Source organism: Actinophytocola sp., from assembly GCF_036555685.1.
In the GTDB taxonomy this organism is placed as follows: domain Bacteria; phylum Actinomycetota; class Actinomycetes; order Mycobacteriales; family Pseudonocardiaceae; genus Actinophytocola.
In genome coordinates this window covers 56517-114187 of sequence record NZ_DATBKY010000264.1, presented here as the reverse complement: position 1 = coordinate 114187, position 57671 = coordinate 56517, and the positions used below count along the sequence as shown (strand labels likewise).

The 57671-nt window shown below is 72.9% G+C and carries 50 protein-coding genes (2 of these 50 cut by a window edge); 19 read left to right on the top strand and 31 right to left on the bottom strand.

Annotated elements, in window-relative coordinates; genetic code table 11:
* Together VH969_RS26920 and VH969_RS26915 are read left to right on the top strand one after the other, a co-directional pair.
* Positions 1-2425: the 3' portion of a hypothetical protein gene (locus VH969_RS26920; RefSeq protein ID WP_331979124.1), read on the top strand. The gene continues 572 nt to the left of window position 1, outside the view; 2425 of the gene's 2997 nt are visible here — the last part of the coding sequence; its start codon lies beyond the left edge, outside the window; its stop codon occupies positions 2423-2425.
* A 78-nt stretch (positions 2426-2503) separates the two neighbouring features.
* On the top strand, positions 2504-3673 hold the full coding sequence (locus VH969_RS26915; protein WP_331979207.1) for an acyl-CoA dehydrogenase family protein: 1170 nt from the start codon (positions 2504-2506) through the stop codon (positions 3671-3673).
* A gap of 137 nt (positions 3674-3810) precedes the next feature.
* Here the strand turns inward: VH969_RS26915 and VH969_RS26910 are convergent, their stop codons facing one another.
* On the bottom strand, positions 3811-7671 hold the full coding sequence (locus VH969_RS26910) for a hypothetical protein (RefSeq protein WP_331979122.1): 3861 nt from the start codon (positions 7669-7671) through the stop codon (positions 3811-3813).
* Between the two features lie 405 nt (positions 7672-8076).
* Here VH969_RS26910 and VH969_RS26905 point away from each other — a divergent pair, with 405 nt between their 5' ends.
* From VH969_RS26905 to VH969_RS26880, 6 genes are all read left to right on the top strand, one after another.
* Complete coding sequence (locus VH969_RS26905; RefSeq protein WP_331979120.1) at positions 8077-8436, top strand: hypothetical protein; 360 nt, start codon at positions 8077-8079, stop codon at positions 8434-8436.
* A complete protein-coding gene (locus tag VH969_RS26900) occupies positions 8423-9382 on the top strand; it encodes a GNAT family N-acetyltransferase (RefSeq protein ID WP_331979118.1) in 960 nt (319 codons plus the stop codon). The genes VH969_RS26905 and VH969_RS26900 overlap by 14 nt, the downstream gene beginning before the upstream one ends.
* A 70-nt stretch (positions 9383-9452) precedes the next feature.
* Complete coding sequence (locus VH969_RS26895; RefSeq protein WP_331979116.1) at positions 9453-10316, top strand: hypothetical protein; 864 nt, start codon at positions 9453-9455, stop codon at positions 10314-10316.
* A gap of 73 nt (positions 10317-10389) precedes the next feature.
* Positions 10390-11298 carry a nucleoside hydrolase gene (locus VH969_RS26890; RefSeq protein WP_331979114.1) on the top strand — a complete coding sequence of 303 codons (909 nt, stop codon included), beginning with the start codon at positions 10390-10392 and terminating at the stop codon, positions 11296-11298.
* A gap of 37 nt (positions 11299-11335) precedes the next feature.
* Positions 11336-13216, top strand: a complete 1881-nt coding sequence (locus VH969_RS26885) for a Na+/H+ antiporter (RefSeq protein WP_331979112.1) — start codon at positions 11336-11338, stop codon at positions 13214-13216.
* Positions 13217-13234: 18 nt separating this feature from the next.
* Complete coding sequence (locus tag VH969_RS26880; RefSeq protein ID WP_331979110.1) at positions 13235-13576, top strand: MmcQ/YjbR family DNA-binding protein; 342 nt, start codon at positions 13235-13237, stop codon at positions 13574-13576.
* Here VH969_RS26880 and VH969_RS26875 read toward each other — a convergent pair.
* The gene (locus VH969_RS26875; RefSeq protein WP_331979108.1) at positions 13573-14112 is read right to left on the bottom strand and encodes a YbaB/EbfC family nucleoid-associated protein; all 540 of its coding nucleotides are present in this window, start codon (positions 14110-14112) and stop codon (positions 13573-13575) included. The genes VH969_RS26880 and VH969_RS26875 overlap by 4 nt on opposite strands.
* A 156-nt stretch (positions 14113-14268) precedes the next feature.
* Between VH969_RS26875 and VH969_RS26870 the strand changes: the two genes are divergently transcribed.
* On the top strand, positions 14269-14727 hold the full coding sequence (locus VH969_RS26870; RefSeq protein WP_331979105.1) for a universal stress protein: 459 nt from the start codon (positions 14269-14271) through the stop codon (positions 14725-14727).
* Positions 14728-14750: 23 nt separating this feature from the next.
* Here the strand turns inward: VH969_RS26870 and VH969_RS26865 are convergent, their stop codons facing one another.
* The gene (locus VH969_RS26865) at positions 14751-15212 is read right to left on the bottom strand and encodes an SRPBCC family protein (RefSeq protein ID WP_331979103.1); all 462 of its coding nucleotides are present in this window, start codon (positions 15210-15212) and stop codon (positions 14751-14753) included.
* A gap of 175 nt (positions 15213-15387) precedes the next feature.
* Here VH969_RS26865 and VH969_RS26860 point away from each other — a divergent pair, with 175 nt between their 5' ends.
* A complete protein-coding gene (locus VH969_RS26860) occupies positions 15388-15735 on the top strand; it encodes a YciI family protein (RefSeq protein WP_331979205.1) in 348 nt (115 codons plus the stop codon).
* Positions 15732-16949, top strand: a complete 1218-nt coding sequence (locus tag VH969_RS26855) for an RNA polymerase sigma factor (protein ID WP_331979203.1) — start codon at positions 15732-15734, stop codon at positions 16947-16949. Before VH969_RS26860 ends, VH969_RS26855 begins: the two co-directional genes overlap by 4 nt.
* Before the next feature lie 152 nt (positions 16950-17101).
* On the opposite strand, the gene VH969_RS26850 is transcribed toward VH969_RS26855, so the two are convergent.
* From VH969_RS26850 to VH969_RS26805, 10 genes are all read right to left on the bottom strand, one after another.
* Positions 17102-17752 (bottom strand): hypothetical protein, encoded by a 651-nt coding sequence (locus VH969_RS26850; protein WP_331979101.1) that lies wholly within the window; start codon positions 17750-17752, stop codon positions 17102-17104.
* 97 nt (positions 17753-17849) lie between these two features.
* Positions 17850-19763 (bottom strand): hypothetical protein, encoded by a 1914-nt coding sequence (locus VH969_RS26845; RefSeq protein WP_331979099.1) that lies wholly within the window; start codon positions 19761-19763, stop codon positions 17850-17852.
* A 130-nt stretch (positions 19764-19893) separates the two neighbouring features.
* Positions 19894-20490, bottom strand: coding sequence for an Rv1733c family protein (locus tag VH969_RS26840; protein WP_331979097.1), 597 nt, complete (start codon positions 20488-20490; stop codon positions 19894-19896).
* A gap of 60 nt (positions 20491-20550) precedes the next feature.
* On the bottom strand, positions 20551-21639 hold the full coding sequence (locus VH969_RS26835) for a branched-chain amino acid ABC transporter permease (RefSeq protein WP_331979095.1): 1089 nt from the start codon (positions 21637-21639) through the stop codon (positions 20551-20553).
* Positions 21636-22508: a branched-chain amino acid ABC transporter permease gene (locus tag VH969_RS26830; protein WP_331979093.1), complete on the bottom strand. Its 873-nt coding sequence runs from the start codon at positions 22506-22508 to the stop codon at positions 21636-21638. The genes VH969_RS26835 and VH969_RS26830 overlap by 4 nt, the downstream gene beginning before the upstream one ends.
* Before the next feature lie 84 nt (positions 22509-22592).
* Positions 22593-23840, bottom strand: a complete 1248-nt coding sequence (locus VH969_RS26825; protein WP_331979091.1) for an ABC transporter substrate-binding protein — start codon at positions 23838-23840, stop codon at positions 22593-22595.
* Positions 23841-23853: 13 nt separating this feature from the next.
* Positions 23854-24570 carry an ABC transporter ATP-binding protein gene (locus VH969_RS26820; protein ID WP_331979089.1) on the bottom strand — a complete coding sequence of 239 codons (717 nt, stop codon included), beginning with the start codon at positions 24568-24570 and terminating at the stop codon, positions 23854-23856.
* Positions 24571-24573: 3 nt separating this feature from the next.
* Positions 24574-25443 (bottom strand): ABC transporter ATP-binding protein, encoded by an 870-nt coding sequence (locus VH969_RS26815; protein ID WP_331979087.1) that lies wholly within the window; start codon positions 25441-25443, stop codon positions 24574-24576.
* A 116-nt stretch (positions 25444-25559) separates the two neighbouring features.
* The gene (locus tag VH969_RS26810) at positions 25560-26438 is read right to left on the bottom strand and encodes a sigma-70 family RNA polymerase sigma factor (RefSeq protein WP_331979201.1); all 879 of its coding nucleotides are present in this window, start codon (positions 26436-26438) and stop codon (positions 25560-25562) included.
* A gap of 16 nt (positions 26439-26454) precedes the next feature.
* Positions 26455-27414, bottom strand: a complete 960-nt coding sequence (locus tag VH969_RS26805) for a LysR family transcriptional regulator (RefSeq protein WP_331979085.1) — start codon at positions 27412-27414, stop codon at positions 26455-26457.
* Positions 27415-27486: 72 nt separating this feature from the next.
* Here VH969_RS26805 and VH969_RS26800 point away from each other — a divergent pair, with 72 nt between their 5' ends.
* Both VH969_RS26800 and VH969_RS26795 read left to right on the top strand, forming a co-directional pair.
* Positions 27487-28638, top strand: a complete 1152-nt coding sequence (locus tag VH969_RS26800) for a M24 family metallopeptidase (RefSeq protein WP_331979083.1) — start codon at positions 27487-27489, stop codon at positions 28636-28638.
* 10 nt (positions 28639-28648) lie between these two features.
* Positions 28649-29833 carry a mandelate racemase/muconate lactonizing enzyme family protein gene (locus VH969_RS26795; RefSeq protein ID WP_331979081.1) on the top strand — a complete coding sequence of 395 codons (1185 nt, stop codon included), beginning with the start codon at positions 28649-28651 and terminating at the stop codon, positions 29831-29833.
* On the opposite strand, the gene VH969_RS26790 is transcribed toward VH969_RS26795, so the two are convergent.
* On the bottom strand, positions 29830-32046 hold the full coding sequence (locus VH969_RS26790; protein ID WP_331979079.1) for a dehydrogenase E1 component subunit alpha/beta: 2217 nt from the start codon (positions 32044-32046) through the stop codon (positions 29830-29832). The two genes, VH969_RS26795 and VH969_RS26790, sit on opposite strands and share 4 nt — an antisense overlap.
* Positions 32047-32104: 58 nt before the next feature.
* Between VH969_RS26790 and VH969_RS26785 the strand changes: the two genes are divergently transcribed.
* On the top strand, positions 32105-32515 hold the full coding sequence (locus VH969_RS26785) for a hypothetical protein (protein WP_331979077.1): 411 nt from the start codon (positions 32105-32107) through the stop codon (positions 32513-32515).
* On the opposite strand, the gene VH969_RS26780 is transcribed toward VH969_RS26785, so the two are convergent.
* The 12 genes from VH969_RS26780 to VH969_RS26725 form a co-directional block, all read right to left on the bottom strand.
* On the bottom strand, positions 32512-32991 hold the full coding sequence (locus VH969_RS26780; RefSeq protein ID WP_331979075.1) for a DUF1707 SHOCT-like domain-containing protein: 480 nt from the start codon (positions 32989-32991) through the stop codon (positions 32512-32514). The two genes, VH969_RS26785 and VH969_RS26780, sit on opposite strands and share 4 nt — an antisense overlap.
* Before the next feature lie 90 nt (positions 32992-33081).
* A complete protein-coding gene (locus tag VH969_RS26775) occupies positions 33082-33720 on the bottom strand; it encodes a potassium-transporting ATPase subunit C (RefSeq protein ID WP_331979073.1) in 639 nt (212 codons plus the stop codon).
* A gap of 4 nt (positions 33721-33724) precedes the next feature.
* Entirely contained in the window at positions 33725-35764 is a 2040-nt protein-coding gene (gene kdpB / locus VH969_RS26770; protein ID WP_331979071.1) for a potassium-transporting ATPase subunit KdpB, read from the bottom strand.
* Positions 35761-37422, bottom strand: a complete 1662-nt coding sequence (gene kdpA, locus VH969_RS26765; protein WP_331979069.1) for a potassium-transporting ATPase subunit KdpA — start codon at positions 37420-37422, stop codon at positions 35761-35763. Before kdpA ends, kdpB begins: the two co-directional genes overlap by 4 nt.
* Positions 37422-37523 carry a K(+)-transporting ATPase subunit F gene (gene kdpF, locus VH969_RS26760; RefSeq protein WP_331979067.1) on the bottom strand — a complete coding sequence of 34 codons (102 nt, stop codon included), beginning with the start codon at positions 37521-37523 and terminating at the stop codon, positions 37422-37424. The genes kdpA and kdpF overlap by 1 nt, the downstream gene beginning before the upstream one ends.
* A gap of 264 nt (positions 37524-37787) precedes the next feature.
* Positions 37788-39353, bottom strand: coding sequence for a Na+/H+ antiporter (locus tag VH969_RS26755; RefSeq protein WP_331979065.1), 1566 nt, complete (start codon positions 39351-39353; stop codon positions 37788-37790).
* Between the two features lie 251 nt (positions 39354-39604).
* Positions 39605-41125: an amidase gene (locus VH969_RS26750; RefSeq protein WP_331979199.1), complete on the bottom strand. Its 1521-nt coding sequence runs from the start codon at positions 41123-41125 to the stop codon at positions 39605-39607.
* 61 nt (positions 41126-41186) lie between these two features.
* Complete coding sequence (gene ligD / locus VH969_RS26745) at positions 41187-43172, bottom strand: DNA ligase D (RefSeq protein WP_331979062.1); 1986 nt, start codon at positions 43170-43172, stop codon at positions 41187-41189.
* 38 nt (positions 43173-43210) lie between these two features.
* Complete coding sequence (locus VH969_RS26740) at positions 43211-43864, bottom strand: nucleotidyl cyclase domain-containing protein (protein ID WP_331979060.1); 654 nt, start codon at positions 43862-43864, stop codon at positions 43211-43213.
* Positions 43865-43882: 18 nt separating this feature from the next.
* Entirely contained in the window at positions 43883-44827 is a 945-nt protein-coding gene (locus tag VH969_RS26735) for a TAXI family TRAP transporter solute-binding subunit (protein WP_331979058.1), read from the bottom strand.
* Positions 44824-46224, bottom strand: coding sequence for a sensor histidine kinase (locus VH969_RS26730; protein WP_331979056.1), 1401 nt, complete (start codon positions 46222-46224; stop codon positions 44824-44826). The genes VH969_RS26735 and VH969_RS26730 overlap by 4 nt, the downstream gene beginning before the upstream one ends.
* Position 46225: 1 nt before the next feature.
* A complete protein-coding gene (locus tag VH969_RS26725) occupies positions 46226-46939 on the bottom strand; it encodes a response regulator transcription factor (protein WP_331979054.1) in 714 nt (237 codons plus the stop codon).
* A gap of 109 nt (positions 46940-47048) precedes the next feature.
* On the opposite strand from VH969_RS26725, the gene VH969_RS26720 reads away from it, so the two are divergent.
* Positions 47049-47882, top strand: a complete 834-nt coding sequence (locus tag VH969_RS26720) for an inositol monophosphatase family protein (protein ID WP_331979052.1) — start codon at positions 47049-47051, stop codon at positions 47880-47882.
* A gap of 30 nt (positions 47883-47912) precedes the next feature.
* Here VH969_RS26720 and VH969_RS26715 read toward each other — a convergent pair whose 3' ends face one another.
* On the bottom strand, positions 47913-48329 hold the full coding sequence (locus VH969_RS26715) for an SRPBCC family protein (protein WP_331979050.1): 417 nt from the start codon (positions 48327-48329) through the stop codon (positions 47913-47915).
* 40 nt (positions 48330-48369) lie between these two features.
* Here VH969_RS26715 and VH969_RS26710 point away from each other — a divergent pair, with 40 nt between their 5' ends.
* From VH969_RS26710 to VH969_RS26695, 4 genes are all read left to right on the top strand, one after another.
* Positions 48370-51165 carry an ATP-binding protein gene (locus tag VH969_RS26710; RefSeq protein WP_331979048.1) on the top strand — a complete coding sequence of 932 codons (2796 nt, stop codon included), beginning with the start codon at positions 48370-48372 and terminating at the stop codon, positions 51163-51165.
* Between the two features lie 109 nt (positions 51166-51274).
* Complete coding sequence (locus VH969_RS26705) at positions 51275-51781, top strand: hypothetical protein (protein WP_331979046.1); 507 nt, start codon at positions 51275-51277, stop codon at positions 51779-51781.
* On the top strand, positions 51778-52284 hold the full coding sequence (locus VH969_RS26700; protein WP_331979044.1) for a YceI family protein: 507 nt from the start codon (positions 51778-51780) through the stop codon (positions 52282-52284). Before VH969_RS26705 ends, VH969_RS26700 begins: the two co-directional genes overlap by 4 nt.
* Positions 52285-52375: 91 nt before the next feature.
* Entirely contained in the window at positions 52376-53989 is a 1614-nt protein-coding gene (locus VH969_RS26695) for an acyl-CoA synthetase (protein ID WP_331979042.1), read from the top strand.
* A 5-nt stretch (positions 53990-53994) separates the two neighbouring features.
* On the opposite strand, the gene VH969_RS26690 is transcribed toward VH969_RS26695, so the two are convergent.
* The 4 genes from VH969_RS26690 to VH969_RS26675 form a co-directional block, all read right to left on the bottom strand.
* Entirely contained in the window at positions 53995-54531 is a 537-nt protein-coding gene (locus VH969_RS26690) for an AAA family ATPase (RefSeq protein ID WP_331979040.1), read from the bottom strand.
* Positions 54528-55514 carry a cell envelope lipid trafficking protein PgfA gene (gene pgfA / locus VH969_RS26685; protein WP_331979038.1) on the bottom strand — a complete coding sequence of 329 codons (987 nt, stop codon included), beginning with the start codon at positions 55512-55514 and terminating at the stop codon, positions 54528-54530. The genes VH969_RS26690 and pgfA overlap by 4 nt, the downstream gene beginning before the upstream one ends.
* Before the next feature lie 298 nt (positions 55515-55812).
* A complete protein-coding gene (gene glpK, locus VH969_RS26680) occupies positions 55813-57339 on the bottom strand; it encodes a glycerol kinase GlpK (RefSeq protein WP_331979036.1) in 1527 nt (508 codons plus the stop codon).
* 12 nt (positions 57340-57351) lie between these two features.
* Positions 57352-57671: the 3' end of an IclR family transcriptional regulator gene (locus VH969_RS26675; RefSeq protein WP_331979033.1), read on the bottom strand. The gene runs 439 nt beyond the window's last position; only the last 320 of its 759 coding nucleotides appear in the window; its start codon lies off the right edge, out of view — the gene reads right to left on this strand; the stop codon is at positions 57352-57354.

The window sequence follows — 57671 nt, the reverse complement described above, 5'->3', positions numbered from 1 at the left end:
GAACTCCGACGTGGTCGGCGACGCGCTGCTCCCCCGCGCGCCGTACGTGGACGGGACAGCGGTCCGCCGGATCGCCACGCAGTTCCGGCGGCTCGTCGAGCACTCGCTCGCGCAGGGCTACAACGGTGTGGTCATCCCGGGCTTCCTCGAGTACGTGGCGTTCCGCGACCTCGACGTGTACCCGGACGGCGATCCGCACCGGGCCCGCGCGGCGGCGATGGTCGCGGCGTTCGGGCCGGTCTGGCGTTACGCGCACGACCTCGGCATGAAGGTCTACTTCCAGACCGACATGCTCGCACTGTCCCCGCCGCTGCGGGCGTACCTGGAGCGCACCGTGGGCGGGCTGCGCACCGAGGACGACCGGCTGTGGCGCGTCTACCGGGCGGGGCTCGCGGAGCTGTTCGACGTGCTGCCGTACGCGGACGGGCTGATGATCCGGATCGGCGAGGGCGGCGCGGCCTACCGGCTGCCTGGCTGGGACTACTCGGCGGAGATCGCGGTGACGACGCCCGCGGCCGTGCGCGCGATGCTGCGCTCGTTCCTGCGCGTCGCCGGGGACGCCGGCAAGGACGTCATCTTCCGCACCTGGAGCGTCGGCATCGGCGCGGTCGGCGACCTGCACACGAACCCCGCGGCCTACCGGGAGGTGCTCGGCGGGCTGACCGACGAGCACCTCATCGTGTCCACGAAGTACTCGCTGGGCGACTTCTACAGCCACCTGCCGCTCAACGACACCCTCTTCGAGGGCAACCAGCGGCGGATCGTCGAGTTCCAGTCCCGCCGCGAGTTCGAGGGCCTCGGCGCGCTGCCGAACGACATGGGCGTGCTGCACCAGCTGGCGCTGCGCCGGTTCCTCGCCGCGAACCCGCACGTCGAGGGCGTGTGGACGTGGGCGCAGGGCGGCGGTCCGCTGCTCGCCGGGCCGCGCACGCTGGACCTGCGGACCGGGTTCTGGCAGCTGTACGACCTCAACACGTACGTCACCGCGAAGCTCGCCTGGAACCCCGACGTCGACACCGCGGCCGCGACGGCCGACTGGGCGCGCCGCACGTTCTCGTCCGACCCGGCCACGGTGTCGGCGATCTGCCAGGCGATGGCGCTGTCCCGCGAGGCGGTCACCACGGGCCTCTACATCGGACCGTACGCGGACAGCTCGGTGAAGGCGCTCGGGCTCGAGCCGCCGCCGATGATGTGGATCTTCGAGTGGGACATCGTGACGGGCGACAGCGCCACGCTCGACACGATCTACGCCGTGAGCCGCGACCACGTCGACGAGGCCGTCGCCGAGGGTGCGACGGCCGTCCGCGACGCGCGGCGCATGCGTGCCCTCGTGGCCGCGACCGACCCGGCCACGTGGCGCGACCCCGAGCTGCGCCGGCGGTTCACCGCCACGCTCGACTACCAGGTGGACCTGTTCGAGACAGTCGGCGCGTACCGGACGACGTTCCTGCGGCACGTGCAGTGGCTCGACACCGGGTCGGCCGCGGCGCGGGACGCGTGGCTCGCCGCGGCGGACCGCTACGAGTCGGCCCGGGCCGGGCACGTCCGCCGCTACGGTGCCGACCGCGACCTGCCGGCGTTCAACTTCACCGCCGCGGACATCGGGCTCACCCTCGCGCAGCGCGACGAGACGATGGCCTGGCTCGCCCGCGGGCTGCTGGTGGCGGTGGTCCTCCTCCTGCTGTGGGGCGCGCTGCCCGGGGCACCGGTCGCGCCGCGGACACTGTGGACGGCGGCGACGCGGCCGTGGCGGCTGGCCCGGCTCGACGCTTCTCCGTCCCGTGTGGACCGCGTGCTGGTGTGGGCGGTGCCGGCGGCCGCGGTCGTGCTGAGCCGGGCGATCCTCACGTCGTTCGCCGCACCCGCGCACCTGGTGCCGACGCTCGGCGCGTGGCTGCTGTTCGCGCTGACGCTGCGCCTGCTCGTCCGCGACCCGTACCTGTTGTTCGCCGCGATCGGCGGGCTCGCGTTGCTCCGGACCGTCCTGCTGGCGCTGGGGCTGGTGGCGCGCGGGCCCGGCGGGTACTGGTTCGCGATCTGGACGTCGCCGCCGACGAGGACGGTGTATGTCACGGTGGCGTTCGCGGCCTTCCTGGCCCTGTTCGCGGTCGCCTACTCCGTGCTCCGGCGCGGCTACGCCATGTCCCGGCGGCAGGCGGCGGGGCGGGTGCTGCTCGCGGCAGGCATCCCACTGGCCGCGCTCGGCGCGCTCATGGCCCTGCTCGGCCTCGAGCAGGCGCTCACGTCGTGGAACGACCAGCTGGCGCTGCTGCCCTGGGGCCTGCACCGGATCCTGGGCATCACGGTGTACCTGGAGATCCCGGCGGATCTTCCGGTCCTCGTCGCCGCCGCGGGTGGTGTCCTGGCCGTGGCCGGCGCCGCGCTCACGCTGTTCCGGCGGACCGCGGCGGTACGGTCGGACTGACGCCGTAACCAGGAGGTTCTCGTGGCGGACTACGACCTTCCCGCGCCTTCTGCCCGCGCCCGCGAGCTGTACGACCGCATGCTCGTGTTCATGCGTGAGCGGGTCCTGCCCGCGGAGGCGGAGTACCTCGACCACCGCCGGACGGCCGGGCCGGAGGACCACACCGTGCCGCCGGTGGTCGAGGCGCTGAAGAAGCAGGCGCGAGCCGAGGGGCTGTGGAACCTCTTCCTGCCCGCGGAGTCCGGGCTGACCCAGCTCGAGTACGCGCCGATCGCGGAGCTGTCCGGCTGGAGCCTGGACCTCGCGCCGGAGGCGATCAACTGCGCGGCGCCGGACACCGGCAACATGGAGCTGCTGCACCTGCTGGGCACCGACGGGCAACAGCGGGAGTGGCTGCGGCCGCTGCTCGACGGCGAGATCCGCTCGGCGTTCGCGATGACCGAGCCGGAGGTCGCCTCGAGCGACGCGACCAACATCGCCACCCGGATCGAGCGCGACGGCGACGAGTACGTGATCAACGGCCGCAAGTGGTGGACCAGCGGGGCGCTGGACCCGCGGTGTGCGGTGCTGATCGTGATGGGCAAGACCGACCCGTCCGCGCCGCCGCACCGCCAGCAGACGATGGTGCTGGTACCGCGCGACACGCCGGGCGTCACCGTCGTGCGGGACCTGCCGGTGTTCGGTCACCACGACCAGCACGGCCACGCGGAGGTCCACTTCGCCGACGTCCGCGTGCCGGTCGCGAACGTCATCGGCGAGGAGGGCGGCGGGTTCGCGGCCGCGCAGGCGCGGCTCGGACCGGGCCGGATCCATCACTGCATGCGTGCGCTGGGGGCGGCGGAGCGTGCGCTGGCGATGCTGGTCGCACGGGCTTCGTCGCGGGTCGCCTTCGGTGGGCCGCTGTCCGACCAGGGTGTCGTGCGGCAGCAGATCGCGGAGTCGCGCCTGGAGATCGAGCAGGCGCGGCTGCTGTGCCACCACGCGTGCCAGGTGATCGACACGGCCGGGAACAGGGCGGCGCGGGACCTGGTGGCGATGGCGAAGGTCGCGGTGCCGCGCGCGGCCGGGCGCGTGATCGACCGGGCGATACAGGTGCACGGCGGCGCGGGCATCACGGATGTGACCCCGCTGGCCGCGATGTACGGCTGGCACCGCGCGATGCGCCTGTTCGACGGCCCGGACGAGGTCCACCTGCGATCGATCGCGAAGGCCGAGCTGCGCCGCACGCCGGTGCTGCCGGTCCAGTGACGTCGACGATCACGTTGCCCGGCTTGCGCCCGGTCTCGACGTAGCGGCGGGCGTGGACCGCGGCCTTCACGACCGCACCATGCCGAACCGGAGGCCCGCCGACTCCGTGGTGGCGTCGGCGGGCCTCCGCGTCCCCGTCAGCTACCGTGGTAGGTCTGGATCCGGTGCATCAGATCCGCCTTCTCGGCCGCGGTGCCGTACGCCTCGAACGGGAAGGCGAGGAACACCACCTTGTACGAGCCCGCCGCCACGTTCAGCGCGTCGGTCGCCGACGAGTCGTCGGTGAACGCCGGGGTGGCCGGGGCGATCGGGGTCACCCGGTCCTCGAACGTGGCGTTGAGGACCGTGTGGTCGATCGGCACGGCGCCGATCCCGTCGGAGACGGGGTTGCCGGTCACGCCGTGGACGGCCGCGGTCGCCTTGTCGTTCTGCGCCTCGGTGCCGTCCCAGTCGATGTGCAGGTAGTTCCGCACGAACGCCGTGGTGCCGGCCGCCTGGTCCAGGATGTCCTGGCCCGACATGAACAGCTTGCCGCCGCCGTCGAGGAACGCCGTGAGGTCACCCTCGTACGGCGTGATCGGTGCCGGGTAGGTGTTGCCGGTGAACCACACGACCGTGCGGTGCGCGGTCAGGTAGGTCCTCGGCAGCTCCGGATCCGCGGACAGATCCCACCGGCTGAACGCGGTCCCGTTCGCGTTCAGCGCGTCCTCGTAGTACGACTCGACGTCGGGCGCGCCGAGGTCCTCGTCGACGAGCAGCGTGTCCACCGCCACCGCGATCGTGGTCAGCTTCGCGCTGCCGGTGACCGAGCTGTCCGCCGCGGACGAGGCGGTCACCGTCGTGTCGTTCGTCGCGTCGTTGGCCGCCGAGGCCGGCACGCTGACCTTCACGCAGACGTCGGTCGTCGCGCCCGGCGCGACAGTCGGCGTCGTGGTCGACGGCGTCGTGCAGGACGCGTCGAACGTCGCCGCCGGCCAGGTGCTCGCCGTCGACAACGTGTAGCTGTCCGCCTGGAACCCGTTGTTCTTCAGGTGCACGGTGTACGTCGCGTCGGTCCCGACCCGGGCGCCGCCCTTCTGCGTGGCCGGCGAGACGGCCAGCGCGTGCGCCGGCGCGATCGCGACCGTGTGCGGGCTGCCGTCGGCGTCCACGCCCTGGTCGGACTTCACGACGATGCCGTCGTTGACGATCGACTTGACCGAGCTCGGCAGGCTCGGCGCGATCCGCACGGTGAGGTTCACCGACTTGCTGCCGCCGGCCGGCACGCTCAGGTTGCGCCACTGCACGGTTCCCTTGCGCAGCGTGCCACCGTCGCTCGCCGAGACGAAGCTCGTGTGGGCCGGGACCGGCTCGTCGATGCGCACCCCGGTCGCGGGCGCGTTACCGACGTTGCGCACCGTGATCGTGTAGTGCACCTCGCTGCCCGGGCCTACCGGCGTGCCGTCGTCCGACTTGGACACGACGAGTGCCGGCGAGTTGGCGCCGGTGTTCAGCGTGTACGCCGCGCGGCCGTGCGTGCCGGCGGCGAGCGTGGCGTGGCTAGGGTCGTAGTCGAGCTGCCACACCGAGACCTTCGGCATGCCGTTGCCGAGCCGCTTCCACGACTTCCCGCCGTTCGTGGTGACGAACGGGCCGACGTCGGTGCCGGCGTAGAGCGTGTCGTCCGCGGACGGGTCCAGGATCACCGAGTTCACCGGGATGTCCGGCAGGTTGGCGCTGATGTCCTTCCAGTGCCGGCCGCCGTCGGTGGTCTTGAACACGTGGCCGCGGTGGCCCGGGGTGGCCGAGCCGAAGCCGGCGTAGGACACGTACGCGACACGCCAGTCGGACCGGTCCACGGCGAACTGCGCGACCGGCCGGTTGGGCAGCACGTTCTGGCCGACGCGTGTCCACGTAGGACTGTCCGCGGTGACCGCGTTCGGGCTGACCGAGACCACGCCGTCGTCGCTGCCGACGTACGCGCCGTCGCCGCCGTCCGCGATGCCGATCGCCGAGATCAGGCAGCCGCGGGCGCCGTTGGGTGCCTCTTGCGGGCAACCCGTCGTGAGGTCCGGGCTGACGACGTCCCAGTGGACGTCGCCCGCGGACGGTGCCTCGGCGTTGTTGGTCCGGTAGAGCCGGTAGGTGCCGAGGAACATCTGGTTGGTGTCGGCCCGGTTCTGGACCCACGGGATGTAGAACTCCGCCCGGTCGTTCATGTCGATGCCACCGTCGATGGCCTCGTTGCCGAAGAACGTGCCGACCTCGGTCGGGTCGTACCGGTAGGGCGAGATGCCGAAGTACGTGCCGAACACGTACGCCGGCAGGCCCGGGTTGGCCTCGTTCAGGGTCGTCTGGTCGACGATCACCTGCCCGCCGTCACCGCTGGCCTGGTCGAACCACCGGTCGTTCGCGAGCGACTTGCGCAGTGTGCCGTTGTCCTGGGTGCCGCCCCAGTACTGGCCGGGCACCTGGGGCACGGTCGCCATGCTCGTGAACTGGGTGATCCGCAGCCCCGTCGAGTGCACCAGCGCGGCGGTGTTCGGGTCGACGGTGCCGTTGAGGTTCTCCCAGTCCACGGCCGACAGCGGGGCGCCCGCCGGGCGGCCGCCGCCGGTGGCGGACTGCCACACGCCGCCGTCGTTGCCGATCGCGATGTGCTGCGTGTTGTTCCGCTGCAGGGCGATCGCGTGGAAGTCCGGGTGCAGGTCGTACCCGAGGCTCTGCCACGTCGCGCCGCCGTCCTTGGACCGGTAGATCCCGCCGGACTGCGGCGAGTTGTCGTACCCGTAGGAGCCGCCGACGTAGAGGACGTCCGGGTTCGTCGGGTCGGGGTAGACGACGTTGTCGTAGAAGCACTGCGTGCCGCAGTAGTCGAAGACCGAGTCGGCGCCGGTGCCCGTTCCCGTCGCGGTCCAGTGCGCGCCTTCGTCGGTCGTCTTGTAGATCTGCGCCGGGTGGTACTCGTCGTCCAGGTCGAAGTAGTCGAACCCGGTGTAGATCGTGGCGTGCGCGGCGCCGGCCGGGTGGGACAGGCCGAGCGCGAACCGCGTGCCGCCCTCGAGGAAGTTGCCCTTCGGCAGGTCACCCAGGGCACTGGCCCACGTGGCGCCGCCGTCCGTGGTGCGGTAGATGCCGTCGCCCCAGAAGGAGGCGTAGAGCTGCCGCGGGTTCTGCGGGTCCATCACGAGGTCGGTCGCGCCGTGCAGCTCGTCGGTGGTGCCCTTCTTCAGCGACCAGTGCCTGCCGCCGTCGCGGGACTCCCACACGCCGAACGGGGTCTCGGCGGGCGCTGTCGTCCGGCGGATGCCGCCGCGGCCGCGCAGGGTCGCCATGTACAGGTGGTCCGGGTTTCCCGGGTCGACGGTGATCGACGACGTGGACTGCCCGTTGAACTGGTCGCCGGAGACCCGCTTCCAGGTCACGCCGCCGTCGTTCGAGCGGTAGACGCCGTCGCCGTAGTAGCTGTCGCCGGACAGCGCGCCCTCGCCGGAGCCGAGGTAGATGATCCGGTCGTCGCTGGGCGCGAGGGCGAGCGCGCCGACCGACTGGGTGTTCGCGTCCGGGGTGCGCGAGGTCCAGGCCTTGGTGGCGGTGTCGTAGGTCCACACGCCGCCCTGGGCGGCACCGAGCACGATCGTGCCGTCGTTGCGGATCACCAGCGCACCGATGCGGCCGGACACCGCCTCGAAGGTGTTGCTCGTGCGGCCGACCTGCACGACCGGGTCCGGTCCGGTGCTGGCCCAGGTCCCGCCCCGGGCCGCGCCGCGCTTGGTCTCCACGGCAACGCCGTTCGCGGCGGTGGCGGCGCGGTTGCGGAAGGTCGCGGCCTGTTCGAAGCTGAGCTCGTCGTCGCCGGCCAGCAGCCGGCTCCAGTAGTAAGCGTCACGAAGCTTGTCGAAGCTCTCCTCGTCCTCGCCGGACTCGTGCTCCCCCTTCGGGGTGAGCAGGACCGGGGTGTCGTCGGGTGGCGCCGCGACAGCCGTCGCGGACGCGGTGACCGTGATCAGCGGGGTCACCAGCAAGATCGCGGCAAGACATCTGAATCGGGCGACAGCGCGTAATTTGACCATTTTGCAGGCTCCAAAGAAACCGGACAGTTCGCGCAAAAAGGCACGCTGCAACGAAGATCCGCTACAGCCCCGCGACAGCCTCCTCCAGCGCCGATCCGAAAACAAGACGCCGTTTCGGGCAACTGTGCCAACAATTCGGCCACGCGATAGTCGAATTCGACTGTCCGAACAATTCCGGTCGCGGTCGGAAAAGAACTACCGCGAGCCACGAGAAGTATGCCGCGACTTTCCGTAGTCATTCTCCTCGGCTGTAACACTCTGCGTGATCGTCACGACGGACGGCACGAGGGTTACCGGAGATGCCCTCGCGGCACCGGGGCTCCGCCATTCCAGAACGAGGGGGCTTGTTCGATGCTGTCCGTCTCCGCCGCGGGTACGCGGATCGTCGCCGCCGCGCTGTCGGGAGTGATCGCGCTCGGACTGGCGGCGTGCGCGCAACCCGTCGACGGTACGAGCACGGCCGCGCCGCGCACGTCGACGAGCACCCCGCCGCCCGCGACCGTCACGGTCACACCGTCCACTGTGTACGTGCCGCCGCCCGCGACGGTGACCGTGCCGGACAAGCCCCTGACACCCTGCCAGAAATTGCATGCGGCCGGATATTCGTATGACGTAGCGTACGCCGCGTGGGCGGACGCGGGATTCCCGGCGAACTGGGACGCGGACAAGGACGGCCTTCCGTGCGAGCAGTCGTATGGTGAGCAGAACTAGGGCGGCTCTTTCCGGCGACTTCGTCTTCCGGCCGCCCCGGCTGACCGACGCGGCGGCGATCGCGGCACTCGCCCGGGACTACACGCTCGGCGTCGTGGGGTTCGCCGACTACACCGAGAACGACGTGCGCGACGACCTCACCGCGCCGGGTTTCGAGCCGGCCCATGACGCGCGTCTCGTGTTCGACTCCGCCGGCACGCCGGTGGCCTACGCGACCGCGATCGCACGGGCGGACAGCGATCTCGTCGAGATCGACGTCCTGGCAACGGGTTCGGCCGTCCGCCACTGGCTGTTCGGCTGGTCGCTCGATCGCGCCCGCGAGCTCGGCCGCGCACGCGGGCACCGGCAGGTGACGGTCGACCACGGCGTCTACCGCGCCGACGACGGGCTGCGGGCCCAGGCGGTAGCGCACGGGCTGGCCGTCGCGACCACGTTCCACCGGATGCGCATCGACCACGGCGGACCGGCCGATCCGCCGACGCCACCGGCCGGCGTCTCGTTGCGGCAGGGCACCGATCCGGCGGTGCGCGAGGCGGCACACGGGGTGCTGAACACGGCCTTCACCGAGCACTTCGGCAACGTGCCCAAGCCGTTCGGCACGTGGCAGGAGACGCTCGAGCGGAAGTCCACATTCGACTGGACGCAGCTGTGGCTCGCCGAGCTGGCCGGCCGGCCCGCCGGCGTGCTGGAGTGCAACGACCAGTTCGTCGCGGACGAGGGCTGCGGGTACGTCGCCTCCGTCGGTGTGCTGCCGCCCGCGCGCGGCCGCGGTATCGCGAAGTTCCTGCTGCGCCACGCGTTCGCGATCGACGCCGCCGTGGGCCGTACCGGCACGCTGCTGCATGTCGACTCCAACAACACCACCCCGGCGCTGGGCGTGTACGAGTCGGTCGGCATGCGCCCGGTCCTGGTCATCGACGTGTGGCGGCGGACCCTGGAGACCTGACCGGACACGGCCGGCACGCGCGGGCGCGCCCGGCCCGGCACGGCCGGACCGGCAACGTTACGGTTTACCGATGCGTACCGGGTTAGCCACCGTGCTGGTTCTGCTGGGATGCCTGCTCGCCGCGCCGGCTGTCGTGGCCTACGTGCTCGTCGACGAGGTGACCGACCGCGAGGCCTACCTCGAGGCCGTCACCCCGCTCGCGGACGACCCGGGCGTGCAGGGCGCCGTCGCCGACCAGATCTCCGCCGCGCTGGATGAGAAGGTGCCGGGGCAGGCGCGGCAGCTCGTGGACACGAGCATCGACAAGTTCGTCGCGAGCGACCAGTTCCGCGACGCCTGGGTACGCCTCAACACCGAGGTCCACCCGCAGCTCGTGGCGCTGCTGCGGGACGAGGGCGGCGGCAGCGTCGCCGTCGAGGGTGACGCGATCGTGCTCGACCTGGGCGTCGTCGCCGACGACATGAAGCAGCGCTTCGTCGCGGACGGGGTGCCGCTCGCGAACCGGATCCCGGCGGTCGACGCGAAGATGCAGCTCGTGTCGGGGCCCGCGGTGAGCCAGCTCGTGCCCGCGTTCGACCTGCTGGAGAAGCTGAGCGTGATCCTGCCGATCGCCGCCATCGCGCTCATCGTGCTCGGGCTCGTGGCCTCCGCGCGGCGCGGCATGACGCTCGTCGTCACCGGCTTCGGGCTCGTCGTCGCCATGCTGCTGGTCGTGCTGGCCGGGTTCCTCGCGCGCAGCCAGATCACGGCGAAGAGCCCGGCACCGGAGATCGCCGGGCCGTTCTACGACGCGATCACCCAGCGGATGTCGATCGTGGTGTGGGTGATCTGCGGTCTCGGCGGCGTGTTCGTGATCGTCGGCGGCATCATCGCCCGCCGCACCCCGCGCGCCGCCCCCGAACCGCCGCGCCGCAACTACGCCTACCGCCGCTGACGCTTCGCCGCCGGCCCGCGCGGGGCTAGCATGATCGGTCGGCCTTCCGATCTCACCGCGTGGGGGTAAGAAAATGGTGGCAGGCAGACGAATCCGCTCCTTGTCCGCCGGCGCGCTGGTGCTCGCCATCGCCTGGGTCGGCATCGGGGTGCCGACGCTCGCCGGCGACCGGCCGGCCGCGACCCGGGCCGCGTGCACGGTCGTGGACACCGACGCGGGCCTCGACGACTTCCGCGCCCTGGCCGTGCTGGCGCCCGCGCGGGACATCCGCGCCGTCGTCGCGACCGAGGGCATCTCCGGCGTGCAGAACGGCGCGACCGCGGTGTCGATGTTCCTCGCGAGCCACGGCGCCACCCCACCGGTCGTCCCGGGCCTGGCCTCGCCGAACCCGCCCGCCTACGACTGGCTGCCGGCCGCCCGCGCGGGTGCCGAGCGGATCGACGACTACCTCCACGACGCCGTCCCGTTCGGCCGCGACCCGGGCCGGCTGACACGGGACCTCCGCGCGGCGGTGCGCGGCTGCGACCGGGTCGACCTGCTGGTGCTGGGCCCGTGGACCTCCTACCTGCGCTACTCCTCGGTCCTCGGCCACGACGTGCACGTCGTCGCGTCCGGCCGCTCGTTCGCGGAGAACAACCCGGACAACTTCAACTGCGAGTACGACCTGGCCGCGTGCCGGACCGCCACGGGCCGGCTGCACCGCGCGGTGTTCGTCGACCTGCCGCCCGCCGGACCCGAGCCGACCTACGACCCCACCGCGGAGATGATCGCCGGCCTCGAGGCGGCCGGCATGCCGGGGTTGCTGCGGACCGCGCTGCGGGTGGACCCGGGCCAGTGGCTGGGCACCCGGCTCTGGGACGACGCGGCGGCGTTGTACCTGGTCGAGACGGGCGTGTTCGCGCCCCGGGGCGGTCACGTCGAGCCGGCGGTGCCGTCGGACGAGTTCCGCGACCTCGTGCGCGACGCGATCAACGCCGGGTGAGCGGCACGACCGCGCCACCCCGGGAGATGATTGGTCCGTGCACGTCGCCGCGGAGATAGTCGCGCTGGTCGTGGCGGTTCTGGCCGTCACGGCCCTCGCGCGCCGGTTCGACTGGCCGGCGCCCCTGTGCCTGATCGCGGTCGGGGTCGCGGCCTCCTATGTACCCGGGGTGCCGGACTACGCGCTCTCGTCCGAGGTCGTGCTGGTCGGGTTGCTGCCACCGTTGCTGTACTCGGCGGCGATCCAGACGTCCCTGCTCGACTTCCGCAAGATGCGCGGACCGATCGCCACACTGTCGGTCGGGCTGGTCGTCTTCACGGCATTCGGGGTCGGCCTGGTCGCGTGGGCGGTCGTGCCCGGGCTGCCGTTCGCCGCGGCCGTCGCGCTCGGCGCGGTCGTGGCGCCGCCGGACGCGGTCGCGGCGAGCGCGGTCGCGCGGCGGGTCGGCATGCCGCGCAAGCTCGTCCGGCTGCTCGAGGGCGAGAGCCTGTTCAACGACGCGGCCGCACTTGTCGCCCTGCGCACCGCGATCGCCGCCCTGGCCGGGTCGATCACGTTGTGGCAGGTCGGCATCGACTTCGTGCTGGCCCTCGCCGGCGGCGCGGCCGGCGGCGCGGTCGTGGGGATCGCGGCAGCCTGGGTGCGCAACAAGCTGACCGACATGGTCACCGACACCGCGCTGTCGTTCGCCGTGCCGTTCGTGGCGTACATGCTCGCCGAGGTGGTGCACGGGTCGGGCGTGCTGTCGGTCGTCATCGCCGGGCTCATCCTCGGGCACAAGGCGCCGGTGATCCTCTCCGGCCAGGCGCGGCTGTCCAGCCGGCACAACTGGCAGACCATCCAGTTCCTGCTGGAGAACCTGGTCTTCCTGCTGATCGGGCTGCAGGTGCGGATGATCTTCGAGCAGGTCGCGGACAGCGAGCTCTCCGGCATCGCGATCGCCGGCATCTGCGTGGCCGTGCTCGTCGCCACGATCGTGACGCGCGTGCTGTGGCTGATCGGCATCGGCACGGCCAAGCGGATCACCGCCCGGCTCGGCTGGAAACGCAGGCGCCACCCGTGGCCCTGGAAGTACTCGGCGGTGATCGCGTGGTCCGGCATGCGCGGCGTGGTCACGCTGGCGGCCGCGTTCGTGCTGCCGCCGGACACCCCGCACCGGGGCGTGCTCGTGCTGTCCGCGTTCGTCGTCGTGGCCGGCACGCTGGTGGTCCAGGGCATGACGCTGCCCGGGCTGGTCCGGCGACTGCGGCTGCCGGCGCCCGACCCGGCGGAGGACGCGCTGCAGGAGGCCGCCGTGCTCAACGACATGGGGCACGTGGCGCTGGCACGGCTGGAGGAGATCCGGCGGCCGGAGGACCCGCAGGAGGTCGTCGACCGGCTGCGCGCCCGGCTGCAGGACCGGACGAACTCCGCGTGGGAGCAGCTGGGCCGGCAGAGCACGCTGGCCGAGACCCCGAGCGACGCGTACCGCCGGATGCGCCTGGACCTGCTGCAGGTGGAGCGCGAGCAGGCGCTGCTGGCGCGCAACAACGGCGTCGCCGACGACGTGGTGCTCCGCCGGGTCCTGGAGCGGCTCGACATCGAGGAGTCGATGCTCGACCGGGACGACGAGGAGCTCCCCGAGACCGACCGGGAGCTGCGTACTCCCGCACCGACCGCCGGCTCCTGCAAGCACCTGTCCCACCCGTGGAAGGACGTGGAGCCGAGCGCGCGGGACAGCTGCGCCGCCTGCATCGCGGAGGGGCTGACGTGGGTGCACCTGCGGATGTGCCTCAAGTGCGGCAACGTGGCCTGCTGCGACTCCTCGCCGGGCAACCACGCGACCCGCCACTTCCACGACAGCCGCCACCCGGTGATGCGCAGCTACGAGCCGGGCGAGACGTGGCGTTGGTGCTTTGTGGACACGCAGCTCGGCTGAGCGGGGCACAATGCCCCGGTGGGCGTGCGCGACAGTCAGTTCCTGCGGATGGTCGACCGGCTCGCGGAGGTCGACCGCGCGCAGGCACGGGACTACACGTCGTTCAGCGTGCGCGGCAAGCGGTTCGGCTACTACTGGCCGCGAACCAAGACCGTCGGGCTGAAGCAGACCCTGTCCGAACAGCTCGCGCTCGTCGCCGAACGCCCGGACACCTTCGAGGTCCAGTTCACCGCGGGCGGCTTCGGCTGGGTGGTCGTGTACCTGCAGCGCATCGAGGCGGACGAGCTCACCGAGCTGGTGTACGAGGCCTGGCGGCTGTCCGCCCCCGAGCAGCTCGCCGAGGAGAACCCGTTGCGCTAGCGGTCGAAAATGTGTGACTCGTCGCTGAAGTCGCCGTCGTCATCGGACCGGCCGCCGGGACGCCCGTCCGACCGTGGCGGCCGGGCCGGGCGCGGCGTCGGCGGCTCTTCGTCCTCGACGTCGGAGTAGCGCGCCCGCGGCTCCTCGGCCGGCTCGTCCTCGTCCGGCTCCACGGGTGGGAAGTTCCGCTCGGCGGTCACCATGATGTGCTGGGCCGCGGGGTCCTCGGTGCCGACCGTGTCCGCGAGGATCTCCGCCAGCCGCTCCGGGTAGCGGGACTGCGCCTTGCGGATGCCGGCCATCACGTTGGCCGCGATCTGGTCCGGCGTCATCCGCAGCACCTGCTCGGTCATCGCGATGTCGGTGGGCAGGCCGTTGTGCCCGACCGTTACGCGCACCGCCCCGTCGGCCACCGACTCGGTGATCGACACCTCCTCGACCTGGCGCGCCATCTCCTGGAACCGCTCGGCCTTCTGCGTGGCGTCGCGCTCCCAGTCGTCGATCATCCGGTTGGCGTCGGACACCGAGTCCACCATGGCGTGACTCCCCCTACGAAGCCGAGATCCGTGCGCTCACACGATACGGTCCGCCGCCGGCCGGCCGCGGGCGACCGGCTCAATCCGTGGCCGGGCGCGGCCGCGCGGTTAGCCTCGAAGCATGGAGAACGCGCCGGGCGAGATCCTGCTCAGCAGATGCCTGCGCGCCGAGTGATCGTGGTGGCGACCGACGGCTCCGACCTCGCCGGCCCCACGGTCGCCCGCGCGGCCCGGCTCGCCGTGCGCGAGGACGCCGACCTGGTGATCGTCTGCGCGTACGCCGAGCCGTCCGGCCGCACGGACGAGCGGACGGCCGCGACGCTCGGCGGCGGCAGCCGGTACGCCCGCGTGTTCGGCCGGGACGCCGCCGACGTAGCGCTCGCGGCGGGCGAGGCCGTCGCCCGGGAGGAGGGCGCCACGGTCGCGGCCGCGCTGGCCGTGGACGGGGACCCGGCCACGGCGGTCCTGCGTGTCGCGGCCGAGCGGGAGGCGCGGCTGATCGTCGTCGGCGCGCCGCCCGAGCGGTCCATGGCCGACCTGCTGGCCGGGACGGTCGCGACCGAGGTGAGCAGGCGCGCGACGTGCGACGTGCTCGTCGTGCGCCCGTCGGCATAGCCGCGGCGGTCGGGCTGCGCGGGTCACCGCGCGGCGGTGGCCTCCACATGCGCCTTGAGCGCGCGCATCGTCCGCTCGCTCTCCCGGCGGAACTGCGGCACGACCGCGGCGCGGAGCAGGCGCAGCGGCCAGCCGAACGTCAGCGTCACCACGCGTTCCAGGTGGACGGTGCCGTCGGCTTCGGTGAGCGTGTAGCGCACGTGGATGTCGATGACCCCGAGCAGCCGCGGCCGCATGGTCATCGGCTGGTGGAAGGCGACGCGGGTGGGCCGGTCGAACTCGGTGACCGTGCCGCGGCGCACGCCGGTCGGGCCGGGCTCGACGTAGGTGGTTCCCGCGGCGACCGGGTCGGAGCTGATATCGGCGGTGCCGGCGTAGGCCGCGGAGTTGCCGAGCCAGCGGCCGTACCCGCGCAGGTCGGCGAGCGTGTCGAACACGGCTTCCGCCTCGCCGCGGATGTCGCTGGCCAGCTTGATCGTCACCATGTGGGGCAGGCTATCGCCAGTCACCCATCGATGCGCGTGCCTCGGACGGGTCGGCGGCCACGGCCAGCACGCGAAAACATTCCGCGGCCCGTTGTCGAATATCCCAGTGCGGCGGCGTCATCATCCCGACAACGCAACGACGGCGGAGCGCCCGCCGGAGGAAAGGATGTGGCTCATGGAGTACGCACTGCTGATCTACGGCGACGAGAAGGTCTGGGCATCGCGCGAGGGCGAGGAGGCCCGGGCGCACTCCGAGCGACACCAGCGCTTCGCCGCGAAGCTCGCGCAGCAGGGTGCCATGCGCGGCGGCCAGAAGCTGGCGCTGCCGAGCGCGGCCACCACCGTGCGCCGCCGCGACGACGACGTCAGCGTCACGGACGGCCCGTTCGCCGAGACCGCCGAGGTGTTCGGCGGCTTCTACCTCATCGAGGCGGCCGACCTCGACGAGGCGATCGCGTTGGCCAAGGACCTGCCGGAGAACGTGGTCGAGATCCGCCCGATCGCGCCCATGGAGATGAGCTGAGCACGCGGCCGGCGACGGACGCGGCGGTCGAGCAGGCGTACCGGGAGCACTGGTCACGCCTGCTCGCCCTGCTCGTCACCAAGGTGCGCCGGTTCGACGTGGCCGAGGACGCGCTGCAGGACGCGTTCGTCGCGGCCGCGCGGGTCTGGCCGGAGCAGGACGTGCCCGCCAACCCGGCGGCGTGGCTGCTGACCACGGCGCGCCGGCGCGTGCTCGACCGGATCCGTCGCGAGGACAACGACCGGCGGCGGCTGCCGCTGCTCGTCACGGGCGAGATCGCGGACGAGGAGTGGGAGCTCGTGGACGGTTCGATCGACGACGAGCGGCTGCGGCTGCTCTTCGCCGCCTGCCACCCGGCGCTGTCCGCGGACGCGCGGGCCGCACTGATGCTCCGGTTCGGGGCGGGGCTGCGCACCGCGGAGATCGCCCGCCTGTTCCTGGTACCCGAGCCCACCATGGCCGCCCGGATCACCCGCGCCAAGGCCAAGATCGCGCTCGCCGGCATCCCGCTGCGCCGGCCGACCGCCGAGGACCTGCCGGACCGGCTGGGCGTCATGCTGAAGGTCGTCTACCTGCTCTTCACCGAGGGATACCGGGCCACGTCGGGCGCGCAGCTGCAGCGGCCGCGGCTGGCCGGCGAGGCGATCCGGCTCGGCTACCTGCTCGGCGAGCTGCTGCCCGGGCACGACGAGATCGCCGCACTGCTCGCGCTGATGGTCCTGCAGCACGCCCGGCGCGACGCCCGCGTCGACCGGGAGGGCCGGCTGGTGCTGCTCGCCGACCAGGACCGCACCCGGTGGCGGCACGACGAGATCGCCCGCGGCAGGGAGCTGCTCGACGGGCTCGGGCCGCCAGCGAGCGAGTACCACCTGCAGGCGCTGATCGCCGCCGAGCACAGCACCACCGGCGACACCGACTGGCCGCGCGTCGCCGGCCTCTACGCCGAGCTGGAACGCCACACGGCGTCGCCGGTCGTGCGGCTCAACCGGGCCGTCGCGGTCGCCGAGGCCGGATCGCCCGAGGCGGCCCTGGCGCTGCTCGACGGCCTCGACTCCGCCCTGCCCGCCAACCACCAGCTGCCCGCCGTGCGGGCCGAGCTGCTCGCCCGGCTGGGCCGGCGCGGCGAGGCCGCGGCCGAGTTCGACGCCGCGCTACGCCTGGTCGGTACCGACGTCGAGCGGGCGCACCTGCGGGAGCGGCGCGCGTCGCTCTGAGGCGACCACGAGCCCGGCGCCGGCCACACCGCGACCGCCGCGCCGCCGGTCGTCATGATGGGCGGCTGACCCGCACGGGGCCGGACCCCGTCGTCGGTCAGCACGGCGACGACGTGGATCCGGCCCCGGTGGCAGGCAATCGGCCGCTCGGCCTACTTCACCGTCCAGGTGATCTCGGTTTCGTCAAGGTCGACGAAGTGGGAGAACACGACCTTGCCGACGTGCTGTCCGGCGGGTGCGATGTAGACGTCGCACTCCGTGTAGGAGGCCCCGACTGCCAGGGTCTTGGGCGGCGTGCCCTCGCACGGCTTGAACTCGCCGAGCAGGCTCAGCCGGTTCAGCTCGTCCCCGTTGAGGTTGTGGGCGTTGATGAGGCCGAAGATGCCGCCCGGCTCCATCGGCTTGCCGCCCACGTTCTTGAACGACACCGTGACGTAGTACGGGTCGCTCACCTTCGTCTGCGCGTCGAGGTTGAACCCGCTCAGGTCGCTGATCGCGCCCTTCTTCACGGACTTCGTCGTGATCGAGAGCTTCGTGGTGGTCTTGCTGAGCGACTTCGTCTCGTACTCCACCGTCGCCGCCTGACCGACCTGCAGCGTCGTCCCCGTCGGCGTGAGCTTGCCGTCACCGCCGCCCCCGGACTTCGGCTTCGGCGCGGGCGCCGCCGGCGTGCTCTCCGCGGCCGGCTCGGCGGCCTTGGTGTTCGCCGCGGCGTCCGCGGGCTCGCCCTGCACGGAGTTGCCGCACCCGGCGAGGGCGAGCGCGGCCGCGCAGGCGACGATGGCGATCTTCCGGTGGCTCATCGGTGTCACCCCTCCTCGGGCCCGCGCCTCGCGGGCCTCACCCGGAAGGCGTTCCACGGGGTGTTCCATCGCGTGGAACACCCGCGCCACAAGGAAGTCAGGGCTGGTACGAGCAGAGCATGCCGGTGCGCACGGTGTCCCGCAGGTGCGCGCCGATGACCGGATCGGCGGCGTGGATCCGGGCAAGCGTGCGGCGGATCGCCTTGCCGACGGCGATGCGCGCCCGCTCGGCCTCGTCGGGGAACCGCCGCGTCCGGCCGGCGAGCCCCGTGGCAGCGGCCAGCTCGGTGATCACCCAGTCCCGCTCGGCACGCAGCCGCGCCGCGCGGGCGTCCTCGCCGCCGGACTCCAGCTCGTCGAGATCGGCGCTGAGGCGGGCCAGCCGCTCGCGGTACTGCCCGAGCGCGGTGTCGTCGAGCAGCGGCTGGCCGGACATCCGCGTGCTCGGCGCGGTGAGCCCACCCGCGAGCTCCGCGGCGTGCACCTCCGCGCCCGGGCTGGCGACCAGCGCCGCGAGGTGGGTCATCCCGACGCTGTGGCCGATCACGGCGGCTCGCTCGCCCCACTCGATCCGCCAGCTCTCCCCCTCCCGCGTGCAGACCGCGGCGCGGCTCGGGCGTGGGCCGGGGCCGGCGTCGGCGTCGGCGACAGTCAGGCCGAGTGCGCCGGCCTCCTCCCGGGCCGCGGCCCACGCCTCCTGGGCGGCAGCCGCGTCGCCCGGCCGGCCGCGCATCGCGAGCGCCCGCGCGTACTGGACGCGCGACGCGGTCACGGCGGGCCAGTGCATGATCGCGAGGTTGGCGCGGATCGCCTCGGCCAGGTGCTCGACGGCCGTGTCGGCCTCGCCCGCGGTCATCGCCGCGATGCCGAGCGTGTGGTGGGTCGAGCCGAAGCAGGCGATGCCCAGGCTCACCATCGTCGGCAGGTGCGCGTACGGCCGGACCATCGCGTACACCCGGGCCGCGGTGTCCGCGTCGCCCAGCAGGTGCGCGGCCTCCGCGATGCCGCTCATCGTCACGAGCCAGGTGCTGGACCGCGGCAGGTCCGCGAGTCCGTTGCGGCACAACGTGGCCAGCGTCGCCGTGGCGGTCAGCCGGTCCCCCGCCGCGGCCGCGGCGACCGCGAGCGCGGCGAAGTACGAGCTGTCCACCACGCTGAGCGTCGGCGAGTGCACGAGCTCGCCCAGCATCGGCAGCAGCTCGGCGACCCGGCCCTGGTACCAGCGGATCGCGAACAGCTGACCGCCGAACCAGCCGGCCCAGTCGGCGTCCCCCGCGGTGGCGCCGCGCTCGGCGCACACGGTCGCGAGCTTCTCCGCCTCGGCGAACCGGCCGGCCCGGATCTCGAGCATCACCTCGATCGCGCTGACCACGAACCGGACCGCGAGGTGGTCGCGATCGGCGAGCATCGCCCGCAGCTCGCTCAGCCGGCGGCGCGCCTGCGGGTCGGCGTCCAGGAACATGTCGACGGTCTGCCACAGCAATCCCATGAGCAGGTCGCTGCGGCGGGCGGTGCGGAAGCTCTCCTCGATGAGCTCCGCGGCCAGGCCGCGACGCAGCGGGCCGTGGTCGGGGCCGAGCAGGCAGTGGTGCGCGAGGCTCAGCGCCTCCGCGCGGGCCATCGGGTCCTCGGCCCGCCGCGCCTCCTCGAGCACGCCGAGGATCCCAGCGTGCTCGCCCGCGCGGTAGTCGATCTCGCCGGCGAGCCGGACGCGCAGCTGCAGGGCGACCGAGCTGTTCGGTTCGACGAGCGAGAGCGCGTGGCGCAGCCGGGCCTGCAGCTGCATCGTGCCGGCGAGCGTGCGCTGCTCGTGCACCCAGAGGCCGGCGAGTCCCAGGGCCGCGGCGGCGATCGCGCTCGCGTCACCCGCGCGCTCGGCCTCGCGGTAAGCGTGCTCGAACCGCTCGCGGCTCGTCACCAGGTCCCCGTCGGTCGCCAGCGCGTGCCTCCCGCCGGCGAGCAGCACCTCGACCGCGGGAACCGGCGCAGGCGCCGGCGCCGCTTCGTCCACACACTCCCGCACAACCACCCCGCCCCTCGTCGCGAGGGTCCGCTCCCGGACACGATCCTGACCGGATTGACGCTCCTCGCGGCGACTCAGTTCACCGGATGTCCGGTAGTCGCGGCGCGGGCACGCGGTGTTAGCGCGCCTCGTCGTACGGACCGGGGCCCGCGCGCCAGCGGGGCTCCACCTGTGCCCACTCGCGCTCCCACTCGCGGTAGCGGCGGCGGTCGAGGAGGCGTTTGACGCCGCCGTGGACGAGACCCAGTACGCCGGCCGCGGTGAGCCACCCGGTGATCACGACCAGCGCCGCGGCGAGTGCCGCCTCCCCCGCGCCGGCCGGGGCGGTGACCGGCCGGCCCTTCTCGTCGAGCCAGATCCGGATGCGGTCGCCGGTTTGGAGTCCCTTGTCGGCCAGGACCCTGCCGGTCCGCGGCCCCTCCGCGCTGAGCCATCGCGCGCGCACGCGGTACGGCCCGCTCCCGTCCGCGCTCGTCTTCATCGTGTCCTCGAGCAGCGTGGCCACCACCTGGTGGCGGGTGCGGGCCTGCTGCTCGGCGGTCGTGATGATCGAGCCGTAGGTCAGCGAGCCGGCCATCAGCATGATCGGCACGAGCAGCACGGCGAACACGACGAAGACGACGAGCGAGAAGCCCTCCAGGCGGTCGACGCCGCGGCTGATCGGGTTGCCACCGGGCAACATCAGCCGGAGAAGACGCGCGGCATTGGCACGCACACCGCCACGGTGCGATGGCCACGCCCCGGTTCGCCTCGTCCGATCCGGGTGAGAACCGGCTCAGCTCTGCGGTGCCGGCGTCGGGCTCGGTTCCTGGGTCAGGGGCTCGGGGTCCGGCACGGCACCGTCCGTGCCGTCGCCGTCACGGCGTCCACGGCGTCCACGGCGTCCACGGCGGCCTCCGCGTCCACCGCGGGAGCGGAGCAGGTGCCGCGCGGTGCCCCAGATGCCGCGGCGGAACAGCAGCACGGTCACCACGAAGATCGCGCCGGTCACCGTGCCGACCGCGTCGATGCCGGCGGTCGCCAGGTAGTCCTCGAGCACCACGATGATCCCCGCGCCGAGCACCGGGCCCCACAGCGTGCCCATGCCGCCGAGGATGTTCATGACCACGACCTTGCCCGACGTCGTCCAGTAGACCTCCTGCAGCGAGGCGAACCCGTGCCCGACCGCGTACACACCCCCGGCGACGCCGGCGAGGAACGCGGAGATCACGAACACCTGCACCTTGTACCGGTCGACCGGGTAGCCGAGCGCCCGCGCGCGGGCCGGGTTCTCCCGGATGGCCACCATGACCCGGCCGAACGGCGAGTGGACGACCCGCCACGCGCAGAGGAAGCCGAGCAGTGTCAACGGAAGCGCCGCGTAGTAGAAGTAGAACGTGTCGGTCAGGTCGAGCCCGAACGCCTCGCGCGGAATGCCCTGCAGGCCGTTCTCGCCGCCGGTGAGCGAGCGCCACTGGTTGGCCACGAAGTAGATCAGCTGCGCGAACGCGAGCGTCACCATCGCGAAGTAGATGCCCGTCCGGCGCACGGACAGCAGCGCGATCGGCAGGGCGATCACCGCGGCCACGACCGCGCCGGCCAGCACCGCGACGTAGAACGGCACGCCGGTCTCGATCGCGATGATGCCGGTCGCGTACGCCGACGAGCCCCAGAACGCCGCGTGCCCGAACGAGAGCAGGCCCGTGTAGCCGAGCAGCAGGTCGAGGGCGACCGCGAACAGCGCCCACGCCGTGATGTCGAGCGCCACCGGCGGGTAGATCAGCCACGGCAGCCCGAAGGCGAGCGCCAGCCCGATCACCAGCAGCCCGAGCCGCACCAGCGGCGAGCGGCCGCGGGTGCCCTCGACGAGCCTGGAGACGATCATGCGTGCACGCCTTCCTCGCGGCCGAACAGCCCCGCCGGGCGCCATAGCAGCACCAGGGCCATGAGGATGAACACCAGGCTCTGGGACAGGGCCGGCACGTACAGGCTGCCCACCGCCGACAGCATGCCGACGAGGTAGCCCGCCGCCACCGAGCCGAACACCGAGCCCAGCCCGCCGATCACCACGACCGCGAAGATCACGATGATCAGGTCCGCGCCCATGCTCGAGTTCACCGCGCGCATCGGGGCGGCCAGGACCCCGGCAAGACCGGCCAGCGCGATGCCGAAGCCGAACACCGGGGTGATGAAGCGCCGCACGTCGATGCCGAGCGCCCGGGTCAGCTCGGGCCGCTCGGTCGCCGCGCGCACGATCATGCCGACCCTGGTGCGGGCGAGCACGAGCCACACCAGGACCGACACGACGATCGAGAACACGAGCACGAACACCTGGTACTTCGGGTACTCGAACAGGCCGAGGTCGATCGACCCGTCCAGCAGCGCCGGCCGCGGGTAGGGCTGCGAGGCGACGCCGTACCGCAGGCGCACCAGGTCCTGCAGGATCAGCGCGACGCCGAAGGTGAGCAGGAAGTTGTACAGCGGGTCGAGGCGCACCAGCCGCGCCACCAGCAGCCGTTCGAGGACCATCCCGGCGATCCCCAGCACGACCGGCACGATCAACAACGCGAGCCACCAGCTCAGCCCGGCGGTGTCCAGCAGCACGAACGCGCCGAACGCGCCGAGCATGTAGAACGCGCCGTGGGCGAAGTTGACCACACCGAGCATGCCGAAGATCACCGACAGGCCGAGCGCCAGCAGGGCGTAGAAGCTGCCGCTCACCAGCCCGTTGAACAGCTGCTGCACGAGTTCCACGGTGCCACCTCCCCGGAATTCAAGGTGCTGGTCGCGTTCCAGCGAACGCTGCGGCTACACGATGCTGGCCGGACGGGCATTCGGTCAGGGCATCTTGCAGCCGCTGTCGGAGGCCTTGCGGAACGCCTCGTCGGCGGGGATCTTCTCGACCAGCTCGGTGAAGTCGAAGTCCTCCTTCACCTGGTCCTGCGACTTGACCTTCACCAGGTACGAGTCGTGCGTGACGCTGTGGTCCGCGGCGCGGAACTGCGCGTTGCGGGCGAAGAAGTCCTCGAACTTGTAGCCGTCGAGCTCCTTGCGCACCGCGTCCGCGTCGTCGGAGCCGGCCCGCTGGACGGCTTCGAGGTACTGCGTCGTCGCCGAGTAGTTCGCGGCGTGGTCGAACGTCGGGCGGGTGCCGGTGCGGTCCATGAAGCGGTCCGCCCACTTGCGGCTCTGGTCGTCCATGTTCCAGAACCAGGCGGTGGTGAACAGGGTGCCGGCGAGCGGGCCGACGCCGATCGACTTGATGTCGGTGTCGAACATCAGGCCCACCGCGAGGTCGACGCCCTTGGCGCGCAGCCCGAACTCGTTGTACTGCTTGACGACGTTCACGAGGTCGCCGCCGGCCTGCATGGTGCCGAGCACGTCCGGCTTCGGCTTCAGGTTGGGCGCCTTGGTCATGAACGTGGAGAAGTTGTCGTTGGGGAACGGCGTCGGGTCCGCGGTGCCCACCGTGCCGCCGGCCGCCTTGATCGCGTCGGTGAAGCTGCGGTTCATGTCCTGCCCGAACGCGTAGTCGGGATAGATGATGTACCACTGCTTGGCGCCCTGCTCGGTCACCGTCGTGCCGGTGCCGTGCGCGAGCATGTACGTGTCGTAGGCGTAGTGGTACGTGTAGGGGTTGCACTGGTCGCCGGTCAGCTCGGTGGTGGCCGCGCCGTTGTTGAAGTACAGCTTCTTGTTCTGCCCGGCGACGGTCGCGACGGCGAGCGCCGCCGAGGAGGTCGGCACGTCGAAGATCGCGTCCACGCCGTCGCGGTCGTACATCTCCCGGGCCGTTGTGTTGGCGATCTCCGGCTTGTTCTGGTGGTCGGCGGAGCTCACCTCGATGTTCTTGGTGACCGCGTCGTCGCCGTGCTTCTTCTTGAAGTCGTCGACGGCCATCTGCACGGCCTCGACGGCGTTCTTGCCGGCCAGCTCGGAGTACACACCGGACAGGTCGGTGATCACGCCGAGCTTGATCGCGTCGCCGCTGACCTTGCCGCCGCCGCTCTGCGGGCCGCCGCCGCACCCGGCGACGAGCGCACCCGTCGCGACGACCGCGGCCACTGCCATGAGCCTCGCTGCCATGCCTACTCCCTTGTTAGATGCCGAGGTACTCGAGCAGCTCGTGCTCGCGCTCCTTGACCTCGGCGTTGTCGAGCGACTCGACCACCCGGCCCTGGCTGATCAGGTAGTGGCGGTCGGCGACGGTCGCGGCGAAGTGGACGTTCTGCTCGATCAGCAGGACGGTGACGCCGTGGTCTTTGACCGTGCGGATGATGTCGCCGATCTGTCCGACGAGCAGCGGCGAGAGGCCCTCGGTCGGCTCGTCGGCGAGCAGCAGGCGCGCGCCCATCCGCAGCACCCGCGCGACCGCCAGCATCTGCTGCTCGCCGCCGGAGAGGTGGCTGCCCGACTGGCGGCGCCGCTCGCGCAACACAGGGAAGGCCTCGTACACCCGCCCGAGCGGCCACGCGTCCGATCCGGTCGCCGGCGGCAGCGTGAGGTTCTCCTCGACGGTGAGGGTGGCGTAGATGCCGCGGTCGTCGGGAACGTAGCCGAGGCCGAGCCGGCACCGCTTGTGCGGCGGGGTGCGGGAGATGTCCGTCCCGTCCAGCTCGATGCGGCCGGTCATCGAGCGGTGCAGGCCCATGAGGCAGCGCAGCAGCGTGGTCTTTCCGGCGCCGTTGCGGCCGACCAGGGTCACGACCTCCCCCGCGGCCACGTCGAGCGAGACGCCGCGCAGCACCTGCGCCTCGCCGTAGCTCGCCTCGACGTCGCGGACGCCGAGCAGTGTTCGACCGTTCGCTTCGCTCATCGGCTACCCGCCGTCTTCCCTCGTCGCGTGCTCGGCGCCCGTACCTCGCGCCCGCGCGCGCTCCTCGGTCCGGACGGCGAACGCTGCGTCGTTCTCGCTCACGGACTCGCCGAGGTAGGCGGTGATCACCCGCGGGTCGTTGCGGACGTCGTCGTACGAGCCCTCCGCGAGGATCGAGCCGAACTGCAGCACGGTGACCCGGTCAGTGAGGTCGCCGACGACCTTCATGTTGTGCTCCACCAGCACGACCGTGCGGTCCGCGCGCAGCCGGTCGATCAGCTCGACGGTCCGCGAGACGTCCTCGACGCCCATGCCCGCGGTCGGCTCGTCGAGCAGCAGCAGGCGCGGCGACAGCGCGAGCGCGAGGGCCAGTTCCAGCGCCCGCTTCTGCCCGTACCCGAGGCTCCCGGCCGCCACGTCCGCCTTGCCGGCGAGCCCGACCTGCTCGAGCAGGTCGTCGGCCTCCGCCCGGTAGCGGCGCAGCCGCCGGTCCGAGCGCCAGAAGCGGAAGCCCTGCCGGTCACGGCCCAGCAGCGCGAGCTCGACGTGCTCGGCGAGGCTCAGCTCCTTGAAGAGGCTGGTGATCTGGAAGGAACGGGCGACCCCGGCCCGCGCGATTCGTTCCGGGCGCATGCCGGTCACGTCGTGGCCGTCGATGGTGATGCTGCCGCTGGTCGGCTTCAGAAAGCCGGTGAGCAGGTTGAACAGCGTCGTCTTGCCGGCACCGTTGGGCCCGACGAGCGCGTGCACCGTGCCGGGCTCGACCGCCAGGTCGACGTCGCTGACCGCGCGGAAGCCACGGAACTCCTTGGTGAGCCCCCGAGTTCGCAGCAGCGGGGTCTCCCCCGTGGCTGGCGGTGTGGCGGTCGTCACGCGGCCGACCCTAGGGACTACCGCCGCGTCGGGACATGTCCGAAACGTCCACAAGTACGACCGCGGATGTGGCCGAATCACACATGGACCGGCCGGTGAGTAAGCAACCGGCGAGGCTACGGGGCGGGCAGCTCCAAGGCGGCCAGGCGCTTGGGGTCGAGCAACACGTTGATCGCCACGATGCGCCCGTTCGTGACCGTGAACGCCATGACCGCCATAGGCTGCCCACGCAGGACGACGAGCACCGCGGCGGCGCCGTTGACCAGGACCGGCTGGAGCGACCCGGCGAAGTGCCGGAAGCCGCGAGCCTGCCCGGCGACGGCCTGCGGCCCGCGCAGGAACTGGTTGAGGCGCGGGCGGCCGGGACCGCCGTCGGAGCGCAGCTCGATGTCCGGGTCCAGCACGGAGATCAGCGTCTCGAAGTCGCCTTCGCGGGCGGCGGCGAAGAACGCGGTAACGACCTCTCGCTGCCGCGACAGGTCGGGGTCGGGCACCGGCGCCTCGCCACGCACGCGGCGGCGGGCGCGGCTGGCGAGCTGGCGGGTCGCGGCCGGCGAGCGGTCGAGCATCGCGGCGATGTCCTCGAACGGCACGGCGAACATGTCGTGCAGCACGAACGCGAGCCGCTCGGCCGGCCCGAGGGAGTCGAGCACCACGAGCAGCGCCAGCCCGACCGAGTCGGCGAGCAGCGCCTCCTGCTCGGGATCCGGACCGTCCGGGCTGCTGACGACCGGGTCGGGCAGGCGCACCTCGAGCGACTCCTCGCGGCGGGACTCCCGCGCGCGCAGCATGTTCAGGCACACCCGGGCCACCACGGTGGTCAGCCACCCGGCGAGGTTGTCGATGCCGTCCGCGCCGGTCCGGTTGAGGCGCAGCCACGCCTCCTGCACGGCGTCGTCCGCCTCGCTGAACGAGCCGAGCATCCGGTAGGCCACCGCGCGCAGCCGCGGCCGCTGCTCGGTGAACCGCTCGGCCAGCCGGGTCCCCTCGTCGATCGTCACGGTTCCTCCCTCACCGTCCGCCATCATCGCCCTCCACCGGAGTCGACCCGTCAGCGGCTCCCGATGTGACCGGGAGCTCGGCGGCCACGTCGTGCAGGGCGGTGAGCATGGCCGCGATCTGCGGGCCGCGGCGGCTACCGGCGCGCACCGCCGCCGACACCGTGCGGGTCAGCTCCAGCTCGGCGACGGGCCGCAGCGCCACGTCCGCGGACATCGACTCCAGCGCCAGCCGCGGCACGATCGACACGCCGAGCCCGGCACGCACGAGCGCGAAGATGACCGTGTAGTCGGAGCTGGTGAAGTCCAGCCGCGGCGCGAACCCGGCCGCCGCGCAGGCCCGCGCGAGCATCTGGTGCAGCGCGTCGTCCTGCGACGCGGCGATCCACGGCTGGTCGGCGAGCGAGGCGAGTTCGAGCGGCCCGGCGCCGGCGGCGAGCCCGGGGGGCAGGGCGAGCAGCAGCGGCTCGGTCAGCAGCGGCTCGGTCTCGACCGCGGGCTCGCGGACCGCGGGCAGCAGGCTGTACTCGTAGACCAGCGCCACGTCGATCCGCCCGCCCCGCAACGACTCCACGGCGTCCGCCGTCTCCTGCTCGGACAGCCGCACGCGCAGGTCCGGGTGCGCGGCGCGGCAGCGGGCGATAGCGTCCGCGGCGAGCACGCGCGCCGCGGTCGGGAAGGCGGCCAGCCGGAGCACACCGCGGACGGTCGACGTCAGCGCCGCGACGCTCGCCCGCGCGCGTTCCAGCTCGGCCAGCACGTGCTCGGTGTGCTCGACGAGCACCCGGGCCGCCTCGGTGAGCACAAGCCGCCGGCCGTCGCGAAAGTACAGCGGGGTACCCGCCTCCCGCTCCAGCACGGCCAGCTGCTGCGACACCGCCGACGGCGTCAGCGAGCAGACCCGGGCGGCCGCCGCGATCGTGCCCTGGCGGGACAGCTCGCGGAGCAACCGGAGCCGGTGGACGTCCAGCATGTAGCCGAACTTACGACGACCGCCAGAAATCGTCACTGGATCTGTGGCGCGGCCGGGCGCACGCTGACCGGCATGAGCCTTCCCGTCGCCGCACCGGCCCGCGAGCACGACCGCCGGATCGCCGTGCTGCGTACCTGGATGGCCGACGCCGGCGTGCAGGCCTTCGCCGCGGTGAGTCCGGAGAACGTCTACTACCTGACCGGGCTCGACCATCTCGGCTACTTCGCGTTCACCGCGGTGCTGGTCCCGGCCGCGCCGGGCGCGCCGGTCGTGGTGACCCGCGAGATGGAGCGCCCGACCGTGCGCGCGCAGCTGCCCGGCTGCCGGCACGTGACGTTCGCCGACGGCGCGGACCCGGCTGCGGCGGTCGCCGCGGTGCTCGCCGAGCTGGCCGGGCCGGGCGGGCTCGTCGCCGTCGAGGAGGAGGCGATGTTCTTCCCGCCGGCCGTCCGCGCCGGCCTGGCCGGCGCGCTCGCCGGGCGGCGCTGGCTGGACGGCACCGGCGTGCTCGCCGGGATCCGCGCGGTGAAGACCCCGGACGAGGTCGGGGAGGTGCGGCGTGCGGCGGCGGTGTCCGACGCGGCGATGGCCGCGGGCATCGCCGCCGCACGGCCGGGCGTGCCGGAGCGGACCGTGGCCGCGGCCGTGCACCAGGCGATGTTCGCGGCCGGTGGCCAGCAGCCCGGGTTCGCACCGCTGATCCGTCCACTGTGGATGTTGGACCAGGAGCACGTGTCGTGGGGCGACCGCGTGGTATCCGACGGGCTCTTCCTGGAGCTGTCCGGCTGCGTGCGCCGCTACCACGCCCCGCTCAGCCGAACCGTCCACATCGGACCCGCCACGGCCGCGGCGGTCGCCGCGCACGCGGCGGCCAACGCCGGGCTCGGGGCGGCGCTGGCGGCACTGCGGCCGGGCGCGACCACGGGCGAGGTGTACGCCGCGTGGCGGCGTGGGGTGGCGGGCGACGCGGCCGGGTCGTGGCCCTCGCGCCATCACTGCGGCTACCTCGTGGGCATCGGCTTCCCGCCGAGCTGGGTCGGTGGCGGGCAGGTGCTCGGCATCCGCGCGGACGGCGAGGTCGAGGTCGCCGCCGGGATGACGTTCCACCTGATGTCCTGGGTGACCGAGCCGGCGGGGCACGTCGTGTCCGACACCGCGCTCGTCACACCCACCGGCGCGGAGCTGCTCACCACGACCACGCGCGAGCTCATCGAGCTGTCCTGAGAGGAGCGACATGCGCATCACCGGGCTGCGGGCCACGCCCGTCGCGGTGCCGTACCTGGCCGACGAGATCTGGGCGTTCGGCCGGCGGCGCGGGCAGGTCAGCGTGCTGCTGGAGCTGGAGACCGACGAGGGTCTCACCGGGATCGGCGAGGCCGCTGCCTACCCGTCGGCCGGCATCGTGCTCGCGGTCGTCGAGAGCCTGCGGCCACTTGTCGTCGGGGCGGACCCGTTCGAGATCGAGCGGCTGGTCCGGCGGATCGAGCTCGTCGGCACGTGGCACCACGTGCGCGCCACCAGCCCCGCGATCGCGGCCGTGGAGATGGCGTGCTGGGACCTCGTCGGCAAGGCGTGCGGCCAGCCGCTGGTGAACCTGCTCGGCGGCCGGTTCCACGACCGGGTCGAGTTCTTCTACTACGTGGCACGCCGGGAACCGGCGGAGGTCGCGGCGGAGGCGAAGCGTGCCGCGGCGGCCGGGTTCGCCACGTGCTACCTGAAGGTCGGCGCCGACGATCCGTGGGAGGACGTCGAGCGGGTGGCCGCGTTGCGCGACGGCGCCGGGCCGGACATGGCGTTGCGGGTGGACGCGAACGAGGCGTGGTCGCCGGGCGCGGCCGTGCGGCTGATCGCCGAGCTGGAACGGTTCGGGCTCGAGCTGGTCGAGCAGCCGGTGTCCGGGCGGGACCTCGCCGGGATGGCGTACGTCCGCGGCCGGATCGGTACTCCCCTGCTCGCCAACGAGGCGAGCTGGACCCGGTACGACCAGCTCGCGGTGATCCGGGCGGGCGCCGCGGACGTGCTGTCGGTGGACAACCAGATGGACGGCGGCCTGCTGAACCTCAAGCGCTCCGCCGGCCTGTGCGAGGCGGCCGGGCTGCCGGTGGTCAAGCACAGCCTCGGTGAGCTCGGCGTCGCGCTCGCCGCAGCGCTGCACGCCCTCACCGCGACCCCGAACTTCCGCTACGCCAACCAGGCCTACGGCGCGCTGCTCGCGGACGACGTCACCGCCGGCTTCACCGGAACGCTCGCATCCTATGTGGACGGCACGCTGTCCGCTCCCGACGGGCCGGGGCTCGGCGTCCGGCTGGATCCGGACAAGGTCGCGAGGTACGCGGAGCTGTACCGCACCGACGGGGCGAGCTTCGCCTTCCACGACGAGGACGTGCTCACCCGGGCACCCGCGCTGCCGAAACGCTAGCCACGCTCGTGGCCGGACCGGCGCACCGAACCCACGACCCGCCAGGCCGCGTCCTCGATCGCCTCCTCGTCGACGAGGACGAGGCCGGCCGCGTCGCCGAGCGGGACGAAGCTGTCCGCGCTCGTCACGCGGGCGACCGCGCCGGTGAACCCGTGGTCGGCGAGCGCGGCGAGGACACCCTCGGAGACGCCGCCGGTGCGCCGGGTCTCGTCGACGACGAGCACCCGCCCGGTGGCCTCGGCCTCGCGGACGATGTCCGCCACCGGCAGCGGCGCGAGCCAGCGCAGGTCGACCACGCGGGCGTGCACGCCCGCCGCGGCGAGCCGCGCGACCGTGCGCAACGACAGGTGCAGCCCGTTGCCGAACGTCAGGATCGTCAGGTCCGTGCCGTCGCCGTGCGTCCGCGCGCGCCCGATCGGGACGTGTTCCGCGGCCCACCGGTCCGGCGGCGCGTACCGGGCGAGCCACCGCTCGTCGCCGGGCTCGTGCAGGTCCCGGGTGTGGTAGAGCGCGATCGGCTCGAGGAACACGCACACCCGCCCGTCGGCCGCCGCGGCGGCGAGGCACGTGCGCAGCATGGCGGGCGCGTCGTCCGGCCGCGCCGGGGTCGCGACGACCAGCCCGGGGATGTCGCGCAACGCGCCGACCGCGTTGTCGTTGTGGAAGTGCCCGCCGAAGCCCTTCTGGTACGCGTAGCCGGCGATGCGCACGACCATCGGGTTGTGGAACCGGCCCTGCGAGAAGAACGACAGCGTCGCCGCCTCCCCGCGGATTTGGTCCGCGGCGTTGTGCAGGTAGGCCAGGTACTGGATCTCCGGGACCGGCAGGAGCCCGGACAGGCCCGTGCCGAGTGCGAGCCCGAGGATGGCCTGCTCGTCCAGCAGCGTGTCGAACACCCGTCGTGCGCCGAGCCGCTTGCGCAGCCCGCGGGTCACGCCGTACACGCCGCCCTTGCGCGCCACGTCCTCGCCGAACACGAGCAGGCCGGGGTGGCGGGCCCCGGCGTCGAGCAGCGTGCGGTTGATCGACTGCGCGAGCGTCAACGGCGGCTCGTCCTCCGGCAGATTCCCGCCGAACATCCCCGCACGCGCCTCGCCGGCGCGGGCCGCCGCCTCGGCCACCGCATCCGGCCGGTGCGGCGCGAGCGGCCGCATCACCTGGGTAGCCGTGGCGAGCCGCGGGCGCGTGCGGGCCTTCTCCGCTTCCTGCCGCACCTGCTCGCGGATCGCCTCGTACCGGTCGAGCACCTCGCCGGGGGTCCACACGCCCGCCCCGACGAGCAGCCGCGCCGTGCCGAGCAGCGGATCGCGCCGGTAGCCGGCCGCGATCTGGGCCGGCGAGCGGTACGCGGTCTCCACGTCCGAGCCGGCGTGGCCCATCAAGCGGACCGTGGTCAGGTGCAGGAACGCGGGCCGGCGGTGCCGGCGCACCCAGGCCGCGGCGTCCCCGGCGGCGGCGAACACCTCGGCCGGGTCGCTGCCGTCGGCCCGGACGTACCGCAGGTCCGGCCGGTCGCCGTAGGTGCGGGCGATCCAGCCGGGCGGGGTGGGCACGCTGATGCCGAGCCCGTTGTCCTCGCACACGAGCAGCAGCGGCAGCGGCACGCCCTGGTAGGCCGACCAGGAGGCGGAGTTGACCGCGCCGACGACCGTGGAGTGGTTGGCCGAGGCGTCGCCGAAGCTGCACACGACGACCGCGTCCTGCGGCCACGGCGCGAGCACGCCCAAGGTGCGCGCCCGGTCCGACGCGAACGCCACGCCCACCGCGCGCGGCACGTGACTGCCGACCGTCGAGGTCTGCGGGATGATCGCGAGCTCGGGGTGGCCGAACACCTTGTGCCGCCCGCCGGCGATCGGCTCCTCTACCGAGCCGACGAGGCCGAGCAGGACGTCGCGGATCGGGTCGTGGCCGGCGACCTGCCGGGCCCGCGCCACGTAGAACCCGCCGGAGCGGTAGTGCAGCAGTGCCGGGTCGGTGGGCCGCAGCGCCATCGCGACGGCGGCGTTGCTCTCGTGCCCGGCCGAGCCGATCGTGTAGAAGCCTTCGCCCTGGGCCCGCAGCCACCGCGCGGCGAGGTCGAGGTGCCGGCTCGCGGCCTGCGCGTCGAACAGCTCCGTGCTCTGCGCGGCGGTGATGCGGGCGTCCACCCGCGAGGGCGCGAGCGAGCGGACGGCGGCGATGAACGCCTCGTCGACCGGGTCCCGTTGTGCCATCGCGGATGACGGTACGCCCAGGTGAACGCGGTCCCCCGCGGGTCTCGTATAGGAGGACGTGAGATCCACCCACCGAGTGGCGACGCTCGTGGCCGCGGCCGCGCTCGTGCTCGCCGGCTGCGGCTCGGGCGGCGACGCCGAGCCGGCATCCGCACCGAGGAGCGACACGCCGGCCGCGTCGAGCAGGACGTACACGGTCGAGGAGCTCGCGGCCGCGGTCGGCTGCAAGCCGGAGCTCGCGGGCAAGGCGAAGGACTTGCGCCAGGCCTCGTGCACCTCGGGCGGCGACAACTTCGTGTTCCTGCAGTTCGACAAGCTAGCCGGCGAGGAGGACTGGCTGGAGTACGCGACGGCGTACGGCGGCACCTACCTGGCGGGCGACCGCTGGGTGCTGTCCGGGCGGTCCGAGGAGTACCTGCGCGAGCTGCAGAAGGAGCTGGGCGGGGAGATCCGGAAGTCCGGCTCCTAGCTCGCGCCCGGGGTCGCCTTCTTCTTCGCCGCGTCGGCCGCGCCGCCGGCGACCATGATCACGAAGGCGACCGGGATGAACACCCACCACGCGCCGGCGAAGATCGTCAGCAGGATCGCGCCCGGGATGCCGAAGACGAACGCGAGCCCGGCGACCGCCTCGAGCCCCTTGCTGGCCGGGGTCTCCACCAGCTCCTTCGACTTCCGCTTGCCGGCCGGGTCGGTGACGAGCTGGCCGGCCTTCTGGATGAGCGGCGCGGGCGGGGTCGCCGAGCTGAGGTCCGGGTGCGGCGCGGGGAGGTCGGTGAACAACGCCTCGAGCTCGCCACGGGTGCGCGCGGCCGCGGCCCGGCCGCTGCGCTCCTCGAACTCCGCCAGCTCGAGCCGGCCGGTGGACAGGTGCACGCCGAGGGTCTCGACCGCCTCGTCCCGCTCGGCGTTGCTGATCCGGACGTCGGCGTCACTCGCCTTCGCCATGAGCGAATTGTATGGCGGGAAGGGGCTGGTTCCGCCCGGTCCGCGTGTCGTTCGCAGCCGCCCACCCTTGCCGATGCCGGAGCGACCGGGTCACCGCTTCGCCGCCTGGACCGCCAGGTTCAGCGTGAGCACGTCGACCCCGGGATCGCCGAGCACGCCGAGGTCGCGGCCGACGGTGTTCTCCTCGACCAGCTCGCGGACCGCCGCCTCGGACAGCCCGTTGACCCGCGCCACCCGCGGCGCCTGCAGTTCGGCGTAGGCCACGCTGATGTCGGGGTCCAGGCCGGACCCGGACGCGGTGACCGCGTCGGGTGGCACCCGCGACTCGGGTACGCCCTCGCGCTTGGCGATGATCTCCTTGCGTTCCTTGATCGTCGCGATGAGGTCGGAGTTGAACGCACCCTTGTTGGACGCGCCCGAGATCGACGGGTCGGCCGGGCCGAGCACGTCGGGCGAGCCGTCGCCGTCGGCGTCCGCGGACGGGCGGGTGTGGAACCACGGGTCGTGGTTCGGGTCCCCGTTGGGGTGGCCGGCGACCGGGTCGATGCCGATCAGGTCCGAGCCGACCGCCTTGCCGTCGACGGTGACGATCGAGCCCTCGGCGTTGGCCTCGAGTCCCGGTATGCGGCTCACGACCCACACCCCGAGCGGGTAGAGGACCCCGAGCAGGATCGTGAGCGCGATCAGCACCCGCAGTCCGGCAAGGGTCTGCTTCACGAGCGAGTTCATGGCGTCACATTCCCGGGACGAGTCGGACCAGCAGGTCGACGAGCCAGATGCCGACGAACGGCGTGACGATGCCGCCGGCGCCGTAGATCAGCAGGTTGCGCCGCAGCAGCGACGACGCGCTCGACGGCCGGTACCGCACGCCGCGCAGCGCGAGCGGGATCAGCGCGATGATGATCAGCGCGTTGAAGATCACCGCGGACAGGATCGCCGAGCTCGGCGAGTGCAGGCGCATGATGTTCAGCCTGTCCAGCTGCGGATAGATCCCCGCGAACATGGCCGGCAGGATCGCGAAGTACTTCGCCAGGTCGTTGGCCACGCTGAACGTCGTGAGCGCGCCGCGGGTGATCAGCAGCTGCTTGCCGATCTCGACGATCTCGATGAGCTTAGTCGGGTCGGAGTCGAGGTCGACCATGTTGCCGGCCTCCTTGGCCGCCATGGTCCCGCTGTTCATCGCGACGCCGACGTCGGACAGGGCCAGCGCCGGTGCGTCGTTGGTGCCGTCGCCGGTCATCGCGACGAGCCGGCCGCCCTCCTGTTCGGCGCGGATGAGGGCCATCTTGTCCTCGGGCCTGGCCTCCGCGAGGTAGTCGTCCACACCGGACTCCGTCGCGATCGCCCGGGCGGTCAGCGGGTTGTCGCCGGTGATCATGACCGTGCGGATGCCCATCCCGCGCAGCTGTGCGAACCGTTCCCGCATGGCTGGTTTGACCACATCGGACAGCCGGATCACGCCGAGTACCGTGTCGTTCTCGGCCACGACGAGCGGGGTGCCGCCCGCCGCGCTGATCTCGTCGACGATCCGTTCGGTCTCCGCGGTCGCGGGAAAGACGCTCGCGGCACCCTTGCGAATCCTCCGGCCACCGATGTCGATCCCGCTCATCCGGGTCTGTGCGGTGAAGGGGACGTACTCGGCCGGCTCGGTCAGCGCCACCGGCCCGCCGGCCAGCTCGAGCACGCTGCGACCCTCGGGGGTGCCGTCGGCGAGGCTCGCCAGCCGCGCCACCTCCCTGAGCTCGTGCATCGGCGTGCCGCCCACCGGGATCAGCTCGGTCGCCCGGCGGTTGCCGAAGGTGATCGTGCCGGTCTTGTCCAGCAGCAGCGTCGACACGTCACCCGCGGCCTCGACCGCGCGGCCGGACGTGGCGAGCACGTTGCGCTGCACGAGCCGGTCCATGCCGGCGATCCCGATGGCCGACAGCAGCGCGCCGATGGTCGTCGGGATGAGGCAGACCAGCAGCGCGGTCAGCACGATCACCGACTGCGGGCTGCCCGAGTAGCCGGCGACCGGCTGCAGGGACACGACCGCGAGCAGGAAGATGATCGTCAGCGTGGACAGCAGGATCGTCAGCGCGATCTCGTTCGGCGTCTTCTGCCGTTGCGCGCCCTCCACGAGGGCGATCATGCGGTCCACGAAGGACTCGCCGGGCTTCGTCGAGATGCGCACGACGATCCGGTCGGACAGCACGGTGGTGCCGCCGGTGACCGCCGAGAAGTCCCCGCCCGACTCGCGGATCACCGGCGCCGACTCGCCGGTGATCGCCGACTCGTCGACCGTCGCGATGCCCTCGACGACGTCGCCGTCGCCGGGGATGATCTCGCCGGCCTCGACGACCACGCGGTCGCCGACCCGCAGCTCGACGCCGGGCACGGCCTCCTCCGTGCCGTCCTCGGCGAGCCGCCGGGCGGTCGTCTCCTTCTTGGTGCGCCGCAGGGTCTCCGCCTGCGCCTTGCCCCGGCCCTCGGCGACCGCCTCGGCGAGGTTGGCGAACAGGACGGTGAACCACAGCCACAGCGCCACGCCGATGGTGAAGACCCCGGGGTCGCCGATCGCGAACGCCGTCGACAGCAGCGACCCTGCCCACACCACGAACATGACGGGGTTGCGCATCTGGTGGCGCGGGTCGAGCTTGCGCAAGGCGTCCGGCAGCGACTCGACGAGCTGTCGCGGGCGGAAGACGCCGGCGCCGATGCGGCCGGTCTTCTCCGCGTGGTGCTGGCGCGCGTCCAGCGGGGAGCGCCGCGGACTTTCGGTGGTGGTGCTCACGCGAGTGCCTCCGCGATCGGACCGAGAGCGAGAGCCGGGATGAAGGTGAGCGCCGCGACGAGGACGATCGTTCCCGTCAGCAGCGAGGCGAACAGCGGTCCCTGGGTCGGCAGCGTGCCGGAGGTCGCCGGGACCTTCTTCTGCGCGGCCAGCGAACCGGCGAGGCAGAGGACCGCGGTGATCGGGACGAGCCTGCCCAGCAGCATGGCGATGCCCAGCGAGGACTCGAACCACGGGCTCGTGGCCGTGAGGCCGCCGAACGCGCTGCCGTTGTTGTTGGCCGCCGACGTGTAGGCGTAGAGGATCTCGGACCAGCCGTGGATGCCGGAGTTGCCCAGGTAGCCCGGCGTACCGGGAAGCATGATCGCGACCCCGGCGCCGACCAGGACGAGCGTCGGCATCGCGAGGATCGCGATGGCCGAGGTCGTCACCTCACGCCGGCCGAGTCTCTTGCCGAGGTACTCCGGCGTGCGGCCGACCATGAGCCCGGCGAGGAACACCGCGATGATCGCCATGACGAGAATCGAGTACAGGCCGGTGCCCACGCCGCCCGGGGTCATCTCGCTGAAGAGCATGTTCAGCAACGTGCCGCCGCCGCCGAGGCCGGTGAGGCTGTCGTGGGCGGCGTTGACCGCGCCGGTCGACGTGCCGGTCGTGGTGTCGGCGAACAGGGCCGAGCCGGCGATCCCGAAGCGGACCTCCTTGCCCTCGGTCGCGGCGCCCGCGAGCAGTGCGGCCGGGCCGTTCGGGTGTGCCTCGGCCCACCAGATCACCGCGAGCATCGCGCCCCAGAGCACGCCCATGACCGACAGCAGCGTGTAGCCCTGCCGGCGGTTGCCCACGAGCGTGCCGAACGTCCGGGTGAGACAGACCGGGACGAGGAGGATGAGGAAGATCTCGATGAGGTTCGTCGAGCCGTTCGGGTTCTCGAACGGGTGGGCGGAGTTCGCGTTGAAGATGCCGCCGCCGTTGGTGCCGAGCTCCTTGATGGCCTCCTGGCCGGCGGCGGGCGCGAGCGCGATCCGGCTCGTCGAACCGTCCGGGTTGGTCACGTCGACGCCGGATTTCAGGCTCTGCACGACGCCGAGCGCGATCAGCACGATCGCGAACACGAACGCGACCGGTAACAGGATGCGGACGGTGCCGCGGACGAGGTCGACCCAGAAGTTGCCGAGCCGGTCGGTGGCCGACCGGGTGAACCCCCGGACCAACGCGATCGCCACGGCGATGCCGGCCGCGCCGGAGACGAAGTTCTGCACGGTCAGGCCGAGCATCTGGACGGTGTGCCCCATGACGAGCTCGGGCACGTAGGACTGCCAGTTCGTGTTGGCCACGAAGCTGATCGCGGTGTTGAACGCGATGCCCGGAGCCACCGCGCCGCGGCCGAAGTCGAACGGCAGCAACGGCTGCAGGCGCTGGATCAGGTACAGCAGCACGATCGACACGAAGGAGAAGCCGAGCACGCCGACGGCGTAGACGGGCCAGCGCTGCTCGGACTCCGGGTCGACCCGGACGGTCCGGTAGATGACGCGCTCGATCGCCAGGTGCTTCTTGTCCGTGAAGACCCGTGCCATGTGGTCGCCGAACGGCTTGTACACCGCGGCGAGGACGGCGAGGAGGATGCCGACCTGCAGCAGGCCGGCCACGGTGGACGACATCAGAACTTCTCCGGGCGGACGAGCGCCACGAACAGGTAGACGATCAGCAGCAGCGCGAGCACGCCGCCGACGACGTTCGCCAGCACGCCGACACCACTCACAGCCGCTCCAATCCGCGCAGGGTCAGCACGAGCACACCGAAGCCGAGGATGAGCAGCACGGCGTAGGCCAGATCGGCCATCGGCCACGTTCCCTTCAAGGCGGGCCACCCCGACGGCGACCGACGACGCGAGTGTCGCCCCGCCACGAGGCCGCGAACCCGGGCCTGACGCGAACTTGACGCCCGCCGCGGCCGCGTTGACGAAATCCCTACGCCGCCGGTGAACCGCGTCCCCAGCTGATCGTCACCGGTTAGTCGTCACCGGTTAGTCGTCACCGAGGCCGGCGTTCTCCAGGTCCAGGGTGCGCTGGATGCGCCGCCGGGTGGTGTCGGTGATCGCACCCGCCTCGTACAGGCGGTTCAGCTCCGCGCCCTCGACGGCCAGCAGCTCGCGGCGCAGGTCCCGGTAGGCGCCGGCCCGGTTCTCGCCCGCCTGCTCGGCCTCGTCGGTCAGGAGGCGGTCGAGCCGGGCCTGCCAGCTGCGGCGGAGCTGCTCGCGGACGAGCTCGGGGATGGTCTCGCTCTCCGCGAGAGCGTCCAGGTGCGCGATCCCGGCCTCGGCGAGGCGGGCACGCGCGGTGGCGTGCTCGCGGTCGACGTGGGCCGGATCCATCGCGACGCCGGCCCGGCGGACCAGCGGCGCGAGCGTGAAACCCTGCACCACCAAGGTGATCACGATGACCGCGATGGCGAGCGCCAGCACGAGGTCGCGGTAGGGCAGCGGCGAGCCGTCGTCCATCGTGAACGGGATCGACAGGGTGGCGGCGAGCGGGACCACGCCGCGCGTGCCTGCCCACGTGACCACGACCGGCACCTGCCACGACAATCGCCGCCCGCCCCGGCGGCGCTGCGCGATCGCGGCGAGCGGGTACATCCAGAGGACGCGGACGACGAGCAGCGTCGCGGTGATCGCCAGCGCGGGCAGCAGCCAGCTCGCCGCGGCGCCCTCGTCGCGCATGCGGCCGACGAGCGCGGGCAGCTGCAGGCCGATGAGCCCGAACACGACGCTCTCCAGCAGGAACACGACGGTCCCGGACACGGCGGCGAGCTGGAGGCGGATCGGCGCGGTGGTGAGCCGGGTCGCCTGGGTGCCGAGGATGACGCTCGCGACCACGACCGCGGTGACGCCCGACCCGCCGACCGCCTCGGCCGCGACGTAGGCCGCATAGGGCGTGACGAGCGAGACGACCGCTTCCAGCACGGGGTCCTCGGTGCGCCGCCGGATGAGGTAGGCCCCCGCGGCCGCGAGCACGCCGGCCAGCACGCCGCCGCCCGCGAGAACGGCGAACTCGCCTAGCTCGCGGCCCCAGGAGACCGCTCCGGTGACCACGGCGAGCGAGAGCGCCACGCGGAACAGCAGGAGGCTGGTGGCGTCGTTGAAGAGGCTCTCGGCCTGCACCAGCGCCTGCAGCCGGGGCGGGAGCGACAGCCGCCGGCCGAGCGCGGTGACCGCGACCGGGTCGGTGCTGGCGAGCACGGCCCCGAGCACGAACGCCATGCCGAGCGGCAACGGCGTCAACGCGACCGCGACCATGCCGACCACGAGCGCGGACACGGCCACGAGCCCGACCGCGAGCACGGTGACCGGCCGCCACACCGCGCGCAGGTCGCGCCACGGCAGCTCCTCCCCCGCGGCGAACAGGAGCGGTGGCAGCACGACGAGGCTGACGAGCTCGGGCGTGACCTCGACGGCCGGCACTCCCGGCACCAGCCCGACCGCCACCCCGGCCACGACGAGCAGGGATGGCGCGGGCACCCGCAACCGCCGCGCGAACGTCGCGACGATCGTCGCCACGACGACAAGGAAGAGAACCGTCTCGACGGTACGCATCGCCGGTGTCCTCCCCACGCGTCAGCCCGAGTGCCGACCAGACTTCCCGGCGCGCCGTCCGGAACACCGTACCGCGCCCGGCGGGCTGAGTGCCGGCTGCACGTGCTCTTCGGCGGCCGTCCGACCGCGGACCAGGCGGCGGCCTACCGGATGATCAACGACCTCGGCCCCGTCACCTCACCGGCCTGTCCGACGACGAGCTGCGCGGCGTCCGGCGACGGCTCTGCGTGCGGATCGTGCCGACTGAGCTGTCACGCCGTCGGCACGAGGCGAGGCGCGTGCCGGACCGGGTTCGCGGCCTCGTACGCGGCGGCGAACGCGAGCACCCGGGCGTCCTGCCAGCGGCCGGCGAAGAACGAGACGCCGATCGGCAGCTCGCCCGCGTACCCGGCGGGCACCGCGACGTTCGGGTAGCCGGCCACCGCCGCCGGGCCGGACGACTCGAGCAGGAACCCGTCGTCGCCCTCGCCGTACGTCGTCTTCCAGGCGGGGCCGTTCGTGGGCGACATGATCGCGTCGAGGTCGTGCGCGGCCATGGTCTCGTCGATCGAACGTTTCGCGAGCGACGTGGCGGTGGCCCGCTGCATGAGGTACGCCGGGTCGTCCGGCGCCGGGGCGACCAGCGCCTGCTCGAACAGCTCCTGGCCGAAGCGGCTCAGCTCCACCGGGTCCTGCTTGTCGAACTCCACCAGCTCCGCGAGCGTCCGCGGCACGTCGCGCCGGTGCGCCAGGTACTTCGGCAGGTCCCGGGCGAACTCGGTGAGCAACGCCGGCAGCTCGGCCGCGGCGAACTGCTCCCGGTAGGGCACGTCGACGTCGATCACGGTCGCGCCCTTCGCGCGCAGCGTCGCCACCGACTCCTCGACGATCCGGTCCACGTCCGGGTCGATGCCGGCCTGCCGGTAGACGCCGATCCGCGCGCCGCGCAACGCATCCGGGCGCAGCAGCCGCGCGTAGTCGTCCGGCTGGCCGGCCGGGATCTGCGCAGTGGCCGGGTCGCCTCGGTCCCGGCCCTGCAGCACCGACAGCGTGATCGCCGCGTCGACCACGTGCCGCGCCATCGGGCCCGCGGTGTCCTGCTCGGCGGAGATCGGCGCGATCCCGGCGCGGCTCACCAGCCCCAGCGACGGCTTGTGCCCGACGACGCCGTTCGCGCCGGCCGGGCACACGATCGACCCGTCGGTCTCGGTGCCGACCGCGACCTGCGCCAGGGACGCGGCGACGCCGGCGCCCGAGCCGGACGACGAGCCGCACGGGTTGCGGTCGAGCACGTAGGGGTTGTTGGTCTGCAAGCCCACGCCGGACCAGCCGGACGTCGCGCTGGTGGAGCGGAAGTTCGCCCACTCCGACAGGTTCGCCTTGCCGATGATCACCGCACCCGCGTCGCGCAGCCGGCGCACCAGCGTCGCGTCCCGGTCCGGCGGCGTCCGCATCGCGCGCGAGCCGACGGTTGTCGCCAGGTGCTTCGTGTCGATGTTGTCCTTCAGCAGCACGGGAATCCCGTCGAGCGGGCCGCGCGTGTGGCCGCGCTCGCGGCGCCGGTCGCTGGCCTCCGCCTGCGCCACGGCCGTCGGGTCGGTGGTGAGCACCGCGTGGATCCTGCCGTCGAGCCGGCGGATCCGGTCGAGGTAGGCGTTGGTGAGCCGGACCGAGGTGAGCTTTCCGCGGTCCATGAGCGACTGCAGCCGAGGGATCGTCGCCGCGTCGAGGTCGGGTTCCGGCTCCGCGCCCGCCGCGCCGGCCGGCGGGCCGACCGCGAACGCGAGCAACATGAGCAGGGAGGCCACGCGCAAGATCCGCACACCGCAGCTAATCGCGTGCGCGCACGGGCCGTCAACCGCCTCGCTTCGGCGGCAGTGCCGACCGGGTCTCGCCGAGCACGCCGAACAGGTCGCCGCGTTCGGCGACCCGGTCCAGCACGTCGTCCGCCGTGAACGTCAGGTCCGCGGGCTTCGCGCACGCGCGTACCTCGTCCCAGCCGACCGGCGTGGAGACGGCCGGCAGCTCACGGCCGCGCAGCGAGTACGGCGCGATCGTCGTCTTGGCCGGGTTGTTCTGGCTCCAGTCGATGAACACCTTGCCCCGGCGGAGGTTCCTCGCCATCTTCGCGACGGCCAGCTCCGGCGTCTGTGCGGCGATCCGCTCGGCGAGCGCCTTCGCGTACTCCGACGGGCGCTCGCGGCTGCGGGTGGTGATGCCGGCGTAGAGCTGCATTCCCTTGCTGCCGCTGGTCTTCGCCACCGGGGTGAGGCCGTCCGCGGTGAGGATGTCGTACAGCCGCTCGGCGATCCGGCAGCACTCCACGATCGTCGTGTCCGGACCGGGGTCGAGATCGAACACGAGCCGGTCGGGCGGCCGCGGCCGGCCCGTCGCGTCTGCCGTCCACTGTGGAACATGCAGCTCGAGCGCGGCCAGGTTGGCCGCCCACACCAGGGTCGGCAGGTCGTCGATCACGACGTGGTCGATGTGGTCGCCGTGCCCACCGCGCGAGCCGCTGCTCGGCATCCGTACGGTGCGGACCCAGTCCGGTGCGTGCGACGGGATGTTCTTCTCGAAGAACTTCTCCCCGCCGACGCCGTCCGGGAACCGCACGAACGTCATCGCCCGCCCGGCCAGGTGCGGCAGCAGCACGGGCGCGACACGGCTGTAGTAGTTGATCACCTCGCCCTTGGTGAAGCCGTCCGGGTACAGCTCCTTGTCCAAGTTGGACAGCTGCAGCCGCCGCTCCCCCACCCGGACGGTGACCCGCTGTTCGGCGCGTTGTTCCGGCACGGCCTGCGCTCCTCCCGGTCGCCGGCCCAGCGTGGGCTCGGGCACGGTGATCTCGTCGGGTTCCCGGTCCGGGCGCAGGCCGCGCCAGGCCGCGTGCCGCAGCCGCCGGTCGCTGCGGGTGAACTGGCGGTAGACGACCTCACCGACCAGGACCGGCTCGAGCCACCGCGCGTGGCGCGCGTCGTCGCGGGCCAGCTCGGCGGCGAACGGGCTGGTCGCGCGCTCGAGGCGGGCGAACCGGTCGCGCAGGTCGAACAGCGCCCGCTCGGTGAACCCGGTCCCGACGTCGCCGAGGTAGACCAGGTCGCCGGTGTGCGGGTCGTGCGCGCCGAGCAGCAGCCCGCCGACCATGCCGTCGCGGCGGCCCTTGCCCGGCCGCCACCCGCAGACGACGACCTCCTGCGTCTGGATCAGCGGGTGCTTCTGCCACTCGAGCGTGCGGCGGCCCGGGTAGTACCGGGAGTCGAGCCGTTTGGCGATGACGCCCTCGTAGCCCGCCTCGGCGGCCTCGGCGAGCAGGTCCTCCGGTGTGCGGCCGCGGCTCGCCAGGCCGGCGTGGGTGAACGCGGGTACCACCTCGATCGGTCCGGCGGGGATCTCGAGCTCTTCCAGCCGGCGGCGGCGCTCGCGGTACGGCAGCCCGGTCAGGTCCTCCTCGCCGAGGCGCAGCAGGTCGAACACGAGGTAGCGCAGCGCCAGCCCGGCGACCGAGTACCGCTGCTGGTAGCGGCCGCGACGCTCCTGCATGAGCGCGAACTCGGGCTGGCCGAACTCGTTGAGCACGACGAGCTCGCCATCCAGCACCGCCGCCCGTCCGCCGAGCGCGTCGCCGAGCGCACCCTGGAGCACGGCGAACTCGTCGGTGAGGTCCTTGTCGTTGCGGCTGGTCAGCACCAGCTCGCCGGACGGCGCGACCCGCATGATCGCCCGGTAGCCGTCGTACTTGTACTCGTAGCCGAACCGTGGGTTGTCGGGCAGCCGCCCCTTTCCCGGCGAGGCGAGCATCGGCGCCACCGCCGCGGGCACCCCTGACGACCGCGCTGGCATGGCCGCCATTCAACCCCGGGCCGCCGGGTGCGCGCCCCTCAGGAGGGCACGTGCGCCCAGGCGCGCGCGTTCAGCTCCTTCACGGCGACGTGCACCGGCGCGTACGTGGCCGGGTCGATCCGCCGGTACGCGTGCCGCACGACCCCGTCGTACACGGACTCGGAGACGACCAGCAGCAGGTCGGCCTCCGGACGCTGCAGCAGGTAGCGGGACACGGCCGGGTTGCTCACCAGCCGGCAGGCGACGTTGAGGTCGGTGCCGGCCCAGCCGGTCGCGTCCCGGTGCACCTCCCCCGCGTGGATCGACACCCGCACCCGGATGCGCAGCCCGGGCTCGGCGGCGGCGTTGTACCCACGCAGCCGGGCGGCGAGGATGGGGACGACCGGGTCCAGCAGGTCTACTTTGGACACCGTGGGCGGGGCGAGGATGATCGCGCCGTCGCCGCGGTCCTCGACGGCCAGTGCGGACCACCGCACGCCGCCGGTACGGAAGGCGGCGCGCACGGCCGTGTTGAGCGCGGTGCGCACCTGGAGCTGGGCGAGGTTGGACAGCCTGCCGAAGCCGGCCACGTCCAGCACCATCATCGACCGGTACAGCGGGCCGCGGTCCGCCGGCGGGCGGAAGCGGGGCCCGTACCGGCGCACCCAGCCGAGCACCGAGCCCGGCCGGGACAGTTCCTGATCCTCGAGCACGACGATCACCTCCTGCCGTCAGCCGTGGAGTTGGCGGTACGCGGTCGATGCGCCCGGGTGCATGGGGACGCCGAAGAGGCCGATCAACGTGCGGCGGTCCAGGAACTGGGCGCCGAGTGCGTGCTCGGGCACCAGGCGCACCGCTCGGTCGACCAGCACGCGGGTGATCGCGGCGGCCACGTCGTCGGGCAGGTCCCGCCCGCACACCAGCAGGTTCGCGACCCCGATCGTCGGCGTGCCGGCCTGGTCGTAACCGCCCGCGGGGATGTTCACCTGCTGGTAGGCGTTGCTGTACTTCTCCCGCAGCGCGGGCAGTTCGGACGCGATCGGCAGCAGCCGGATCCGCGCGTGCAGCTCGGCGAGTGCGGGCGTCGGCACGCCACCCGACCACAGCAGTGCGTCGACCTGCCCGCGCCCCAGCGCGTCGGCCGCGTCCTCGAGGGACTGCTTCTGGGGGACGAACGGCACGCCGGCCGCCTCGAACAGCCGCTCGCCGAAGATCGCCGTGCCAGAGCCTTCCGCGCCGATCGAGACCGTCCGGCCGGCGAGCCCCTGCACGGTGCGCACCGGACTGTCCTTGCGCACGACGAGCTGCAGGTAGTCCTCGTACATGCGGCCGATCCCGCGCACGGGCACCTCTTCGGTGAACGGGTCGCGGCCGTCCAGCGCGGACAGCACCATGTCCATCTGGGACACGCCGATGTCCGCGCGGCCGTCGCGGATCAGCTCGATGTTGCTGACGCTGCCGCCGGTGTGCATCGCCTTGCAGGCCAGCCTGGGCTCGGCCGCGTTGATCTCGCGCGCGAGCAACTGCGCGAACTCCAGGTAGAACCCGCCGGGCTGGCCGCCCGCGATCGTGACCGTGCGGTCCGGACCGCGGTAGCCGTCGGAACCGCAGCCGGCCAGCGACGCGGCCAGTGCCGCGATGCCGGCCTTGCACACCGTGCGCCGGGTGACGGTCATGGGCCGGCCTCCTCGGCCAGCGGCACGGTCAGCTCCACGACCAGCCCCTTCGGCACGTTGGCCAGCACGTGCAGGGTGCCGCCGCGCGCGGTGACCAGCCGCTCGGCGATCGCGAGGCCCAGGCCCGACCCCGTGCTCGCGTGGTCACGCCGGGACCGCCAGAAGCGGGTCGTGGCCACAGCCCGGTCTCTCGCCGGCAGGCCGGGCCCGTCGTCGGCGATCGCGACCCGCCCGCGCCCGGCCGCGACCTCGCAGTCCAGCCGCACGTGCGCGCCTTCGCCCGCGTACTTGATCGCGTTGTCGATGGCGACGTCGAGCACCTGCTTCAGCTCGGTCTCCGGCAGGGCCAGCTGTACCGGGCAGTCCGACTCCGGCGCGGACAGCCGCACGCCCGCCTGGTCGGCCGCGGACAGCCACGTCTCCCGGCGCTCCACGAGCAGCTCGGTGGCGTCGCAACTGTCCTCGACGCCGGCGCCGGCCGCGAGCTCGGTCGCGGTGCGGTCCGCGGCGGCGAGGTTGAGCAGGCTGCCGAACAGCGACTCCAGCTCCTCGACCTCCGCGAGGATGCGCCGGTAGCCCGCCTCGCCGTCGGGCGTGACGTGCCGGTGCAGCGAGTCGACGGTCAGCCGCAGCCGGGCGATCGGGCTGCGCAGCTCGTGCGAGGCGTCCGCGACGAGGCGGCTCTGCTGCTCCGCGGCCGCGGTCACCGCGGCGGACATGCGGTTGAACGACCCGGCGAGCGCACGCAGCTCGCGGGGGCCGAGACGCTCGCCGATGTGCGCGTCGCGCTCCCCCGCCGCGACCGCGAGCACGCCGCGTTCCAGCTCGCGCAGCGGCCGCAGCACCCATCGCGCGAGCAGCAGGGCCAGCAGCACGCAGACGACGGCCGCGGCGAGCGCGGTGGCGAGGATCAGCGCCCACGCCTTGCCGATGTCGGCGGCGGCCGCCGCGACCGACGAGCGCAGCACCGCCGCGCCGCTCACCCGGGTGTCCGTGCCGATGGGCACGGCCAGCAGCACGTCGTCGGCCGACCAGGGGCGCAGGTCGTGCGGCAGCACGGCCGGCTGGTTGCGCAGCGCGGCGGTGACCGCCTCGGGCACGTCCGGGTCGTCCATCGACAGGCCCGCGGCGGCGAGCGGCTTGCCGGTCGTGTCGACCACGATCATGCCGTCGGCGTACAGGTCGTGGTACGCGCGGACCTCGGCGCGCAGATCGGCGTTGTCGTGCTCCAGCACGGCCTGCTGCGCGACGTCGGCGATCCGGTCGAGGTCGGCCGTTCTGGTGATCACGAACCGCTGTGTGCGCTCCGAGGCCGTGCTCACCAGCAGCGGCCAGGCGAAGGCCGTCACCGCGAGCACCGAGAACGCCAGCAGCACGAGCAGCAGCCGGCGGCGCACGTCAGCCCTCCAGCCGGTAGCCGAACCCGTGCAGGGTGGCGATCAGGCCGGGGCGGTCGAGCTTGCGGCGCAGGCTGGTCAGGTGGACGCCGAGCGACTGGCTGCGCGCGCGGGAGGCGTCGCCGTACACCTCGTCCATCAGCCGCTCCCGCTCCACGGCCGTGCCGCGGCGGCGGGCCAGCGTGGCGAGCACGTCGAACTCGGTGCCGGTGAGCGAGACCTCGGCGCCGCCGGCCACGACCCGCCGGGCGCCGAGGTCGATCTCCACGTCGCGGACGGTGACCACCTGGGGCGGCGGCTGGTCGCTGAGCTTGCTGCGGCGCATCACGGCATCGATCCGCGCGAGCAGCTCGTCGGCCCGGAACGGCTTGACGAGGTAGTCGTCGGCGCCGAGGTGCAGGGCGCGGACGAGCGTGCGGGTGTCGCCCACCGCCGTGAGCACGAGAACCGGCACATCGGTGACCTTGCGCAGGCCGCGCAGCACGTCGAGGCCGTTGCCGTCGGGCAGCATGAGGTCGAGCAGCACCACGTCCGCGTCGCGGTGGCGGACCGCGGCGTCGCCACCGTGCGAGACGCGGGTCGGCTCGTGCCCCAGCCTGGCGAGGACCTTCGCGACGGACTCGGCGAAGTTGTCGTCGTCCTCGACCAGCAGCACACGCAATGCGTTCCGCCGCCCGCCCTCGACCGCTACCGGACCCCGTGGCTGCGCGGTCATCGCGACCTCCTCGACGTGATTCACATCACCGTGCAGAACGCCGATCGTCCCCGCAAGGGAAGGCTGGCAGTCCTAATGGTTACTTAGGAAGTGTCCGAAAGGCGGGAGATTGGCCAACCAAACCGACGCCCCGGCGGTGGATGCCGAGTTGCTCGACTTCGCCGTCGACCTCGCGATCCGGGCGGGCGACGTGGCCCGCGAGCGCTTCTTCGCCGGTCCGGCGAACGTGGCGCGCAAGACCGACGGCACCGAGGTCACGGAGGCGGACGTGGCCGTCGAGGAGCTGATCCGCGCCGAGCTGGGTGCGCGTTTACCCGAAGACGAGGTCTACGGCGAGGAGGCGGGCACCACGGTCGGCACCTCGGGACGGCGGTGGGTCATCGACCCGATCGACGGGACGTACTGCTTCACCCGCCGCATCCCGGTGTTCGCCACGTGTCTCGCGTACGAGGACGAGCACGGGCCGGCGATCGGCGTGGTCAACCACCCGGTCGGCGCCGAGGTCCTCTACGCCGGCCGCGGCCTCGGCTGCTGGCGGCGCGCGGGCGACGACGTGAAGCGGACCCGGGTCAGCTCACGCGAGCGACTCCGCGGCGCGCGCACGGGCATGGGCAACCCGGGGACCTGGTCCGACGAGTTCATGGCGGCGCTGCACCGGACCGTCTTCCTCTCCCCCGCGGGCGACACGCCCGGCCTGCTCAAGGGCGAGATGGACGCGATGGTCATCGCGGGCGCGCCAATGGGCTACGAGGACGTAGCCCCGCTGCCGGTGTTGCTGACCGAGGCGGGCGGCCGCGTCACGGACCTGGCCGGCAACCCGGTGCTGGCCGGCGACGGTTCGGTGCTCGCCACGAATGGCCTGCTGCACGACGAGTTGCTCGCGCTCGTCGCGGGTATCCGGCACGGTCGCGACTGGCGCGCCCTCGCCGCGCTCGACGGCTGAGCGCGATCGGCAAGATCGACGACGGACCGGTCAGCCCGGCCCGTCGGCGGGGTCGGCGTCCGCGGCGGCGGCCTGGGTCAGCGCGGCGACCGCCTCCTCCAGGCCGCGCTGGACCTCGTCGCCCCCCGCCTCGCGGACGCTGTGCAGCGAGACCGTGATCCGGCTGCGGCCGGGCTCGAGGTCATCGACCTGCAGCTCCCCGTGGTAGTCGTCCGGTCCCTCGGCACCCCACTCGAGCCGGCGCTCCATGCCGCGCGTGTGCAGCCACGCCTCGCCCTCGACGTGTTCCCCGTGCACCTCCGCCGCCACGTGGACGACGTCGCCGCCCTCCGGCTCAGCCGCGGTCATCTGCGGGAAGTAGCGGGGCAGGTTGCGCGGCTCGGCGAGGAAGCGGAACAGGACGTCCGCGGGAACGTCGGCCTCGGCGGTGTGCGTGTACGTCGTCATGGGTTCGGCGTACCCCGGTCGCGGGTGGACAATCTGGCGCATGCGCGCCGCGTCGCGGGAACTGGTCGGACGGGTGGCCGAGCTGGCCGAGCTCGACCGCGCGGTGGCGGGCGCGCGCGAGGGGCGCGGCGGGGTCGTCCTCGTCGCCGGGCCGGCGGGGATCGGCAAGACCTTTCTCGTGGACGCGCTCACCGAGCGGGCGGGCGAGGCGGGCGTGCCGGTGCTGCGTGGCCGCGCCATGCCCGAGGAGGGCACGCCCGCGCTGTGGCCCTGGTGGCAGGCGTTGCGCCCGTACCCGGAGCTCGCCGCCCGCCTCGACGTGCATGCCGGGGAGCCGACCGCGCTCTCCCCCGACGTACCACGCGGTGAGCGGCTGCGCGGGTTCGAGCTGCTGCTCGGCTCGCTCGCCGACCGGGCGGGCGACGGGCTCGCCGTCGTGCTCGAGGACCTGCACTGGGCCGACGAGTCGTCACTGCGGATGCTCGGGCTCAGCACGGGCCGCGCGGGCCTGCTCGTGCTCGCCACCTACCGCGACGACGAGCGGAACGAGGCGCTGCGCGCGGCCGTCACGCAGCTGCGGCGCGACGGTGCGACGACGGCGATCACGTTGCGGCCGTGGGACCCCGCCGAGGTGGCGTCCGTTGTGGACGGTGCGGCTCACGCGTCGTGGGCGCCGCTGATCGCCCGTGCTTCGGGCGGCAACCCGTTGTACGTCAGCGAGATGCTCGCCGCCCTGACCGAGGCCGGCCTCGCGGCGGGCGCCGCGCCGGCGTCGGCGCGGTGGCCGCTCGGCGCGCCCGAGCAGCTGCGCGGGATCGTGGCCGAGCGGCTCGCCCGGCTGCCCGAGCCCGTACGCGAGGTCGTCGGGGCGTGCTCGGTGATCGGCGCGGACTGGTCCACAGCGGCCGTCGCGCTGCTGTGCGGGATCTCGCCGGAAGCAGTGCTCGAGCACGTCGACGCCGCGGCCGGCCTGCTCGTCCCCGGCCACGAGCTGGTCCGCGAGGCCGTCTACGCCACCGTTCCGGCTGCCCGCAGGCTCGCCTGGCACCGCAGGCTCGCGGAGGCCATCGAGGCAGGCGAGCTACCCGGCGAGGCGGTGACCCATCGGCTGCGGTCGATCACCGACGACGCGAGCCGGGACGCCGCCGTCGACGCGTGCCGCGCGGGCGCCGCGCTCGCCCTCGGCCGGCTCGCGTTCGACCGGGCCGTCGAGCTGTTCGACGCCGCGCTCACCGTCCTCGCCGGGCAGGACCGGCCGGACCGCGTCGTGCGGCGCTGCGAGCTGCTGCTCGACGCCGCGGACGCGGAGTTCGCCGCGGGGCTGATCGACGCCGCGACCCGCCGCTGCCAGGCGGCGAGCGAGCTGGCCGGCCGGGTGGACCGGCCCGACCTGATGGCCCGCGCGGCGGTCGTCGTGCGCGGTGTGCAGGGCCCGGTGTCCGTGCCGATCATGGCGCTGTGCGACCGCGCGCTGGCCGCGCTGCCGGCACAGCGGGACGACCTGCGGGCATGGCGCGCCCGCGTGCTCGCGCAGCGCGCGCTCGCGACCGTCGACACCGTCCGCCGCGAGGACGCCGACGAGCCCAGCCGCCAGGCCCTCGAGCTCGCCGAGCAGACCCGTGATCCGCTGGCGACGGCCGACGCGCTGCGCGCCCGCCAGCAGGTGCTGAGCCACCCCGCGGGCGTCTCGGACCGGCTCGAGCTGGCCCGGCGAATGCTCGCGCTCGGCCCTACCGGCCCGCCGGACGGCGAGCTGTGGGCCCGCCTGTGGCGCGTGGACGCGGCCTGGCAGCTCGGCTCCTTGTCCACTGTGGACGAAGAGCTGGCGCGGCTCGCGTTGCTCACCGACCGGCTCGGCTGGCCGATCGCGCAGTGGCACCTGCACAAGCTGCGCGCGGCACGCGCGTTGCTGCTCGGCCAGTTCGCCACCACCGAGGCGGAGATGGCGCAGATGCTGGCGGCCGCGCTGCGCACCGAGGACCCGTCCACACCGGGCCTCGTGCTCGCGATGCGCTTCGAGCTCGCCGAGCTCGAAGGCCGGCACGCCGAGCTGCTCGACGCGGCCCGGGGCTTCGCCGAGCAGACGTCGTCCCTGCTCATCGGCCAGGCCTTCGTCGGCGGGTTCCTGCTGCACGCCGGCGACGCCGACGCGGCCTGGCAGTGCTTCGGCCGGGTCCGCCCGGCCCTGCCCGCGCTCCCCCGCGACGGCCGGTGGCTGCCGATCGTCGCCAGCACCGGCGTGCTCGCGGCCGGCCTCGGCGACCTCGACACCGTCCGCCGCTGCCATGCCGAGCTGCTGACGTGTGCCGGCTACTACCTGGCGGCCGGCTCGGGCACGCTGCTGTGTGCCGGCTCCGCCTCCCGGCCGCTCGGCGTGCTGGCCAGAGCGCTCGGCCGCGCGGACGACGCCGAGCGGCACCTCACCGAGTCGATCGCGATGGACGACCGGATCGGCGCGCTGCCGTACCGGACGCTGGCCGAGGTGGAGCTCGCGGACCTGCTGGCGGAGCGCGCGCCCGCGCGGGCCGGGAAGCTGGCGCGGGACGCGGCCACCACCGCACGCCGGCTCGGCATGGCACCCGCGCTCGCGCGCGCGGACGAGGTGCTGCGTCGGGTCGAGCGGGCCCGGCAGGACGCCGTGCCGCTCACCGCGCGGGAACGCGACGTCCTCGTGCGGCTCGCCCGCGGCGCGTCCAACCGGGAGATCGCGGGCGAGCTGGTGCTCTCCGAGCGGACGGTCGAGACGCACGTGCGCAACGTGCTCGCCAAGATCGGCGTCGCCAACCGCGCGCAGGCCGCCGTGTGGGCGGTCGAGCAGGGCCTCGCCGCGCCCTGAGAAGCACTCAGTGGCGGACCTGAGTACCGCGGTTCGGTACTTCCCCGGATCCGCGGAACCTCCGTGGCGGCGAGTGTTGTCGCAACCGACCAACACGGAGGTGAGCGCGATGTACGCGCGAATCGGAAGAACCGAGGACGGCACCGCCGGTGCCGCCGAGGTGTGCACGCTGCGCCGGCTGGCGGGGCACGACAAGCAGGTGCTCAGCCTGTGGCCGACGGCCGAGCGGGCGGCCGCGGACCCGACCGCGGAGTGGTACGTGGTCCAGGACGACCGGGCCGGCGGCGCGCGCGGCGAGCGCCCGGTCGTCGCCGCGCTGGTCTGCTTCGACGGGCCGATGAGCGAGCCGAGGGAGGCCGCCTCGCGGCGTGCCGGGTCCGAGCGGATCGGGCCGCTGATGGACGAGCACGCGGGGACGGTGCGGTCGATCGTGCTGTGGCAGCCCGAGCGGCGCAGCAAGATCGTCGTGATGCAGACCGTCTCGGTGGAGGCGCTCGAGGACGCGCAGCGCGAGGTGCTGTCGTCCGAGCTGCTGCCCGGTGAGGACCCGGCACTGCTGCCGGGACCGGACCGGGTCGACCTCTACCGGGTCATGTCCACGGCGGGTGTGCGATGAGCGCGCCGGCGATCACCGAGCTGCCGGTGCGGGGCACGTACCGCATCGTGGCGACGCGCAGCGAGTGCACGTTCCGGGCGCACGGCCTGTTCGGCCTGCCGGTGCGCGGCACCATGCCGGTCCGCTCGGGCATGGTCACGATCCGGGACGGCCGGGCGCACGTGACGGCCGACGTGGACCCGGAAGGGCTGGCCACCGGGATCCGCCGCCGGGACGAGGACCTGCGCTCGCCGCGGCTGCTCGACGTGGCGACCTTCCGGACGATCCACTTCGACGGCGTGCTCGGCGACGGGCTGGACCGCGTCCACGGGGAGCTGACCGTGCACGGCGAGACCGTCCCGACGGCGCTGGCGGTGCGGGAGATCCGCCGCCACCCGGCCCGCATCGACGTCGTCGCGACGGCCCGGGTGGACCGGCACGACTTCGGCGTGACCGCGTTCCGCGCGATCATCCAGCGCCACGTCGACGTGGAGCTGACGATCAGCCTGGTCGCCGAGGACTGACCGGCGAGCGTGAGCCGGTGTGCGGGCGGGGCCGCGCACCGGCGCATCTCGTGCCGTGACCGGCGAGGCGTCCCGGTGAGAGGATCGGGCAATGCAGAGCATGTTCACGGCCGGGACGTCCGCCGCCATCGAGCGGGCCCGCCAGCACTCGGTGGGCGACCTGCTGCACCGCACGGCCCGGCGCACGCCGGACAAGCTCGCCGTCGTGGCGGGCGACCTGCGGGTGACGTACGCGGAGTTCGACATCGCGGTCAACCGGGCCGCGCACGCGCTCGCCGACCGCGGCCTCGCCAAGGGCGACCGGCTCGCGCTGCTGTCCCACAACTGCTGGCAGTACGCCGTGCTCGCGTTCGCCACGGCCAAGCTCGGCGTGGTGCTCGTGCCGGTGAACTTCATGCTCACCGCGGGCGAGATCGCCTACATCCTCGACCACTCCGGCGCGTCGGGCATCGTCGCCGAGGACGCGCTCGTGCCCGCCGCGAACGAGGCGCTCGGCGGCCGCACCGGCGGCATCCGCGGCCGGCTCCCGCTCGCGGGCGGCTCGGCGGACGGCGGGGACGACGGCTGGGACGACGGCTGGGAGAACGCGGACGACTGGTGGCGCGCCGGCCCCGTCGAGGGGCCCGACGTCGTGGTCGCCGACGACGACCCGCTGCGCCTGATGTACACCTCCGGCACCGAGTCGCGACCCAAGGGCGTCATGCTCTCCAGCCGCTCGCTGATCAGCCAGTACGTCAGCTGCGCGATCGACGGCGAGATGAGCGAGGACGACATCGAGGTCCACTCGCTGCCCATGTACCACTGCGCGCAGCTGGACTGCTTCTTCTCGGTCGACGTCTATCTCGGCGCCACCAGCGTCGTCCTGCCCGGCCCGGACCCGGCCACGCTGCTCGCCACGATCGAGCGCGAGCGCGCGACGAAGCTGTTCTGCCCACCCACGGTGTGGATCTCGCTGCTGCGCCACCCGGACTTCGACACCACCGATTTGTCGAGCCTGCGCAAGGGCTACTACGGCGCCTCGCCGATGCCGGTGGAGGTGCTGCGCGAGCTCCAGCAGCGGCTGCCGGACGTGCGGCTGTGGAACTTCTACGGCCAGACCGAGATGGCGCCGCTCGCCACGATCCTGCGCCCGCACGAGCAGCTCGAGCGGGCCGGCAGCGCGGGACGCGCGTCGGTGAACGTGGAGACGATGCTCGTCGACGACGCGGGCAAGCCGGTGCCGGCCGGCGAGATCGGCGAGATCGTGCACCGCAGCCCGCATGCGACGCTCGGCTACTACAACGACGAGGAGAAGACCGCGGAGGCGTTCCGCGGCGGCTGGTTCCACTCCGGCGACCTCGGCGTGCTGAGCGAGGACGGTTACCTGTCCGTCGTCGACCGCAAGAAGGACATGATCAAGACCGGTGGCGAGAACGTGGCCAGCCGCGAGGTCGAGGAGGCGATCTACGAGCTCGCCGGCGTCGCGGAGGTGGCGGTTTTCGGCATCAGCCACCCGCACTGGATCGAGGCGGTCACCGCGGTCGTCGTGCCGAAGCCCGACGCGTCGATCACGCCGGCGGACGTCCAGGCCCACGCGAAGGCGCGGCTGGCGGGCTACAAGCAGCCGAAGTACGTCGTCATCGCCGACGCGCTGCCGAAGAACCCGAGCGGCAAGATCCTCAAGCGCGAGCTGCGCGCCGAGCACGCGGGCCTCGCCACCGGCTGACCCGGTCACCCCAGCGCGGCGAGCACCCGGTCGGCCAGCTGCCCGGGATCGTGCCGGTCCGCGCGCAGCACGAGCGTGCCCGGCGGCAGCGCCGAGCCGGCCGCGACGCAGCGGTCGACGTTGCGAAGCCGGAAGGCCCGCGCGGCCGCGTCGGCCCGCGCGTCGTGCGCGTCGAGCACCTGCGCCTCGATGCGCCGGCGCAGCACCTCGGCCGGCACCTCGAGGAACACGTGCAGCAGCGGGACTCCCGCGGCGGCGAGGCGGCCGAAGATCTCCTTCTGGTACCCGGTGTCCACGAGCGCCATCGGCGTGAGCACGTGCCGGCCGTACTCGCGGTGCATGCCGATCGCGAACTCGGCCGTGAGCGACCGCCACAGCGCCAGGTCCTGGAAGTCGCCGCTGTCCGGCACGGGCACCCACCGGCGGAGGAGGAAGCCGACGTGCTCGGGGTCGAGAGCCAGGGCGTCCGGCAGCCGGCGGTGCAGTTCCTCGGCCAGCGTCGTCTTGCCGGCCCCGAACGCGCCGTTCAGCCAGACGATCACCCGGCCTGCCGGCGCCGCGGCAGGAGCAGCATGAGCAGGCCCACGACGATGAGCACGCCGCCGGCGATCCACAGCACGGTCGGCCACACCGTCAGCAGCGAGAGCCGGCCGGTGTTGTCCTTCGCCTCCCGGACGTTGGCGTCGACGGTCTTGTCGTTGAGCCGCATGGTGCCGTCGTAGACCGTGGTGCCCTCGCCGGGATTCCGGCCGGGCGCCACCAGCTCCTGCTCGCCCTTGTCCTCCACCGCGATCAGCGCGCCGGTGGCCGGCTCGACCCACATGGTCCGGGTGTTCGAGTAGTACCGGTCGACGGTGACCGACGGCTGGTCGTCCTCGCCGATCAGCGAGCCGGGCACCTCCTGCGAGTCGACCTTCGTGGGCCCGTTCTCCGCGACGAAGCGGTACACGTCGAGGCCCTTCACGGTGTCCTCGCCGTCGAACCGCGCCTCGCGGGTGGTCCGCAGCGACAGGTCGTAGTACTGGTAGCTGCGCTTCTCCGTGTCGAACGGGAACTTGAAGTTGAGGCCGGGCTGCTGGACCGTGTTCGGGTCCGTGGTGATCCGCTGCCCCTCCTGCACCGAGATGTACTGCGACTCGCAGGCGACCGCTTCCGCGGAGTGCCGGTCGAGGCAGAGCTCGCGCAGCGACGCGTCGACGAGGATCCCGCTGGTGTCGTCGACGGTCTTCGTCGCCTCGACCCAGGCCGCGACGTCCCCGTTCTCGACGACCTGCGGCTCGGTGAGGTCGCCGGTCACGTGCGTGGTCGACGTGAGGCTCAGGTCGTGGCGGATCTCCGGCGTCGGCACGTCGTCGACCTCCTCGATCACCAGCGCCGTGATGCCGCTGCCCTGCGCCACCGAGGTGTTGTCGATGTCCAGCGGGATCTTCGCCAGCTTCGGGTAGGCGTAGAACCGCAGGAGCAGCCCGAGCGCGAGGGCGAAGACACCGAGCCCGATGAGGATATAGCTGACGATACGACGCATGGCACACCCGCTCCCCGGACGACGCTATCCGGTGGTCCGCTGACGACTGAGGAATGATCGTCTGGTCAGCGAACCCCCGGATACCGCCAAACGCCGTAGTGCCCACCCCTCGAAGGGCCTACGACCAGCGGGCGATGGCACCGGGTGGCACCGGGTGGCACCGGGTGGCGACGGGTGGCGGCCCGTGGCGGCCGGCAGACCGAGAGAATAGGCCGCCAGGGATTCGTCCACCATGGACCGCGGTCGACATTGTCGAACACATCGGCCATCTCGTTACGGCCCAACGGGGGCGGGAGAACTAGCGGATCCGGTCCGCCGCCCGCCGCGGCCGGGCCCAGCCGAACGTGAGCTCCACGGCCCGCTTCCAGTTCTCGTACTCCTCCTCGCGGTGCCCGGGATCCATCTGCGGGATCCACCGCGCCGCGAGATGCCAGTTGCGCCGCAACCCTTCGAGGTCGGGCCAGTACCCGGCGGCGAGGCCGGCCGCGTAGGCCGCGCCGAGCGACACGGTCTCGGCCACCATCGGGCGCATCACCGGCACGTCGAGCACGTCCGCGATGCACTGCATCAGCAGGTGGTCCGCCGTCATCCCACCGTCCACTTTCAACACCGAGGACGGGACGCCGAGGTCGGCCTCCATCGCGTCGACCACCTCGCGGGTCTGCCACGCGGTCGCCTCGAGCACCGCGCGCGCGAGGTGGCCCTTGGTGATGTAGGACGTGAGGCCGACGATGATGCCGCGCGCCTCGCTGTGCCAGTGTGGGGCGAAGAGCCCGGAGAACGCCGGCACGATGTAGCAGCCGCCGTTGTCGGTGACCGTGCGCGCGAGCGTCTCGATCTCCGGTGCGCTGTGGATCAGGCCGAGGTTGTCCCGGAACCACTGGACGAGCGAGCCGGTGACCGCGATCGAGCCCTCCAGCGCGTAGGTGACGGGCTCGCCGCCGATCTGGTAGCCGATCGTCGTCAGCAGGCCGTGGTTCGACCGCACGAGCGTGGTTCCGGTGTTCATCAGCAGGAAGCTGCCGGTGCCGTAGGTGCACTTGGTCTCGCCGCGGGCGAAGCACGTCTGGCCGAACAGCGCCGCGTGCTGGTCGCCGAGCGCCGCGGCGATCCGGATCCCCGGCACGACGCGGGTGGTGCGGCCGTGGATCTCCGTCGACGGCCGGATCTCCGGCAGCATCCGTGCGGGAATGTCGAAGAAGGACAGCAGCTCGGCATCCCACTGCTGCGTCGTCAGGTTCATCAGCATCGTGCGGCTGGCGTTGGTCACGTCGGTGACGTGCAGGCCGCCGTTGACGCCGCCGGTGAGGTTCCAGATCAGCCAGCTGTCCATCGTGCCGAACAGGACCTCGCCGCGCTCGGCGCGGTCGCGCAGGCCCGGCGTGTGGTCCAGCAGCCAGCGCAGCTTCGGCGCGGAGAAGTACGTCGCGAGCGGCAGCCCGCAACGCTCGCGCACGGTCTCCACGTCCGGCCGCTCGCGGAGCTCGGCGATCAGCTCCTCGGTCCGGATGTCCTCCCACACGATCGTCCGCGCGGCCGGCACGCCCGTGTGCCGGTCCCACACGACCGCGGTCTCCCGCTGGTTGGTGATTCCCAATGCGACGATCTGATCCGGCGAGATCTCCCCGTCCCGCAACGCCTGCGGCATGATCCGGTCGACGTTGCGCCAGATCTCGACGGCGTCCTGCTCGACCCAGCCGGGTCGCGGGTAGTACTGGCGGTGCTCGCGTTGGGCGACCGACACGAGCCGCGCGTTGTGGTCGAACAGGATGCACCGGGTCGAGGTGGTCCCCTGGTCGATCGCCATCACGAAGCGCTGGCTCATCGGCACCACGACCTAGGCGGCGAGCTCGCGGGACACCGCCTCGGCCGCGAACGACACGTGGCGCACGAGCGTGGGCTTCGGCCGGCCGGCGGGATCGCAGATCCGGTCCACCGCACCGGACACGCCGATCGCGCCGACGACAAGGCCGCCCGGCGCGCGGATCGGCGCGGCGATGCTCGCCTCACCGGGCATGCACTCCTCCGACTCGCTGGCCCAGCCGGACGCGCGGACCTCGGCGAGCACGCGCTCGAGCGCGGCGGGTGTGACGATCGTGCGGCGGGTGAGCGAGGTGAGCTCGCGGCGGCGGGCGAAGTCCGACAGCTCCGCGTCGT

What these genes read in the sequence shown, in the direction of transcription:
- VH969_RS26915 (WP_331979207.1), top strand. Translation starts at nt 2,504, where the DNA reads ATGCTCGTGTTCATGCGTGAGCGGGTCCTGCCCGCGGAGGCGGAGTAC.
- VH969_RS26905 (WP_331979120.1), top strand. Translation starts at nt 8,077, where the DNA reads ATGCTGTCCGTCTCCGCCGCGGGTACGCGGATCGTCGCCGCCGCGCTG.
- VH969_RS26895 (WP_331979116.1), top strand. Translation starts at nt 9,453, where the DNA reads ATGCGTACCGGGTTAGCCACCGTGCTGGTTCTGCTGGGATGCCTGCTC.
- VH969_RS26890 (WP_331979114.1), top strand. Translation starts at nt 10,390, where the DNA reads ATGGTGGCAGGCAGACGAATCCGCTCCTTGTCCGCCGGCGCGCTGGTG.
- VH969_RS26875 (WP_331979108.1), bottom strand. Translation starts at nt 14,112, where the DNA reads ATGGTGGACTCGGTGTCCGACGCCAACCGGATGATCGACGACTGGGAG.
- VH969_RS26870 (WP_331979105.1), top strand. Translation starts at nt 14,269, where the DNA reads ATGCCTGCGCGCCGAGTGATCGTGGTGGCGACCGACGGCTCCGACCTC.
- VH969_RS26865 (WP_331979103.1), bottom strand. Translation starts at nt 15,212, where the DNA reads ATGGTGACGATCAAGCTGGCCAGCGACATCCGCGGCGAGGCGGAAGCC.
- VH969_RS26860 (WP_331979205.1), top strand. Translation starts at nt 15,388, where the DNA reads ATGGAGTACGCACTGCTGATCTACGGCGACGAGAAGGTCTGGGCATCG.
- VH969_RS26850 (WP_331979101.1), bottom strand. Translation starts at nt 17,752, where the DNA reads ATGAGCCACCGGAAGATCGCCATCGTCGCCTGCGCGGCCGCGCTCGCC.
- VH969_RS26835 (WP_331979095.1), bottom strand. Translation starts at nt 21,639, where the DNA reads ATGATCGTCTCCAGGCTCGTCGAGGGCACCCGCGGCCGCTCGCCGCTG.
- VH969_RS26825 (WP_331979091.1), bottom strand. Translation starts at nt 23,840, where the DNA reads ATGGCAGCGAGGCTCATGGCAGTGGCCGCGGTCGTCGCGACGGGTGCG.
- VH969_RS26820 (WP_331979089.1), bottom strand. Translation starts at nt 24,570, where the DNA reads ATGAGCGAAGCGAACGGTCGAACACTGCTCGGCGTCCGCGACGTCGAG.
- VH969_RS26805 (WP_331979085.1), bottom strand. Translation starts at nt 27,414, where the DNA reads ATGCTGGACGTCCACCGGCTCCGGTTGCTCCGCGAGCTGTCCCGCCAG.
- VH969_RS26800 (WP_331979083.1), top strand. Translation starts at nt 27,487, where the DNA reads ATGAGCCTTCCCGTCGCCGCACCGGCCCGCGAGCACGACCGCCGGATC.
- VH969_RS26795 (WP_331979081.1), top strand. Translation starts at nt 28,649, where the DNA reads ATGCGCATCACCGGGCTGCGGGCCACGCCCGTCGCGGTGCCGTACCTG.
- VH969_RS26790 (WP_331979079.1), bottom strand. Translation starts at nt 32,046, where the DNA reads ATGGCACAACGGGACCCGGTCGACGAGGCGTTCATCGCCGCCGTCCGC.
- VH969_RS26780 (WP_331979075.1), bottom strand. Translation starts at nt 32,991, where the DNA reads ATGGCGAAGGCGAGTGACGCCGACGTCCGGATCAGCAACGCCGAGCGG.
- VH969_RS26775 (WP_331979073.1), bottom strand. Translation starts at nt 33,720, where the DNA reads ATGAACTCGCTCGTGAAGCAGACCCTTGCCGGACTGCGGGTGCTGATC.
- kdpA (WP_331979069.1), bottom strand. Translation starts at nt 37,422, where the DNA reads ATGTCGTCCACCGTGGCCGGCCTGCTGCAGGTCGGCATCCTCCTCGCC.
- VH969_RS26755 (WP_331979065.1), bottom strand. Translation starts at nt 39,353, where the DNA reads ATGCGTACCGTCGAGACGGTTCTCTTCCTTGTCGTCGTGGCGACGATC.
- VH969_RS26750 (WP_331979199.1), bottom strand. Translation starts at nt 41,125, where the DNA reads ATGTTGCTCGCGTTCGCGGTCGGCCCGCCGGCCGGCGCGGCGGGCGCG.
- ligD (WP_331979062.1), bottom strand. Translation starts at nt 43,172, where the DNA reads ATGCCAGCGCGGTCGTCAGGGGTGCCCGCGGCGGTGGCGCCGATGCTC.
- VH969_RS26735 (WP_331979058.1), bottom strand. Translation starts at nt 44,827, where the DNA reads ATGACCGTCACCCGGCGCACGGTGTGCAAGGCCGGCATCGCGGCACTG.
- VH969_RS26725 (WP_331979054.1), bottom strand. Translation starts at nt 46,939, where the DNA reads ATGACCGCGCAGCCACGGGGTCCGGTAGCGGTCGAGGGCGGGCGGCGG.
- VH969_RS26715 (WP_331979050.1), bottom strand. Translation starts at nt 48,329, where the DNA reads ATGACGACGTACACGCACACCGCCGAGGCCGACGTTCCCGCGGACGTC.
- VH969_RS26710 (WP_331979048.1), top strand. Translation starts at nt 48,370, where the DNA reads ATGCGCGCCGCGTCGCGGGAACTGGTCGGACGGGTGGCCGAGCTGGCC.
- VH969_RS26705 (WP_331979046.1), top strand. Translation starts at nt 51,275, where the DNA reads ATGTACGCGCGAATCGGAAGAACCGAGGACGGCACCGCCGGTGCCGCC.
- VH969_RS26700 (WP_331979044.1), top strand. Translation starts at nt 51,778, where the DNA reads ATGAGCGCGCCGGCGATCACCGAGCTGCCGGTGCGGGGCACGTACCGC.
- VH969_RS26695 (WP_331979042.1), top strand. Translation starts at nt 52,376, where the DNA reads ATGCAGAGCATGTTCACGGCCGGGACGTCCGCCGCCATCGAGCGGGCC.
- pgfA (WP_331979038.1), bottom strand. Translation starts at nt 55,514, where the DNA reads ATGCGTCGTATCGTCAGCTATATCCTCATCGGGCTCGGTGTCTTCGCC.
- glpK (WP_331979036.1), bottom strand. Translation starts at nt 57,339, where the DNA reads ATGAGCCAGCGCTTCGTGATGGCGATCGACCAGGGGACCACCTCGACC.